General features: G+C 61.8%; 50 protein-coding genes and 5 pseudogenes (1 of these 55 running past the window's edge). 23 read left to right on the plus strand and 32 right to left on the minus strand.

Translation table 11 applies throughout. The annotated features are described in order from the left end of the window. Positions 1 to 939, plus strand: a pseudogene (locus ABCW43_RS19840) (IS3 family transposase); the annotation flags it as partial. 67 nt (positions 940 to 1,006) lie between these two features. Beyond that, positions 1,007 to 1,723: a TniQ family protein gene (locus ABCW43_RS19845; RefSeq protein ID WP_345927610.1), complete on the plus strand. Its 717-nt coding sequence runs from the start codon at positions 1,007 to 1,009 to the stop codon at positions 1,721 to 1,723. Positions 1,724 to 2,068: 345 nt separating this feature from the next. On the opposite strand, the gene ABCW43_RS19850 is transcribed toward ABCW43_RS19845, so the two are convergent. The 8 genes from ABCW43_RS19850 to ABCW43_RS19885 form a co-directional block, all read right to left on the minus strand. Beyond that, positions 2,069 to 2,392, minus strand: a complete 324-nt coding sequence (locus ABCW43_RS19850) for a hypothetical protein (RefSeq protein WP_345927612.1) — start codon at positions 2,390 to 2,392, stop codon at positions 2,069 to 2,071. A gap of 191 nt (positions 2,393 to 2,583) precedes the next feature. Next, the gene (locus ABCW43_RS19855; RefSeq protein ID WP_345928171.1) at positions 2,584 to 2,832 is read right to left on the minus strand and encodes an aminopeptidase P family N-terminal domain-containing protein; all 249 of its coding nucleotides are present in this window, start codon (positions 2,830 to 2,832) and stop codon (positions 2,584 to 2,586) included. A 183-nt stretch (positions 2,833 to 3,015) separates the two neighbouring features. Then, entirely contained in the window at positions 3,016 to 4,236 is a 1,221-nt protein-coding gene (locus tag ABCW43_RS19860) for a M20 family metallopeptidase (protein WP_345927614.1), read from the minus strand. Positions 4,237 to 4,258: 22 nt separating this feature from the next. Beyond that, positions 4,259 to 5,890 carry a dipeptide ABC transporter ATP-binding protein gene (locus tag ABCW43_RS19865; protein ID WP_345927616.1) on the minus strand — a complete coding sequence of 544 codons (1,632 nt, stop codon included), beginning with the start codon at positions 5,888 to 5,890 and terminating at the stop codon, positions 4,259 to 4,261. A gap of 10 nt (positions 5,891 to 5,900) precedes the next feature. Then, complete coding sequence (locus tag ABCW43_RS19870; protein ID WP_345927617.1) at positions 5,901 to 6,725, minus strand: ABC transporter permease; 825 nt, start codon at positions 6,723 to 6,725, stop codon at positions 5,901 to 5,903. Next, on the minus strand, positions 6,718 to 7,665 hold the full coding sequence (locus ABCW43_RS19875; protein ID WP_345927619.1) for an ABC transporter permease: 948 nt from the start codon (positions 7,663 to 7,665) through the stop codon (positions 6,718 to 6,720). Before ABCW43_RS19875 ends, ABCW43_RS19870 begins: the two co-directional genes overlap by 8 nt. 58 nt (positions 7,666 to 7,723) lie before the next feature. Then, on the minus strand, positions 7,724 to 9,274 hold the full coding sequence (locus ABCW43_RS19880) for an ABC transporter substrate-binding protein (RefSeq protein ID WP_345927621.1): 1,551 nt from the start codon (positions 9,272 to 9,274) through the stop codon (positions 7,724 to 7,726). 19 nt (positions 9,275 to 9,293) lie between these two features. Continuing rightward, the gene (locus ABCW43_RS19885; RefSeq protein ID WP_345927623.1) at positions 9,294 to 10,607 is read right to left on the minus strand and encodes a M20 family metallopeptidase; all 1,314 of its coding nucleotides are present in this window, start codon (positions 10,605 to 10,607) and stop codon (positions 9,294 to 9,296) included. A gap of 116 nt (positions 10,608 to 10,723) precedes the next feature. Between ABCW43_RS19885 and ABCW43_RS19890 the strand changes: the two genes are divergently transcribed. Continuing rightward, positions 10,724 to 11,488: a GntR family transcriptional regulator gene (locus ABCW43_RS19890; RefSeq protein WP_345927625.1), complete on the plus strand. Its 765-nt coding sequence runs from the start codon at positions 10,724 to 10,726 to the stop codon at positions 11,486 to 11,488. 193 nt (positions 11,489 to 11,681) lie between these two features. Here ABCW43_RS19890 and ABCW43_RS19895 read toward each other — a convergent pair whose 3' ends face one another. Next, complete coding sequence (locus tag ABCW43_RS19895) at positions 11,682 to 12,656, minus strand: aldo/keto reductase (protein WP_345927627.1); 975 nt, start codon at positions 12,654 to 12,656, stop codon at positions 11,682 to 11,684. 181 nt (positions 12,657 to 12,837) lie between these two features. On the opposite strand from ABCW43_RS19895, the gene ABCW43_RS19900 reads away from it, so the two are divergent. The 11 genes from ABCW43_RS19900 (at position 12,838) to ABCW43_RS19950 (ending at position 24,629) form a co-directional block, all read left to right on the plus strand. Further along, entirely contained in the window at positions 12,838 to 13,875 is a 1,038-nt protein-coding gene (locus ABCW43_RS19900; RefSeq protein ID WP_251090600.1) for a GntR family transcriptional regulator, read from the plus strand. Between the two features lie 45 nt (positions 13,876 to 13,920). Further along, positions 13,921 to 15,456, plus strand: coding sequence for an ABC transporter substrate-binding protein (locus tag ABCW43_RS19905; protein WP_345927630.1), 1,536 nt, complete (start codon positions 13,921 to 13,923; stop codon positions 15,454 to 15,456). Between the two features lie 80 nt (positions 15,457 to 15,536). Beyond that, entirely contained in the window at positions 15,537 to 16,712 is a 1,176-nt protein-coding gene (locus ABCW43_RS19910) for a M24 family metallopeptidase (RefSeq protein WP_345927632.1), read from the plus strand. A gap of 156 nt (positions 16,713 to 16,868) precedes the next feature. Further along, the gene (locus ABCW43_RS19915) at positions 16,869 to 17,849 is read left to right on the plus strand and encodes an ABC transporter permease (protein WP_345927634.1); all 981 of its coding nucleotides are present in this window, start codon (positions 16,869 to 16,871) and stop codon (positions 17,847 to 17,849) included. A 5-nt stretch (positions 17,850 to 17,854) separates the two neighbouring features. Beyond that, positions 17,855 to 18,700: an ABC transporter permease gene (locus ABCW43_RS19920; RefSeq protein ID WP_345927636.1), complete on the plus strand. Its 846-nt coding sequence runs from the start codon at positions 17,855 to 17,857 to the stop codon at positions 18,698 to 18,700. Between the two features lie 47 nt (positions 18,701 to 18,747). Next, on the plus strand, positions 18,748 to 19,692 hold the full coding sequence (locus ABCW43_RS19925) for a succinylglutamate desuccinylase/aspartoacylase family protein (RefSeq protein WP_046627517.1): 945 nt from the start codon (positions 18,748 to 18,750) through the stop codon (positions 19,690 to 19,692). A gap of 45 nt (positions 19,693 to 19,737) precedes the next feature. After that, complete coding sequence (locus tag ABCW43_RS19930) at positions 19,738 to 20,727, plus strand: ABC transporter ATP-binding protein (RefSeq protein WP_445738981.1); 990 nt, start codon at positions 19,738 to 19,740, stop codon at positions 20,725 to 20,727. Continuing rightward, complete coding sequence (locus ABCW43_RS19935) at positions 20,720 to 21,694, plus strand: ABC transporter ATP-binding protein (protein WP_345927639.1); 975 nt, start codon at positions 20,720 to 20,722, stop codon at positions 21,692 to 21,694. Before ABCW43_RS19930 ends, ABCW43_RS19935 begins: the two co-directional genes overlap by 8 nt. A gap of 12 nt (positions 21,695 to 21,706) precedes the next feature. Continuing rightward, positions 21,707 to 22,210 carry a GAF domain-containing protein gene (locus ABCW43_RS19940; protein ID WP_345927641.1) on the plus strand — a complete coding sequence of 168 codons (504 nt, stop codon included), beginning with the start codon at positions 21,707 to 21,709 and terminating at the stop codon, positions 22,208 to 22,210. Beyond that, on the plus strand, positions 22,207 to 23,436 hold the full coding sequence (locus ABCW43_RS19945) for a metal-dependent hydrolase family protein (protein ID WP_345927643.1): 1,230 nt from the start codon (positions 22,207 to 22,209) through the stop codon (positions 23,434 to 23,436). The genes ABCW43_RS19940 and ABCW43_RS19945 overlap by 4 nt, the downstream gene beginning before the upstream one ends. Positions 23,437 to 23,459: 23 nt before the next feature. Next, a complete protein-coding gene (locus ABCW43_RS19950) occupies positions 23,460 to 24,629 on the plus strand; it encodes a hypothetical protein (protein WP_345927645.1) in 1,170 nt (389 codons plus the stop codon). A gap of 197 nt (positions 24,630 to 24,826) precedes the next feature. Here the strand turns inward: ABCW43_RS19950 and ABCW43_RS19955 are convergent, their stop codons facing one another. The 6 genes from ABCW43_RS19955 to ABCW43_RS19980 all read right to left on the minus strand — a co-directional run bounded on the left by ABCW43_RS19955 (position 24,827) and on the right by ABCW43_RS19980 (position 31,388). Further along, a complete protein-coding gene (locus ABCW43_RS19955) occupies positions 24,827 to 26,083 on the minus strand; it encodes an MGH1-like glycoside hydrolase domain-containing protein (RefSeq protein WP_345927646.1) in 1,257 nt (418 codons plus the stop codon). 19 nt (positions 26,084 to 26,102) lie between these two features. Then, positions 26,103 to 27,161 carry an ABC transporter ATP-binding protein gene (locus tag ABCW43_RS19960; RefSeq protein ID WP_345927648.1) on the minus strand — a complete coding sequence of 353 codons (1,059 nt, stop codon included), beginning with the start codon at positions 27,159 to 27,161 and terminating at the stop codon, positions 26,103 to 26,105. Between the two features lie 13 nt (positions 27,162 to 27,174). Further along, on the minus strand, positions 27,175 to 28,032 hold the full coding sequence (locus tag ABCW43_RS19965) for a carbohydrate ABC transporter permease (RefSeq protein WP_345927650.1): 858 nt from the start codon (positions 28,030 to 28,032) through the stop codon (positions 27,175 to 27,177). Further along, the gene (locus ABCW43_RS19970; protein WP_345927652.1) at positions 28,029 to 28,880 is read right to left on the minus strand and encodes a carbohydrate ABC transporter permease; all 852 of its coding nucleotides are present in this window, start codon (positions 28,878 to 28,880) and stop codon (positions 28,029 to 28,031) included. The genes ABCW43_RS19965 and ABCW43_RS19970 overlap by 4 nt, the downstream gene beginning before the upstream one ends. 181 nt (positions 28,881 to 29,061) lie before the next feature. Further along, positions 29,062 to 30,336, minus strand: a complete 1,275-nt coding sequence (locus ABCW43_RS19975; RefSeq protein ID WP_345927654.1) for an ABC transporter substrate-binding protein — start codon at positions 30,334 to 30,336, stop codon at positions 29,062 to 29,064. 41 nt (positions 30,337 to 30,377) lie between these two features. Further along, complete coding sequence (locus ABCW43_RS19980; RefSeq protein ID WP_345927656.1) at positions 30,378 to 31,388, minus strand: substrate-binding domain-containing protein; 1,011 nt, start codon at positions 31,386 to 31,388, stop codon at positions 30,378 to 30,380. Here ABCW43_RS19980 and ABCW43_RS19985 point away from each other — a divergent pair. After that, positions 31,362 to 32,054: a hypothetical protein gene (locus ABCW43_RS19985; RefSeq protein ID WP_345927658.1), complete on the plus strand. Its 693-nt coding sequence runs from the start codon at positions 31,362 to 31,364 to the stop codon at positions 32,052 to 32,054. The genes ABCW43_RS19980 and ABCW43_RS19985 overlap by 27 nt on opposite strands. A gap of 413 nt (positions 32,055 to 32,467) precedes the next feature. Here the strand turns inward: ABCW43_RS19985 and ABCW43_RS19990 are convergent. Then, positions 32,468 to 32,888: pseudogene (locus ABCW43_RS19990) on the minus strand (type II toxin-antitoxin system VapC family toxin). Beyond that, a pseudogene (locus tag ABCW43_RS19995) lies at positions 32,885 to 33,143 on the minus strand (FitA-like ribbon-helix-helix domain-containing protein). The pseudogenes ABCW43_RS19990 and ABCW43_RS19995 overlap by 4 nt, the downstream one beginning before the upstream one ends. A gap of 41 nt (positions 33,144 to 33,184) precedes the next feature. Here ABCW43_RS19995 and tnpB point away from each other — a divergent pair. The 3 genes and pseudogenes from tnpB to ABCW43_RS20010 all read left to right on the plus strand — a co-directional run. Then, positions 33,185 to 33,544, plus strand: a complete 360-nt coding sequence (tnpB, locus tag ABCW43_RS20000) for an IS66 family insertion sequence element accessory protein TnpB (RefSeq protein ID WP_345928175.1) — start codon at positions 33,185 to 33,187, stop codon at positions 33,542 to 33,544. 74 nt (positions 33,545 to 33,618) lie between these two features. After that, positions 33,619 to 35,028 (plus strand): annotated as a pseudogene (gene tnpC, locus ABCW43_RS20005) (IS66 family transposase). A gap of 6 nt (positions 35,029 to 35,034) precedes the next feature. Further along, positions 35,035 to 35,299, plus strand: a pseudogene (locus tag ABCW43_RS20010) (DDE-type integrase/transposase/recombinase); the annotation flags it as partial. 128 nt (positions 35,300 to 35,427) lie between these two features. On the opposite strand, the gene ABCW43_RS20015 reads toward ABCW43_RS20010, so the two are convergent. The 12 genes from ABCW43_RS20015 to ABCW43_RS20070 all read right to left on the minus strand — a co-directional run bounded on the left by ABCW43_RS20015 (position 35,428) and on the right by ABCW43_RS20070 (position 48,891). Next, the gene (locus ABCW43_RS20015) at positions 35,428 to 36,276 is read right to left on the minus strand and encodes an alpha/beta fold hydrolase (RefSeq protein WP_345927660.1); all 849 of its coding nucleotides are present in this window, start codon (positions 36,274 to 36,276) and stop codon (positions 35,428 to 35,430) included. Between the two features lie 163 nt (positions 36,277 to 36,439). After that, on the minus strand, positions 36,440 to 37,945 hold the full coding sequence (locus ABCW43_RS20020) for an ABC transporter substrate-binding protein (RefSeq protein ID WP_345927661.1): 1,506 nt from the start codon (positions 37,943 to 37,945) through the stop codon (positions 36,440 to 36,442). Positions 37,946 to 38,146: 201 nt separating this feature from the next. Then, complete coding sequence (locus ABCW43_RS20025; protein ID WP_345927663.1) at positions 38,147 to 38,725, minus strand: peroxidase-related enzyme; 579 nt, start codon at positions 38,723 to 38,725, stop codon at positions 38,147 to 38,149. Further along, entirely contained in the window at positions 38,722 to 39,222 is a 501-nt protein-coding gene (locus ABCW43_RS20030; RefSeq protein WP_345927665.1) for a CMD domain-containing protein, read from the minus strand. The genes ABCW43_RS20025 and ABCW43_RS20030 overlap by 4 nt, the downstream gene beginning before the upstream one ends. Next, positions 39,215 to 41,491 carry a molybdopterin-dependent oxidoreductase gene (locus tag ABCW43_RS20035; RefSeq protein ID WP_345927667.1) on the minus strand — a complete coding sequence of 759 codons (2,277 nt, stop codon included), beginning with the start codon at positions 41,489 to 41,491 and terminating at the stop codon, positions 39,215 to 39,217. Before ABCW43_RS20035 ends, ABCW43_RS20030 begins: the two co-directional genes overlap by 8 nt. A 4-nt stretch (positions 41,492 to 41,495) precedes the next feature. After that, complete coding sequence (locus tag ABCW43_RS20040) at positions 41,496 to 42,413, minus strand: ABC transporter ATP-binding protein (RefSeq protein WP_345927669.1); 918 nt, start codon at positions 42,411 to 42,413, stop codon at positions 41,496 to 41,498. Beyond that, complete coding sequence (locus tag ABCW43_RS20045; RefSeq protein WP_345927671.1) at positions 42,410 to 43,420, minus strand: ABC transporter ATP-binding protein; 1,011 nt, start codon at positions 43,418 to 43,420, stop codon at positions 42,410 to 42,412. The genes ABCW43_RS20040 and ABCW43_RS20045 overlap by 4 nt, the downstream gene beginning before the upstream one ends. 7 nt (positions 43,421 to 43,427) lie before the next feature. Beyond that, positions 43,428 to 44,618 carry a M24 family metallopeptidase gene (locus tag ABCW43_RS20050; RefSeq protein WP_345927673.1) on the minus strand — a complete coding sequence of 397 codons (1,191 nt, stop codon included), beginning with the start codon at positions 44,616 to 44,618 and terminating at the stop codon, positions 43,428 to 43,430. Continuing rightward, positions 44,615 to 45,472, minus strand: a complete 858-nt coding sequence (locus tag ABCW43_RS20055; RefSeq protein ID WP_345927675.1) for an ABC transporter permease — start codon at positions 45,470 to 45,472, stop codon at positions 44,615 to 44,617. Before ABCW43_RS20055 ends, ABCW43_RS20050 begins: the two co-directional genes overlap by 4 nt. 8 nt (positions 45,473 to 45,480) lie before the next feature. Then, complete coding sequence (locus ABCW43_RS20060; RefSeq protein WP_345927677.1) at positions 45,481 to 46,398, minus strand: ABC transporter permease; 918 nt, start codon at positions 46,396 to 46,398, stop codon at positions 45,481 to 45,483. A 34-nt stretch (positions 46,399 to 46,432) separates the two neighbouring features. After that, complete coding sequence (locus tag ABCW43_RS20065; protein ID WP_345927679.1) at positions 46,433 to 47,893, minus strand: NAD(P)-binding domain-containing protein; 1,461 nt, start codon at positions 47,891 to 47,893, stop codon at positions 46,433 to 46,435. A 26-nt stretch (positions 47,894 to 47,919) separates the two neighbouring features. Then, positions 47,920 to 48,891 (minus strand): LysR family transcriptional regulator, encoded by a 972-nt coding sequence (locus tag ABCW43_RS20070; RefSeq protein ID WP_345927681.1) that lies wholly within the window; start codon positions 48,889 to 48,891, stop codon positions 47,920 to 47,922. 208 nt (positions 48,892 to 49,099) lie between these two features. On the opposite strand from ABCW43_RS20070, the gene ABCW43_RS20075 reads away from it, so the two are divergent. Then, positions 49,100 to 50,536: a DUF6880 family protein gene (locus tag ABCW43_RS20075; RefSeq protein ID WP_345927683.1), complete on the plus strand. Its 1,437-nt coding sequence runs from the start codon at positions 49,100 to 49,102 to the stop codon at positions 50,534 to 50,536. Positions 50,537 to 50,619: 83 nt separating this feature from the next. Here ABCW43_RS20075 and ABCW43_RS20080 read toward each other — a convergent pair whose 3' ends face one another. From ABCW43_RS20080 to ABCW43_RS20090, 3 genes are read right to left on the minus strand one after another with little or no spacing between them, the layout of a single operon-like run. Beyond that, positions 50,620 to 51,759, minus strand: coding sequence for a mandelate racemase/muconate lactonizing enzyme family protein (locus ABCW43_RS20080; RefSeq protein ID WP_345927685.1), 1,140 nt, complete (start codon positions 51,757 to 51,759; stop codon positions 50,620 to 50,622). A gap of 13 nt (positions 51,760 to 51,772) precedes the next feature. Continuing rightward, a complete protein-coding gene (locus ABCW43_RS20085; protein WP_345927687.1) occupies positions 51,773 to 52,693 on the minus strand; it encodes a dihydrodipicolinate synthase family protein in 921 nt (306 codons plus the stop codon). 1 nt (position 52,694) lies between these two features. Then, on the minus strand, positions 52,695 to 53,405 hold the full coding sequence (locus tag ABCW43_RS20090; RefSeq protein ID WP_046633267.1) for a GntR family transcriptional regulator: 711 nt from the start codon (positions 53,403 to 53,405) through the stop codon (positions 52,695 to 52,697). Positions 53,406 to 53,527: 122 nt separating this feature from the next. Between ABCW43_RS20090 and ABCW43_RS20095 the strand changes: the two genes are divergently transcribed. The 4 genes in view from ABCW43_RS20095 to ABCW43_RS20110 are tightly spaced (at most 24 nt apart) and all read left to right on the plus strand, a layout consistent with a single transcriptional unit that may run on beyond the window. Then, on the plus strand, positions 53,528 to 55,123 hold the full coding sequence (locus ABCW43_RS20095) for an ABC transporter substrate-binding protein (protein WP_345927689.1): 1,596 nt from the start codon (positions 53,528 to 53,530) through the stop codon (positions 55,121 to 55,123). A gap of 24 nt (positions 55,124 to 55,147) precedes the next feature. Then, positions 55,148 to 56,209 carry an ABC transporter permease gene (locus ABCW43_RS20100; protein WP_445738982.1) on the plus strand — a complete coding sequence of 354 codons (1,062 nt, stop codon included), beginning with the start codon at positions 55,148 to 55,150 and terminating at the stop codon, positions 56,207 to 56,209. Beyond that, on the plus strand, positions 56,206 to 57,144 hold the full coding sequence (locus ABCW43_RS20105) for an ABC transporter permease (RefSeq protein ID WP_345927691.1): 939 nt from the start codon (positions 56,206 to 56,208) through the stop codon (positions 57,142 to 57,144). The genes ABCW43_RS20100 and ABCW43_RS20105 overlap by 4 nt, the downstream gene beginning before the upstream one ends. Then, positions 57,137 to 57,671, plus strand: partial view of an ABC transporter ATP-binding protein gene (locus ABCW43_RS20110; protein ID WP_345927693.1) — the 5' portion only. 314 nt of this gene lie beyond the right edge of the window; the window shows 535 of its 849 coding nt (coding positions 1–535); it begins with the start codon at positions 57,137 to 57,139; its stop codon lies off the right edge, out of view. Before ABCW43_RS20105 ends, ABCW43_RS20110 begins: the two co-directional genes overlap by 8 nt.

Consider the following 57,671-nt stretch of genomic DNA (forward strand, 5'->3'; position numbering starts at 1 on the left):
TCCAACCGTCGACGTCAAAACGCTGCATGCCAAAATCGGGGAGCTGACGCTGGAAAACGATTTTTTAGCCGGAGCGCTCGGCAAAGCGGGCTTGCTGGACGGAAAAAAATGATCGACCGCGAGCACGAACTGTCGGTCGCGCGCCAGGCGAAGCTTCTCGGCTTCAGCCGTGGCACGGTCTATTATCTTCCTCGTCCAGTGCCTGACGGCGATCCTGCCCTGATGCGCCGGATTGACGAGTTGCATCTCGACTACCCCTTTGCCGGAAGTCGGATGTTGCAAGGGCTCTTGAGAGGAGAAGGGCTGGAAGCTGGGCGGCTGCATGTCGCCACGCTGATGAAGAAGATGGGCATCGAGGCGATCTATCGCCGCCCAAACACCTCAAAACCAGCGCCTGGGCACAAAATCTATCCCTACCTCCTGCGCAAGCTGGCGGTCACCCGGCCTAACCAGGTCTGGGCGATGGACCTGACCTACATCCCCATGGCGCGGGGATTCGTCTATCTCTGCGCTGTCGTCGACTGGTTCAGCCGGAGGGTTCTGTCATGGCGGCTGTCGATCACGATGGAAGCAGCCTTCTGCATCGAAGCGGTGGAGGAAGCACTTGCCCGCTGTGGCAAGCCGGAAATCCTCAATACGGACCAGGGATCGCAGTTCACCTCCATCGACTTCACGGCGGTGCTGAAGAAAGTAGAGATTGCCATCTCGATGGACGGCAAGGGGGCGTGGCGGGACAATGTCTTCGTCGAGCGGCTCTGGCGGTCGATCAAATACGAGGAAGTCTACCTTCACGCCTACAAGACCGTGTCCGAGGCCCGCGCTGCCATCGGCAGATATCTGACCTTCTACAACAGCCGACGCCCACATTCATCCCTTGACCGGCAGACGCCGGATCAGGCCTACTTCAACGCGCTGGCACCAATGATGGTGGCAGCATAATCGAGGCGGAAATCCACTTAACGAAACGCCCGAAACTGTTCAAACAAACCGAGCCACCTCTCTGGTTATGCAAACCAAAGGACTGGTCAAACTTGCAGCAGGAGAGTTTTCGCGAGAATTCCTTGAGACAGATCGGTGTCGTTTTTGCCCAGCATGTGTCGCCAGTGACATCGGACCAAAGCAGCGTCTTCACCTCGCATTCGGTCGTGTTGAATGGATGGTGAAATTCATCCACACCTGTCCGGAACATGGAATTCGGTTGCAGACGGTTTCCGGTCATCGGTCAAAGGCGGCAGATTTCTCAGCGCAACTGCGCACGGCGATTGGCGATCTTGAAAGGCTCGCGGGAACGCAATCGCCAGACACTCCAACTAGGCTACAGGACTATGTCATCAACCGATTGCACAGAGGTCTGCCACAAGGAAATTGGCTGGACAAATTTCCTTTGCAGGCTGCGGCTCATTTCACGCAATTGCTCGGCGGGTTGTCCAGAGATGGGTGCGAACCGAACCTCGAAGAATTCGACGAACAAGACTGGATCGAGGTCGCATGCATCGGCTACGAAATAATATCTCGGGGTGCTCAAGCTATCGAGTTCGCCCTTGACCAGTTTTTCGATTTTGAACCACTCCGCCGCAGAATCGGTTTATCGACGCTCCTGGGCCGGTTGTCAGCAGAGCTGCTGGAACGAGTTGACCAACCGGGATACACGGGACTGATCAAGTTTTTAGAGGACGCTGCACGTTGGAAACATCCGACGCTGGTTTCTGAACTGCCTTACTGAAAATTAACTTACAATTTCCTTGAGCCGGGTCATCGACCCGGTTTTTTTGCGTCTAGAAAGTTGGGCCATGTTACGTTCCGTTTCAGGCCACGCACGTTCCGTTTTGGCCGGAAAATCAGGGGTTTTGGCCCCTCATTGGGCCATACTGCGTTCCGTTTTTACATTCATTGCCGAAACGGAACGTAGCGTAGCCCAATTGCAATAACGCGCAGAACGGGCCAACATATTCGTTCTTTTGGACAATGGCGACGTGTCTCAACGACGCGCGGCTTTCCAGATGATTAAGGGAATCTGATTGTTATCGGTAAGTTAGCCGCACCCCAACTAGTCGCGCTGGCGCTCGGACTAAAGGTCCTCCCATTCATTAGGCAATGGAGATTTCCCAACTTTCCGACCGACGAACGGCGAAAGCGACGCGATCAATTCTTTTGACCTGCCCACGATTTGCGAACTCTGGACTAAAACACTCTCGTTTATCAAACGAACATTCTTGTCGCTGATATCAACAATGATCTCGTGTTGTTCTGGAGGTCCAACCCCAACCATAATGTCGAGTGCTATGGCCAGCCACAGCTCGACCCTGGGATCACGCAAATCATTGCTTTCAGGCGGCGTTAGTTTCACCACCGGTCGGCTTCCGAGGACGAACGATTTCTTTGGATTTGGCATTCGGGCGTCCGCCTGCCCCCTGCCCGCAATCACGCTGACGACATTGTCGCTCCCGGTCTTCAAAGAGGAGACGCGAAGGTTTAGATATGCTCGCGCAAGCCTCGCAGGGTCAAGCAGATCACTCCGAGCATCGCCTTGTCGGCGATTGCAGATGCCTGACGGAGGACGGAAATCTCCTCTTCCGACTTGACTCAGCGCAGGCTGTCACTGAGCCCCGGCATGGGAATGAAGCTCGCATCCGGCAGCAGCGCCGAAAGCCGCATGAACGTCGCAGCGCTCATACTGTAGGAATTGGTATCGAGGCCGATGCGGGCGCCGGCAAATCGACGCTCGCGGATGCTTGTCGCGACGGCCGCTTGCACTTCGTCGGTATCGGCGAAACCAACCACGTCGGAAATCCAGCTCTTTTCCCGGCACGATGCCTCGTCCAGCGCCCGCAGCGTAAACCAGGCATCGCCCTCGCGCGGAAAAAGGCGGCGGGTACATGGTTTGGGATACGGTTTAGCCGGTTACCCAGGCCAGCAGCTCGCCGCTATCGACGAGCAGCAGATCGACGCCAGCGGATGCCATGGCGTCCCGGGCGCGTGCGATACGACTATCGAATTCCGCCCGGGAGAATATGATCAGGCAACCTCGCAGATATCGAGGATGGTCAGCATGTAGACGCGGATCATGTCGAGATAGTCGACGATATCGACGCGTTCGTCGGGCATGGTGTTGTAACGCCCGCCGGGACCGCAGACGATACCTTCCATGCCAAGTTCCTGGTAGAGGTGGCCGGCATCGGTACCGTAGAACCGCGTCGGCGTGATCGCACCGGTCGGCTGCTTTTCGCGGCGCACGGCTTCATAGGCCGCATTGATGGACTTAACGATGCGCGAATCCGGCGAGACCTCGAAGGGCGGCATCAGCGGGCGACCCTCGATCAATTCCGGAACCAGCTTTGCCTTCAGGCCGGGGAAGCGGCCTTCGAGCGCCTTCAGTTCCTTTTCGAGATCGGCCAGCACGCCCTCCTGCGTCTGCCCCGGCGCATAACGGCACGAGCCCTTGAGGCGGACGAAATCCGCCACCTGCGGCGGACGCCATTCTTCGAGACTGCGTCCGAGAGCACCATGGACGACGCCGACATGGCCGCGGTTGATCGACCGGTGCACGTCGCTCCTGGCGCCGCTGAAGGTCATCGCGTTGATGCGCGGGATGATGTCGCAAGCAGCGGCGATCGCATCGACGGACTCTTCGCGCTTGGAGAGATGACGGGTGTCGCCGGTCAGTTCGATGACATAGCTGAGGGCTGCCGCGTGCATGGTGACGGCGACGAGATCGCTCGGCTCGCTGTTGATGAAATAGTCCGCCTTGACGCCGTGTCTGATCGCCGCAAGCGTGCCGACGCCGCCTTGCAGTTCGCCGACCACGAAGGTCAGGATAACGTCGCCCTTGAGCCTGACGCCGGCATCGAGCAGCGTCTTGACCGCGCAGAAATAGGCGGCATCGCCGGCCTTCATGTTCGACACGCCGATACCGTAGATGAACTTGTCATCGACAAGGCCGGCATAAGGATCGACCGTCCAGCCTTCGGTCACCGGGTTGGTGTCGAGATGGCCGTTGAACAGCAGGCTCTTGCCGCCGCCGGCACCCTTGAGGCGTCCGATCGTGTTGAAGCGGCGACCTTCGTCGAACGGCTGCAATTCGGCTTCGACCCCGATCTTTTCCAGTTCGCCGGCCATGTAGCGCGCAAGATCACGCTCGCCGTCGGTTTCCGAATGGCTCTTGTGCTGGACCATCTTCGACAGGAAATCGAGGCAGGCCTTTTCGTCGATCCGATCCACCAGGGACTTCGGGTCCATTGTCATGCTCCTTGATGCATTGTCATAGGTATTGGCCGGCCGCGCGCGGCACCGCCTCGATCAGGCGGCGCGTGTATTCGGCACGATCCGGGCTATCGATATCCGCTGCCGGTGCGATCTCGACGAGATTGCCGCGATACATCACGGCGATCCGGTGGGCGATCTGGCGGATGAGGTTGAGGTCGTGAGTGATAAACAGATAGGCGGTGCCACTGGTCTTCTGCAGCTCCAGCAGCAGCTGGACGACAGATGCCTGAACCGATACGTCGAGCGCTGAGGTGATTTCGTCGCAGATAACCAGTTTCGGCTTCGAGGCAAAGGCGCGGGCGATCGCCACGCGCTGTTTCTCGCCGCCCGACAACTGATGCGGATAACGCTGGGCATGGGTACGCGGGAGGCGCACCTGCTCCAGCATGTCGCCGACCTTCTGGTCGAGATGAGATGCGTCCCCGAACAGCTTTAGCGGCCGCGACAGAATCTCGCTGATCTTCTGGCGGGGATTGAGCGAGGCGTCGGGGTGCTGGAAGATGATCTGCACGTTCTTGCGATAGGCATTGTCCATGTCGCCAAGGTTCCTGATCTCGCGACCGTCAAACCAGATCCTGCCCTCAAAGCGGTTGAGACCGGTCATCGCCTTCGCCAGGGTCGACTTTCCGGAGCCGGATTCACCGACGATGCCGAGAATCTCCCCCGGATTGATGCTGAGGCTGACGGCATTGTTGCCGGCAACGCGTTCGGTGGTACGGCCGGTCAGCGCCGCCAGGAACGGCTTGCGGCCGTAATGGACGCTGACGTTTTCGACGCGCACCAGCGGCTTGTCCGTTTCAACGACAATGTCGCCGACAAGCCTATGGGCCGGGTCGGGAACCGCCGCGATCAGTTCGCGGGTATAATCCTGCTGCGGATTGGCAAAGATATCGCGCACCGCGCCCTGCTCGACGATGTCACCGCGACGGATGACGGCGACGCGGCTGGCCGTGCGCGACACCAGCGCCAGGTCGTGGGAAATGTAGAGCGAGGCGACACCGGTCTCGGCCTGCAGTTCTACGAACAGGTCGAGGATCTGGCACGAGGTGATGACGTCGAGCGCCGTCGTCGGTTCGTCGAAGATGATGCATTCCGGATTGCACGCAAAAGCGGATGCGATGACGACGCGCTGCTTCTCGCCGCCCGATGCCTCGTGCGGCATGCGGTTCATCATCGCCGCCGGCGTCTTCAGGCCGACGCGATTAAGCATCGCCTCGCCTTCCTTCCAGGCCTGCTGTCGTGTCAGCCCGCGGTGACGGACGAGCACTTCGGCGAGCTGGGTGCCGAGCGACAGGGTCGGGTTGAGCGACGTGCTCGGATCCTGGAACACCATACTGATGCGCCGGCCGCGAAAGGCCTCGATCTGGGCATCGGTCTTTTCAAGCAGGTTCTCGCCGCTCAGCAGAATGCGGCCGTTCGGTTCGCGGGCGTTCTTGGGCAGATAGCGCATGATCGACCAGGCAAGCGAGGTCTTGCCGGAACCGGATTCGCCCACCAGACCGAGGATCTCGCCCCGGTGGACGGCGAGATCGATGTTCTTGAGCGCATGGAAGACACTGGAGGCCGTGTGATAATCCAGCGAGTAGTTCTCGATCGCGAGGACCGGAGTTTCTGGTGTCGTCGTCATGGTCGTGGCCTCAGGTTCGCGGATTGAGGGCATCGCGAAGACCGTCGCCCAGAAGGTTGAAGCCGACGGCGACGACGGCAATCGCCACGCTCGGCCAGATCAGGATACCGGCACTCAGGTGCATGTAGCGGCGTGCTTCCGAGACCATCAGGCCCCATTCGGCGGCCGGCGGCTGCGCGCCGAGGCCGAGAAAACTGAGCGTCGCAAACAACATGACCGCGAAAGAGACGCGGATGGTCATCTCGACAATGATCGGCGCAATCACGTTCGGCAGCATTTCCCGCAGGATGATGTAGGCTGAGCTTTCACCACGGGCGACCGCCGCATTGACATAATCCTGCTTGCGCACCGACAGCGCGACGCTGCGGGTGATGCGGGCCATGCCCGGCGCGAACGCGATGGCAACGGCGATCAGCGCGTTGACCGTGCTGGATCCCAGGAGGTTGACGACCAGAAGCGCAAACAGCAGGCTCGGGATCGACATGACGGCATCGATGGTGCGCATGATCAATTCGTCCGCCCGACCGCCGAGGAAGGCGGAGGTGGTGCCGATGAAGGCGCCGATCAGCGTGCCGGCGATGGTTGCGAGCACGGCCATGACGACGGTGGCGCGGGCGCCGATCATCAGGCGGCTGAAGATGTCGCGGCCGTATTGATCAGTTCCCAGCCAATAGGCGGCGCTCGGCCCCTTGTAGCGCGCCAGGGGAGAGAGGGTTTCAGGGTCGTACGGCGCGAGCATTGGCCCCAAAAGCACGATCACCAGCACCAGCAGGACAAGAAACACGCCGATCGCGCCCTGCGGCGTGCGCAGGAGGCGTTTGATGAAATCAGTCATACTGGATCCTCTTGTCGAGCCAGGCATAGAGGATGTCGGCGATGAAATTGACGATCGAATAGGTGGCCGCCATAATCAGCACGCCGGCCTGGATGGCCGGCAGGTCACGCGCCTGGATCGCCACGATCAACTGGCGGCCGATGCCGGGAATGGCAAAGATCTCTTCGACGACGATGACGCCACCGAGCAGGTAGCCCACATCGAGCGCAACGATGGTGATCGTCGGCAGCAGCGCATTGCGCAGCGCGTGGCGGCGCAGGACCTGTCCGCGGGAAATCCCCTTCAGCCGGGCGGCGCGGATATAGTCGGTGTGCAGCACGTCGACGAGTTCCGAGCGGACCATGCGCGAGACGTGGGCAATCAGGATCACCGAGATAACACAGACCGGAAGGACCAGATGGGCGATGCCGCTGGTAAAATTTTCCGTGAGCGGCACATAGCCGGTCGGCGGCAACCATTTCATCAGGTCCGCAAAGACGAGGACGGCGACGGTGGCGGTGACGAATTCGGGAAGCGCGACGCCGGCATAGGAGATCAGGCTGACGATCATGTCGGCGATCTTGCCGCGGCGGACGGCGGCGATGATGCCGAGCGGAATGGCGAGAACCAGCATGAGGCCGATCGACAGGAAGGCCAGAAGCAGCGAGCGGCCGAGAGCTTCGAGCATGACCGGGCCGACGGGCTGGCCGGTCCGCAGCGAGGTCCCGAGATCGCCCCGCAGCACGTGGCCGAGCCAGGATGCGTATTGCTGCCACACGGGGGCATTGAGCCCCATGTTTTCACGTAGCGCAGCGAGGGCTTCCTGGGTCGCATTCTCACCCAACATCATGACGGCGGCATCGGCCGGCAGGACCTGCGTGATGGCAAAGACGATGAGCGATACGATGAAGAGCGTATAGACGATCATCACCAGCCGCTTGGCAACATAATTCGGGGACACGATCGTGTTCCTTGTTCGAGTAGCCGGACGCTCCTCGAGCGTCCGGCATTGTTCGGGGTCAGCCGCGTTTCGGCGCCTTGTCGGTCAGGGACACATGGTCGAGGCGGAAGACCGAGGCGCGCGGATGCGCCTGGTAACCGCTGACCCAGCTGCGCTTGGCCGACAGCACGTCGAAGAAGGACGGGATGATCGAGGGGACTTCCTCGTTCATCAGCTGCTGGGCCTTGGTATAGAGCTCGGTGCGCTTGGCGGCGTCGATCGTGCCGCGGGCTTCGGCGACCAGGGCATCGAAGGCCTTGTTGTTCCAGCGCGTCTCGTTCCAGGAGGCATCCGAGGTGTAGAGAAGCTTGAAGATTCCGTCCGGTGTCGGCTGCATGTTGTAGAAGCCCACGTAGAAGCTGCCCTTCTTCCACACCTGCTCCAGATAGGTGGCATGCGGCATCGTCTGGACATTGATGGTGATGCCGGCTTCCTTGGCCATTTCCTTAAGGGCGACGGCAAGCTGGGTGCGCACGGCCGGGCGGTCTGAAGCGATGAGTGTGGCTTGCAGGCCATTCGGGAAACCGGCTTCCGCGAGCAGCTTCTTGGCTTCCGCGATATTCTTCTGACGCTGTTTGGTCGCCTTGAAGAACTGGTAGGACGGGTTCAAAGGCGTGTCGTTCCCCGGCGTGCCAAAACCTTCGGTCACAAAATTGACCATGGCTTCGCGATCGACGGTCAGCGCAATCGCGCGGCGGACGCGCGGGTCGTTGAACGGCGCGGTGTCGCAACCGAAGTTGATGTTGCAGAACTGGCCGGACGGGGTGCGAAGGACCTCGACGCCGTCGTTGCCGTCAAGTCGCAGGTATTCGGTCGGCTGCAGCGTCGAGATGATGTCGACATTGCCGGCGATCATCGCCGAACCTTCGGCGGAGATATCCGGGAACACCTGGACCTCGATACGATCGAGATAGGGGCGTGCGGGGTCATAGTAGTTCGGGTTGCGTTCGACGACGATCAGGCGATCCGGCTCATAGGATACCAGCTTGAACGGGCCGGTGCCCACAGCCTTGGTGGACAGGCTCTTGAGGTCGCCACTGGCGATCGAGGCCGGAATGATGCGAGCGTTGGTGTAGGCCATTGCGACGGGCAGGTCGGCATAGGCGCCGGAGAGCTTGAACAACACTGTCGTATCGTCGACGGCGACGATGTCGGAGATCGGACCGACATTGTTGCGGCCGGGCGACGCGGTTGCCGGATCGAGGATTGCCTTGAAGGTCGCCACGACGTCCTTTGCCGAAAACGGCGAGCCGTCATGGAATGTCACGCCCTTGCGGAGCTTGAACGTCCATTCGGTCAGGGCGTCATTGGGCGTCCAGCTTTCGGCCAGATCCGGCTCCACCGACATATCGACCTGCAGGCGTGTCAGGTTGCTATAGAGCAGCTCGGTCACCAGGTATTCCGGGTTGACGCGGGTCAAAAGCGGATGGATGACGCTTGCAGCTTGGTCGACGGAGATGCGCAGCGTGCCGCCCCTGGCGGGCTTTGCAGTCTGGGCCAGGCCGAGTGCTGGTGCAGCAAGGACGGCGGCTGTGCCGGCGAGGAAGAGGCGACGTTTGATTTCCAGCATTTTTCAGTTCCCTTATGGTTCAGGCGCGGTTTTCAGGAATGGCGTCGGCGGCAAAATCCGCCGCGAGATAGGCGAGTATGCTTTTCGCCAGGGCGATGACGTCCTGACGGGTGGTATGCTCGTCAGGACTGTGGATGCAGCTTTCCGGTCGGCCGAGCCCGCCAAGCAGCACCTCCTGTGCAAAACCGGACTTTTGCACGTAGCCGAAATCGGAGCAGCTTGCGGCGCCCCATTTTTGAAAGTCTTCCGGCTTGTAGCCGAAGCCCAGCGACAGCGCCTTTTGCCAGCGCGGCCAATGCGGACCTTCCGGATCGTCGGTCGGGATGAGGTGGCCGACAAGATCGATTTCAAGCCCAAGCCCCGTGCCGGCGACGGCGTCACGGATCAGGCTTTCGATCTCGGCGCGCGCATCCTCGTAGCTTTCTTCCGGAGCGTAACGTCGGCTCACGAGAATCTTGATCTCCGCCGGCACCTGGCCGCCGGCGGTGCCGCCGTTCACGGCCGAAATGGAAAGCTGGGGTCGCAGCGGCCCTGACGCGTGCGGCGGCGGCGCCAGCGCGGATGCCCGGCTGGCTACGTCCGGCTTCAATGCCATCAAGGCATTGAGCAAGGGCAACGCGCCTTCGATAGCATTGATGCCGGCGCCGGTGCGGTTTCCCTCTCCCGCATGAACGGCGTGTCCCCTGATCGTCACCTGCAGGTGGAAGACGCCGAAGCAGCCAGCCCAGATGCGCGGCGCCGCCGAGCCGTTGAAATTGAGGATATGCCCTTTCAGCATGCCCTGCTCCGCCAGATAGCGAATGCCGGGATAAAGGCCCCCTTCCTCATCGGTGCAGAGGAGCAGCATCGGATCGTAGGAGAGCGGCAGATCGCATTTTTGGGCGGCCCGCAGTGCCAGCAGGGTTGCTGCGATCGTGCCCTTCATGTCGGCGGCGCCGAGCCCGAACAGGTCATCACCCTCGACCGTCAGCTTCAGCGGATCACGGACCCAGCCGGGAGCGACCGGAACCGTATCGACGTGATAATAAAGACCGCAGACGGGCTTTCCCGTGTCGCGGGTGGCCACGAGATTGGTCCGCTCGCCAGACGCCGGACCACCGGCTACGTACCAGAGATCACGCGGCACGACGACCCGCTCGAACTCAAACCCCAGCGGCGCCAAAAGCTCGATCATCAGGTCGGCGAAAGCGTCATAGCCCAGACCCGGCGGGAATGATGTGTCAACTTCGATCATCCGGGCCAGATCATCGACAGCAAGCTCGACATCCCGCTCAATCGCTGCCATGGCAGGTCCGAGGACCTGTTGCGAAGAAGCTGGTTGCGGCGTGCTCATGGCAGTGTCCTCGATACCCGTCGCGCCAGCCTTCCCAGCTTGCGCTTTAATATAAACTATATAGTAATACTGCGTAGATCGAGACCCTGAGTCAACTCCAAAGAAGAGGCAAATCATTGCCGGAACTGCCCAATAATTCATCAGGAGTGATCAAGCTGACGGAATTGTCGTTGCCGCTCTATGAAGTGGTCAAACGACAGATCACCGAAGCGATCATGCTCGGCAAACTGGAACCGGGCTCGGTTCTGCCGAGCGAAGTGGCGCTCTCGCAAACCTACGGCGTGGCCGTCGGCACAATCCGTCGAGCGCTGATGGATCTCACCAATGACGGCCTTCTCAGCCGTCGCCGCAAGACCGGCACAGTCGTGACAGGCCGCAAGCCGCAACACAGCCTGCGACTGTTTTTTCAGTATTTTCGACTGCATGGGCTGGATGGTTCACTCAGCAAATCGGTCACGAAGGTGACTTCGCTCGACAGGAGCTTTGCTTCCGCGGCCGATGCGGGAAAACTTCAGATCGACAAAGGGGCGCCGGTCGTTACCTTCCACCGGGTGCGTTACGTCGACGAGCGGCCGATCATGCACGAGACCCTGACGCTTTCCCGCGAACGGGTCCCCGACTTCCCGGAAAGGCCGGAGGAAATCCCTCAGCTCTTCTACCTGCATCTGCTTGAAAATTATGGTATCCGCATCTCGGCCATACGCGAGCAGATCGGTGCCGATCTTGCGAACGATTCCGATGCCCGGTGGCTGGATCTCGCCCTACCCGCGGCCGTTCTGACGATCGACGAGGTCGCCTATGACCAACTGGCGGTCCCCGTTCTCATCTCCGCTCATCGCGCGACGACCGCACACCATAGGTATGTCAATGAGGTTCAATGAGACATTGCTATTGACGAGCGCCCAGACGGCAGCTTCGACAGAAATCGAACCGTCAGCTCGATTTTCAACCTATTCAAGCCACTGAGTAATGGTGCCGCTTGGAGTGCAAGGTCAAATTGAAAATACTGACTACCACCACGGCTAAGGCAGCGTCCGCGCCTTTCGCGGCCGAGTTCCGCTTGGATGGCAACTCCTAGACATGACCCGCAATCGGTTTCGGCAGGTAATTCTGCTCGAGTTCGGTCACGTCCTCGTCACTCAGGCTGATCTCCAGCGCTCCGACGGCATCCTCGAACTGCCCCGGCTTCGAGATGCCGACGATCGGTGCCGTCACCGCTGGACGGCTCGCGACCCAGGCATAGGCGACCTGCGCCATCGGCCTATCGTGTCGCTCGGCGACTGCCTTGAGGGCGCCAATCACCGCGTCGTCGGCGGCCTTGGTCCGGTCGTAGAGCGACCGAGCCGTGTTGTCAGTCTGCCCGCGGGCCGTCTCGCCGTCAGCCCGACCTGCCAGCCGGCCACGGGCAAGCGGACTCCAGGGTACGACGCCCACGCCTTCGCTCATGCAGAGCGGCAGCATTTCGCGCTCTTCTTCACGATAGATGAGGTTGTAGTGCGGCTGCATCGAAACGAACGGCGCCCAACCATTCTGCCTCTGCATCCCGATCGCCTTCATGAACTGCCACGCATGCATGGAGGAGGCGCCGAGGTAACGCACCTTGCCGGCCCGCACCACATCGTTCAAGGCCTCCAGCGTCTCCTCCAATGGCGTGCCGTAGTCGAACCGGTGCAACTGGTAGAGGTCGATATAGTCGGTACCGAGGCGCTTCAGGCTGCCGTCGATCGCGTCGAGGATATGTTTGCGTGACAGGCTGCGGTCGTTGATGTCGCTGCTCATCGGATGGAAAAGCTTGGTGGCGATCACAAGCTTGTGGCGGGGAACGAGGTCCAGCAACACTTTGCCGGTGATCTCCTCGCTCTTGCCGAGCGAATACATGTCCGCCGTGTCGAAGAAGTTGATGCCGAGATCGACTGCCTGCCTCAGGATCTTGGCACTGTCTTCGAAATCTAGCACCCAAGGCGCCCATTCGCTCGATCCGAAGGTCATGCAGCCGAGCGCGAGACGCGAAACCTTCAGGCCAGTCCGACCAAGATTGACATAATCCATTGATACACCTCGCCTTCAAGAAGAGCCGCTTACGGCGATGCCCTCTTTCGAAGGAGCTATATAATTGGAATTTTTCGAGGCATTCAATCGCCTTGCTGCTAAAATATGCAAATTTTTATCAGGGGGATTGTCATCCTCGCATCTCGTGTTACGGTTCGTGTATCAAATGAGTAATACACACATGTTCACGATTGACGCCTCCAGCATTGACCGTTCTCTCCCGGTCCCAGTCGGAAAGCAGCTCTACGGACTGCTGGCCTACATGCTGTCTTTTGGCGACATGCCGAAGGGCGTGAAGTTACAATCGGTGCGCCAGCTGGCCGCCGAACTCGACATCGCACCAATGACGGTGGCCGAAGTCTATAAGCAGCTTAGGGCCGAAGGGCTGGTGGAAATCCGGGCTGGCCTCGGGGCTTTTACCGTCTATGAACCGAACCGGCAGATCGGCCGCGTGGCGCCGGCGAACGTGCTGAGCGCGGATATCGACAGCCTGCTCGAAAAGGCGGAACGACTTGGAATTTCGCCTGTCACACTCGCCTCAATGGTACAGGCCCAGGCGCGGCTCAGGAAACCGCGGGTTCATCTGAACATCGTCTTCGTCGGTATCTTCGAGGCGCCGGCGCGCGACTATGTCGAGCAGATCCGCCCGACGCTTGCGGCGAACGACGTGATCAGCCTGGTCACCGCCGATCAGGTGCGCGACAGCGCCGAAGTCCGCGAGCAGTGCCGCAATGCCGACCTCGTGCTCACCTTCGTGCATCGCGAGGTGGAGATCCGCGGTTTTGTGCCGGAGGCCAATATCCTGGCGATCCGCTTCATCCCCTCGGAGCGGACGCGGCAATCACTCGCGCTTCTCGATCCGCGCACGCGCGTCGCCGCCGTCACGCAGCTCAAGGACTATATCGCCATCATGCGCCCGAGCGTGCGCGAGTTTGCGCCGCATATTTCCGACATTACGGTCGCATGGTCTTATGCCGACGATCTCGCCGACATCATCGCCCGTTGTGATGTCGTCATCTTCGCCTCCGGCGCCGACCACGTCGCCGATCTCGCCGGACCGAACAAGCGCTGCTTCGAATACCGCCATTCGCCCGATCCCGGCGTGCTCGAGAACCTTCTTGCACCGGCACTTGCCGAACTGCGCCACAACAAGATCACGGACGGCGAAGCACCGGCCAGGGTTTCCGAACTCGCGTCGCGGAGGACCAAGACCCGCTGATACGAGCAACGCTTTGAATGAACCAAACCAATAAGGGGAACATACATGAGCAAAGCACTATCGATCACAGCCGCGTTCCTGCTTGCAGGACTTTCCTTCACCGCCCTTTCGTCCGCGCAGGCCGCGACCGTCACCATCGGGACAGACGTCGATGCCGGCACGCTGGACCCGCGCCTTTCGCGCGACACGACCGCGTACCGCGTGATCGACCTCATCTATTCCGGCCTGGTTCACACGACACCGAGCCTGGAAGCGAAACCGGATCTCGCCGAAAGCTGGGAAACCCCCAATCCGACGACCTGGATCTTCAAGCTCCGCCCGAACCTCAAATTCTCGGACGGCAGCCCGCTGACGGCCGCAGACGTCGTGTTCACCTTCAGCTCGATCCTGAACAAGGATTTCAACGCGCCGATGCGGGCGCTTTATACGCCGATTTCGGCCGTGGAGGCGGTCGATCCCCAGACGGTGAAATTCACGCTTTCCGCACCTTATGCACCGCTGCTCAGCTATCTCGACATCGGCATCGTTTCAAAGGCGCTGGTCGAAGGTGGCACGGACATTGCGCTGAAGCCGGTCGGCGCAGGCCCGATGAAATTCGCCTCCTGGACACGCGGCAGCGCCATCCAGCTCGAGCCCAATCCGAATTACTGGGGCGAGAAGCCGAAGGTGGACAAGGTCACCATCAAGATCATCGGTGACGGCTCGGCCCGCGCCCAGGCCTTCGAAGCCGGCGACCTCGACATTATCCAGTCGCCGCTGGCACCGCAGGACATAAAGCGGCTGCAGGCGGACAAGCGCTTCGGCGCCGTCGTTCAGCCGGGCCTCGGCGTGACTTACATCAACTTCAACACCAAGGATCCGCTGCTCTCGAGCCCGAAGATGCGGCAGGCCTTCTCGATGCTGATCGACCAGAAGACAATCGTTAACGACATCTACCAGGGTGTCGATGCAGTGGCTTCCTCGATCGTCCTTCCCTCATCCTGGGCCTATTCGAAGGACATCAAGCAGCCGGGCTTCGACGTCGAGGGTGCCAAGAAGCTCTTCAAGGAAGAAGGCTGGGCGGACACCAACGGCGACGGCTTCCTCGACAAGGGGGGCAAGCCGCTAAGCATCGTTCTGTCCACCCATAGCGAAGACAGCAACCGCGTCCAGACGGTCGAATTCATGCAGGCGAATTTCCAGGCCGCGGGCGTCGATGCCAAGACGCAGGTCAGCGACTGGCCGTCCTTCTCCACCAATTACGTGCAGAAGAGCCAGCACCAGATCGCGCTGCTTGGCTGGCTGAACATCGTCGATCCGGACCGTCTCCTGTTCGCCCAGCTGACCACGGGCGGCTCGACCAACTGGGGCGGATATTCCAATCCGGCAGTCGATGATCTCCTGAAGCAGGGCCGTTCGGCAACCACCCAGGCGGACCGCACCGCAGCCTACCAGAAGGTCGCAACGCTGCTGGCGAGCGACCTGCCCTACTACATCGTCTCCTACCAGGGCTACCAGCTCTTCTACTCGAAGAAACTGCCCTTCGAGGTGCAGGCGACCTCGCGCGGCAACATGCGCGGCATGATCGGCCTCAAGGACTGATGCTCAGATCGCGGGCCGGCCAATCCAGTATTGGAGGCCGGCCCGCGCCATAGCCGAAATTGTAGTTCCAGGGTGACCCGATGGCTTTTTCACAGCGTCTCGGCGCGGACTTCTACGCGAAAATTCAGGCCGAAATCCGCAAGCGGATGGAGGTGGCCGGCATCGATCTGCTGCTTCTCGATTCCAACGACGACGTTATCTACACGACCGGATTTTCGCACTATACGACAGAGCGGCCGGTGGTCGTGGCGATCACGGCGACGGATGCTTTCCTGTTGCTTCCGGAACTGGAGCGTACCCACGCGGCACACCAGCATATAGCCGCAGAGGCGATCGTCTATTTCGAGTTTCCAGGGATCGACCCGTGGCATGCGGTGCTCGGCCGGAAGTTTGCCGGGTTCAGGGGAACGGTCGCCTATGGCCACGCGATCTCGCTTGCCCGGGTAAAACCCATCGAAAGCGCCTTTCCGAATGCGGAACGGGTGATCCCGAGCAATATCGTCCAACAGATGCGGCTCCGGAAACATCCGGAAGAGATCGCCCTGCACCGCGAGGCCGCGCGCCTGTCCGACCGGATGGTCGAGGTCGGCGTCGATATGATCCGCGAGGCGATGCGGAAGGGCGGCCCGTTGCCGAGCGAGGTCGAGATCGAATCCTACGTTTCCCGCCACGCCATGCGCACCATGCACGAGGAGCATGAAGACGTCCTGCTGGTGCAGGGACTGGCAAGCGGGCTCGTCTATTCCGGCCCGCGGTCGGCTTTCCCGCATGGCATGCCGACCGGCAATCCGGTGAAGATCGGCGAAAGCATCATCCTGTCGCTCGGCTGCCGGGTTGGCGCTCGCGCTTCGGAAAGCGAACGCACCTTCTTCATCGGTGAACCGTCGAAGCTGCAACGGGAGCATTATGCCGTCGCCTACGAGGCGCAGCGCATGGCGACTGCGGCGCTGATCGCCGGGCATACCTGTGCTTCGGCGGACAACCTCGCACTCGCCTATATCCGCGACAGCGGCATGAGCGAATACCTGCTCCATCGCGTCGGCCATGGGATGGGCATCATGTTCCATGAGGCGCCCTGGGTGGAAGGCGGCGACCAGACGATCCTGGAGCCCGGCATGATTACCTCCAGCGAGCCGGCGATCTTCGTGCCGGGCTTTGCCGGCTACCGCATCGCCGACACCGTGCTGATTACGGCCGAAGGGCCGGACAGCATGACGCTCTATCCCCGCAAGCTCGAAGACGTTGTCATCGCCTGAGGTTCGAAAAATGGGTTTCAGCCAACGTCTAGCACCGGAATTCTACCAGCGGCTCCATCGCGACATCCGCGCCCGCATGGAGGAAAAGGGCATGGGCCTTCGAGGAGATCGTGCTGTCATGACCTTCGCGCCGGCACAGCCAAGGGGAGCTTACCCATGCTAGCCTATATCGTCCGCCGTCTGCTGCTGCTCATCCCGATGGCAGCCGGCATGGTCGTCGTCACCTTCGGCTTGCTGCTGCTGATCCCCGGCGATCCGGCCTCCGTCCTGCTTGGCCAGGAGGCGTCGGTCGAAGCGATCAACAACCTGCGCAACGCGCTCGGCCTCAACGATCCCTGGTATGTCCGCCTCGGCGCCTATTTCGCCCGCCTGCTGCAGGGCGACATGGGCCGCTCGATCTTCCAGAACCAGGCGGTGTCGGAAATCATCGCCGGTCGGTTGGGCGCGACCATCGAGCTTGCGGTTGTCGCGCTGATCCTTGCCTGTCTCGTCGGCATCTCGCTCGGGGTGCTGGCTGCCACGCGACAGGGTTCGATCGTCGATACCGTCTCGATGATCTTCGCCCAGCTTGGCGTTTCGATGCCGGTCTATTGGCTCGGCCTGCTGCTGATGCTGCTCTTTGCCGTAACGCTCGGCTGGCTTCCGGCCATCGGCCGCGGTGCGCCCTTCCCCGAAGCGCTCTGGGCCGCTCTGACCGGCCGGCCGCAGGTCCTCGTCGACAGTTTCGCGCATATCCTTTTGCCGGCAGTGGCGCTTGCCGCGAACTCCGCTGCGATCATCTCGCGGCTGGTGCGCACCGCCATGCTCGAAGTCCTGCGTGAGGACTTCGTCCGCACCGCCTATGCCAAGGGCCTGCGTCGCCAGCGTGTCATCCTTCGCCATGCGTTTCGCAACGCGCTCCTCCCGGTGCTGAGCGTCGTCGGCCTGCGCTTCGGCGCCCTGCTCGGTGGCGCGGTGCTGACCGAAACCATCTTCGCCTGGCCGGGCCTCGGCCAGCTGACCATCACTGCGATCTCGCAGCGCGACCTGCCGCTCATCCAGGGCATCGTGCTCACCTTCGCGATCATCTTCGCCCTGGTGAACCTCGTCGTCGATCTTCTCTATGCGGTCGTCGATCCGCGCATCCGTTTGGGTTGAGGCTCATGAAATTATCCAGGCGTTTCCGCAATATCTCCCTGATCCTCGGCATGTCGATCGTGCTGGCGATCGTCATCTGTGCGGTCTTCGCGCCCTATCTGTCGGCGCATGGCATCGAGCAGATGGACATGCGCAACCGCTTCTCCGGCCCGACGCTCACCCACTGGCTCGGCACCGACAATTTCGGGCGGGACCTCTGGGCAAGGCTGATCTACGGCGCACGCGTTTCGCTGACGATCGCCTGCATCTCGGTCACGGCGTCGGCTCTCATCGGCACGACGGTCGGGCTCGCCGCCGGCTATTTCGGCGGCTGGACGGACCTGATCCTGATGCGGATCACCGACATCTTCCTGGGCTTTCCGGCGATCGTGCTCGCACTCGCCATCGTCGCGGTGCTCGGCCCCGGCATCGTCAACGTGGCAATTGCCATCATCGTGGTCGCCTGGACGGAATATGCGCGAGTGGTTCGCGCGACGACGCTGGTCCTGCGCGAGCAGAACTATGTGCAGGCCGCAAGGGCGCTCGGCGCCCATCCGGTCCGCATCCTCGTCAAGGAAATCCTGCCCAATGCGATAGGGCCGATCATCGTGCTCGCCTCGCTCGGCTTCGGTACCGCGATCATTTCGGAATCGGCGCTCAGCTTCCTCGGTTTCGGCCTGCCGCCGCCGGCGCCGACCTGGGGTTGGACGCTCGCCTACGGGACACGCTTCATGCGGGACGAGCCATGGCTGGCAATCATAGCGGGCGCCACGATCATGGTGACGGTGCTCGGCTTCAACCTGCTCGGCGACGGCCTGCGCGACGTGCTCGACCCGCGGCATCTCTCGCGCTCCGCGGGCAAGAAGAAATAGCCAAAACCTCAGGATCAAGACGACAACGACACTGAAAGGAAACATCCATGGTCAAGTCGATCAACAAGCTTCGTCCCAAATTCACCACCCATGCGGACGGCAGCGATGCCGTGATCTTCATGCATGAACTGGTGGGCGAGCAGGACGGCCCCACCGTCGGAATTTCCGCCTCCATCCACGGCAACGAGAACACCGGCTCGCAGGCGATCCTGGAACTCTACCGCATCATCAAGGACATGCCGCTCAAGGGCCGCATCATTCTCCTGCCGGTCGCCAACCCGCGTTCCTTCGCCGTCAACCATCGTCACAATCCGCTCGACCAGCTGAACCTCAACCGCGAATTCCCCGGCGATCCGCGCGGTACCTACAGCCAGCAGCTCGCCGATGCGCTGGCACACGAGTTCTACGCCAAGATCGACTACAATCTCGACCTGCATTCCGGCACCGACCGGCCGACCGTCGACTATGTCTACATCTGGAATGACGAGCCGCTGTCGCGTGCCTTCGGTTCGAAGATCCTCTATCGCCCGACGACCGGAAAGGCCGGCACGGTCTATTCCGGCACCAGCAAATCCGTTTCGATGGACCGCCATGGCACCAAGGTCGTGACCATCGAGCTCGGCGGCGGCATCGTCGACCAAACCCCCTATGTCGAGCTCACCGTCGCTGGCCTGATGAACCAGCTTCGCCTGATCGGCTCGATCGAAGGCGAAGTGAAGCCCAATCCGAAACAGGTCGTGGTCACCGAACTCGTCGGCATCCGCCCGAAGCATGGCGGCTGGCTGGAGCCGCTTTCTCCGGCGAATGGCGAGATCATCAAGGGCGGTTCGCTGCTTGGCCGCGTCGTCAGCCCCTACGACTTCGAGACGATCGAGGAAATCCCGACGCCCTTCGAAACCGGCATCATGGTCATGCAGCACCTGACCCGCAACCTCGTCGAGGCGGGCGACTACGGCTTCATGGTCGGCAATATCGAAGGGTCGACCGACTGATCGGATCCCTCCGGCAGATGGAATGAACGGATGCAGGATCGAGCAATGGAAAAGACGATGGAACCGGCGCTTGCCGTCAGCGACCTGAATGTCGAGATCCTCGGGGAGAACGGGGCCTTTCCCGTCGTCTCGGAGATGAGCCTTTCGGTGCGCCCCGGCGAGACGGTCTGCATCGTCGGCGAAAGCGGCTGCGGCAAATCGATGACCGCGCTGTCGCTGCTGCGCCTCCTGCCCGACAGCGCCCGCGTCGCATCCGGTTCGATCAGGATCCATGGCGAGGACTTTCTCGCCATGGATCGGCGCCAGGTCGAGGATTTCCGCGGCGACAAGATCGCCATGATTTTCCAGGAACCGCTATCGGCGCTGAACCCGGTGCTGACGATCGGCGAACAGATCGCCGAATCCGTCCGCCAGCATCGAAGGCTTGGGCGGCGCGAGGCCTTTGCGCGCGCCGTCAAATGCCTGGAACTGGTCCAGATGCCGGACCCCGAACGCCGCGCCCGGCAATATCCCCATGAACTTTCCGGCGGCATGCGGCAGCGCGCGATGATTGCTCTGGCGCTTGCCTGCGAGCCGAAAATCATCATCGCCGACGAGCCGACGACAGCCCTCGACGTCACCGTGCAGGCGCAGATTCTCGGACTGATTTCCGACCTGCAGAAGCGGCTCGGCACCGCGCAGATCCTGATCACCCACGATCTCGGCGTGGTTGCCGAAATCGCCGACCGCGTCATCGTCATGTATGCCGGCCGGCGGGTTGAGGAATGCAGCGTCTACGAACTCTTCGAAAACCCGATCCACCCCTATACGATCGGCCTGATGGGCGCCGTCCCCCATCGGGACAGAACCAAAGCCACCCCGGAGCGGCTGACGGATATTCCCGGCACCGTGCCGCCGCTCTGGCACCTGCCGAAGGGCTGCGCGTTTGCGCCCCGCTGTCCCGGCGCCTCGGCCCGCTGCCTGGAGGAACGCCCACCCTTCCTCGAAAAGAAACCCGGTCATTTTGCCGCCTGCTGGGAGCATGACAATGCCTGATGCCGCGGCCCCTCTCCTCTCCGTTGAGAACCTCAAGGTGCATTTTGCCATCCGCTCCGGCGTCTTCCAGCGGCAGGTCGGCGAGGTGAAGGCCGTCGACGGCGTTTCCTTCTCGATCGGTTCAAGCGAGACGCTCGGCCTTGTCGGCGAAAGCGGCTGCGGCAAATCGACCACCGGGCTCGCCCTCATGGGCCTCGTGAAGGCCACGGACGGCCACATCGCCATGCAGGGAGCCGAGGACGTCACGCAAATGCGGAGCATCCCGCAATCCTACCGCCGCCGCATGCAGATTATCTTCCAGGATCCTTTCTCCTCGCTCAACCCGCGCCAGCGGGTGCGCGACATCATCCGCGCGCCGCTCGATATCCATGGCATCGGCACGGTCGAGGAACGGCGGGCCGAGGTCGCGAGGCTCATGTCGCTGGTGGGTTTGAGGCCCGACCAGGCCGAGAACTTCCCGCACCAGTTCTCCGGCGGCCAGCGCCAGAGGATCGGCATTGCCCGGGCGCTGGCCCTCAAGCCCGATATCATCGTCTGCGACGAGCCGGTTTCTGCACTGGACGTGTCCGTACAGGCACAGATCCTCAACCTGCTCGCCGACCTGCAGAAGGAACTCGGCCTTTCCTACCTGTTCATCTCGCATGATCTCGGCGTGGTCGAACACGTCTCGCACCGGGTCGCCGTCATGTATCTCGGCAAGATCGTCGAGACCGGGTCGAAAGAGGTGATCTTCACGAAACCCCTTCACCCCTATTCGGAGCTACTGCTGCGCTCGGCGCCGGCACATGATCCGCGTAAGCGTCACAAGTTCAGCGCCGTCAGCGACGACATTCCGAGCGCCACGCGAAAACCTGCGGGCTGCGCCTTCCACACCCGTTGCCCCCTCGCGACCGATATCTGCCGCCAAATCGAACCGCGGCTGGAACGGAAGGGCGACGGCCAGTCCGTTGCCTGCCATCACCGATAGAGGAGTTTCACGATGATCGAGGACCTGATCGGGCTTCTGGCAGAACCTGGCCAGCCAAACTTCTTCTACGACGCGCTGGACGCCGCTCTCGCCAGGCACGTTGGCCACCGCCTGTTGACGCTGCTCTACACGGACGGCGACGAGGTGGCGCGCGTCTATTCAAACATGCCGGACGTCTATCCCGTCTTCGGCCGCAAGCCGATGGGCCTCACGCCCTGGGGCGACCTGGTGCTGCGCCGGCAGCAACCCTTTCTCGGCCGCGACCGAGACGCCATCAAATGGGCCTTCTTCGATCACGAACTGATTGCCAGCATCGGCCTCAATGCGGCGATCAACATCCCGGTCGTCTATGACGGCGAAACAATCGGCACGATCAACCTGCTGCACGAAGAATTCTTCTACGAGGAGAAGCATGTCGAGATCGCCCGGAAATTCGCTCCGCTGCTGATCCCCGCCTTCCTCGAAGCCCGCCGCAACGGCCATGCGCCGGGAAATGGAAAAGGAACAAGACCGTGATCTCCTATCTCTTCGAAAACGCCCGCATTGTCGACGGAACGAGCCCTCAGGCGAGCGAGCCGGTTTCGGTTCTTGTCGAGGGCGACATGATCCGCGAGGTTTCGCCCTCCATCAACAGTGCCGGCGCGCAGCGGATCAATCTTGCCGGCAAGGTGCTGATGCCGGGGCTGATCGACGCCCATGTGCACGTCATCGCCGGCATGGCGAACCTCGGCCAGAACGCGAAACTTCCCGATCCGATCGTCACCGTGCGCGCCTTCAAGATCATGGGCGACATGCTGATGCGCGGTTTCACCACGGTCCGTGATTTGGGCGGCGCGACCTCCGGCCTGCTGGCCGCCACGCAGGAAGCGCCCTGGCCGACACCCCGGCTCAATATCTGCGGCAAGGCACTCTCGCAATCCGGCGGCCATACGGATTATCGCGGCCCCTATGACGACACGCCGGCGCCGAAGACCGGCCATGCGCTCGGCAATCTCGGGCGCATCTGCGACGGGGTGCCGGAAGTTCGCAAGGCCGCCCGCGAAGAACTGAAATCGGGCGCCCATTTCATCAAGGTCATGGCGAACGGCGGCATCGCTTCGCCGACCGACCCGATCCACTTTCTCGGCTTCTCGCGGGAAGAGCTGATCGCCGCCGTTGAGGAAGCGGAGAATGCCGGCACCTATGTCGCGGCACATCTCTATACCGACAAGGCGATCCACCGGGCGATCGAATGCGGGATCCACTCACTGGAACACTGCAACCTGATCACGCCGGAAACTGCGACATTTGCCGTAGAAAACGGATGCATCTCCGTGCCGACGCTCGTCACCTACGAGAAGCTCGGCGTCGAGGGGCCGGCGCTCGGCCTGCCGCCCGCCTCCGTCGCCAAAGTCGATTCCGTGCGGCTGGCCGGCATGGAATCGCTCTCGATCATGCGCGACGCCGGCCTGCCGATGGCTTACGGCACCGACCTGCTCGGCGAAATGCACCGGCATCAGTCAGAGGAATTCGTGATCCGCACACGCGTCCTGCCTGCCCATGAGGTCATCGCCTCCGCGACGCATGTCGCAGCCAAGTTGCTCAGGATGGAGGGCAAGATCGGATGCATCGCACCGGGTGCCTTCGCTGACCTGGTCGTGGTCGATGGCAATCCGCTCAGCGACATGTCGCTGCTGACACATCAGGGCGCCCATATGCCGATCATCGTCCGGGGTGGGATTTTCGTGAAAAATCAGGGGTAAGGTGGATGGAATTGGGAAGAGAGATGGCGGTGATAACGGCAGGCCTCGACCTGCTCTATCGCAGGCGCAATGGCAATGCGGGTATTCTGGATGCCGAAGGCCTGATACCGGTCGCCGTCGCCGACGTTTCACCGCGTCCATTCGGCACCTACGAGGAGGCGGAGAGCGCACTGCTGTCCTTGCGCGACCGCCTCGGAGAAGCGGAAAACGCACTGCGCCGGGATTGGCTCGACGAGATGTCGGATTCACTGCTCGCCCTGATCGCCACCTTCCGCAGCGATACCATCAGCTTTGCCGAAAGGCTGGAGCGACAGATCCGCGTCGACGTGCGCGATATCCCCGAAGAGATCATCGCGAGCTATCACAAGGGGATCCGCGAGGCGTTGGACGAACTCGGCTTCCGCGGCGGAAATCTGTCGGTTGATCTTGCGCGCTGGGAAGAGAGCGCACGAATACCGCCCGACAAGGTGCTGGACGTGCTGGCGGACTTTCAACGTCAGGCGCGGGCGCGATGCGGGGCTCTCGCAACCGCGCTGAATGCTGACTGGCTCGGTGGCGAATGGCTCAAGCCGATCGGCCAGCGGAATGTCCCGTATTCGGCCTATTGCGATTTCCCCGAAAGGCGGTTGTTGCTCAATGTCGATTTTCCATACACTGCGTTCAGCCTCAAGCACCTGGCGGTGCACGAGGCTTTTCCGGGCCATCTCGTTCACCTGAAACTGCGCGAGAGGCGCGTGGCGGAAGGCCTTATGCCGCTCGATGCGGCTCAGGTCGTCACGAGTTCGGCGAGTTCGGCCATTTTCGAAGGCATTGCCGACAACGGCCTGCAGTTTCTCGATTGGATCGAAACGCCGGAGGATCGTCTCGGCCACACTTTGCAGCGGCTTCGCTCTGCACTGAGGTGCCGCGCCGCATGGCAAGTGCTCGGCGAGGGCAGATCCCTCGACAAGGTTGTGCCGGATATCGCGGCGGCTTCCCTCCAGTCTTCCGACCTAACTCGATCCCGCCTCGCCTTCCTTCGTCACAATCTGCGTGCGCCTTTTGTCTACGCATACTGGTGCGGAGAGATGGCGGTCGACTCGGTATGGTCTCAGCTAGGCGCCACGGAAAGAGGTGAGTTTTGGGGCTACCTCTACGATAATATGCACACGCCGAGTACTTTAGCGAAACATTGGCCCAATCGTGGCTCTTGAGATCCCATCAGGGGTGAGTAGCGACCTGCACAGTGGCAGTCTCCAAAAGACAATCATGGATCTGATTTTGTGCAGCCCTGGAAACCCAAGAGCCCCCTTCCTAAGCGCAATCGTACGCCGCAGCCGGCTATCAAGATTAGGTGTCGGCAACTCGGACCAACTCCGCCTGATGGTGCAGCAGGCCCCGACTGTGAACCTTATGTCCACGTAAGCCACATATAAGCGGCGGCCGTCCAGGAAAAGCCGAGGCCACCGCAGCCTTCGCCCGTTACCGGGTCGAAATATTCGGCAAAACCTTCCGCCTCGATCGCCGCGACCGTCGATCTGCGCAGCTCTTCCGCCGCTTCCCGATGACCGTTGCGCCTGAAGCCGTCGATCAGCAGCCAGTTGATGATCGCCCAGGCCGGGCCGCGCCAGTAGCGTTTCGGTTCCCAGCCTGCGATGCCGGGCTTTGTGGTCGGAAAGGCGACCTTGAGACCCTTCGACCAGACCTTCATCTCGTTGACCAGCGCGTCGGCGATGCCTTTCTCCAGGTCGAGCGACAGGAGGGGGATGAAGCCTGCCTGCGTGGCTGCCTCGACATCCTCGCCGGAGATCAGGTCGCGGGACACGAAGCGTGACAAGGCTGGGCGCCACTGCGCAAGTATCGCCTTGCGGCTGAGCTCGTTGAAGGTGGCGATCTCAGCCGCGTCCTCCATCCGGCCGAATTCGCGGGCGAGATGTTCCAGGTCCTCGCCGGCCTTCAGCAGGATAGCGGTGGTCTGGATCTCGGCCACCTTGAACGGTGCCTTTTCCCATTGTTTTGCGGGATCCCAGCCGCAGGCGGCATAGGTGTCGACCAGGTGTATGAAGCGGTTATAGTCCTCGTCGCGCGGGCGCATCGAGGCGTTCACATGGCCGGTATCCTTGCGCACGACCGGCGTGTCGGTCGTAGTCGGCACGCGCGCGAGCGCGATGTCCCAGGCCGGCGAGTTGTCGCTGCCGCTTTCCCAAGGGTGCAGCAGAGCGACCAGGCCAGTGCCTTCCGGATCCCGCGCGGAATACCACCAGCGATGCCATTTCAGCGCGGCCTCGTAGAGCGGCAGGGTGCGTGCCTCGGCGCCGCTGCCGGCCGCCTCGAAGACCTTGCGCAGTGCGATCGCAAAGACCGGCGGTTGGGTGATGCCGGAGGTCGGAATCGTGTGGCGGGTGCGCCAGACGTTCGGACCGGGGAAATAGGTGTCGCTCGGCTGGTGGAAAACGATATGCGGCACCATGCCGTCCGCCCACTGGCCCTCGATCAGCCGCTCCAGTTCGCGATAGGCACGGTCGGTATCATAAAGCGCGAAACCCATGGCGACGAAGGCGGAATCCCAGTTCCACTGGAATGGGTAGAGCCGGTCGGTTGGCACCGTATAGCCGCCGCGGTCGTTGGCGACGAGGATGCGCTTCGCCTCGGTGATATGCACATTCATTTCGGGTACTCCGGTATGCTCAGGCCGAAACGGCCGGAAAGGACTTGCCGCTTTCGGGCGAAAGCCAGGTAATGCGCCTGCGGTCGAGCTTCAGGCCGATCGTGTCGCCGCTCTTCACCGTTTCGGACGCCGGCAGGATAACCCGCACCGGCTGGTCGTGGATCGAGCCGGTTAGCAAGAGGTGCGAACCCATCGGCTCGGCAACCCGTACCTTCATCTCGATCCCCTGCGGGAGCGGCGCCAGTTCGACCGCCTCGCCACGCAGGCCAAGCACGATTTCATCGCCGACATCCTTTGGCACCGCGAGCTGTTCCGCGCCGGCCGCCACCTGGCCGTTCGAGACCGGCACCTTGATGAAGTTCATCGGAGGATTGCCGATAAAACCGCCGACGAACCGTGTGGCCGGATGATTGTAGATCTCGACCGGGTGACCGACCTGCTCGACAACGCCGTTGTGCATGACCGCGATACGATCCGACAGGCCCATCGCCTCGGTCTGGTCGTGGGTGACATAGATCGTCGTCGTGCCCGCCGATTGCAGCACGGTTTTCAGTTCGGTGCGCATTTCAAGCCGCAGCAGGGCGTCGAGATTGGAAAGCGGCTCGTCCATCAGCAGCACCTTCGGCTCGACGGCCAGCGCGCGGGCAACCGCCACGCGCTGGCGCTGGCCGCCCGAAAGCTTGTTCGGATAACGGTCGAGATACGGCTCGATATGCAGCAGGCCGGCTGCCTTCTCCACCTGCGCCTTCACCCGCGCATCGTCCGCCTTCTGCATGCGCAGGCCGAAGGCGACGTTTTCGTAGACCGTCATATGCGGGAAGACCGCATAGTTCTGAAAGACCATCGCCAGCCCGCGATCCTTGGGCGCCAGTCCGATGATCGACCTGTCACCAATGCGGACATCGCCCGAGGTCGAGGTTTCAAGACCGGCGATGATGCGCAGGAGCGTGGTCTTGCCGCAACCCGACGGCCCGAGCAGCGAAACGAACTCGCCGTCGTTGATCGTCAGCGAGACCTCCTTCAGCGCCTGGAAAGCGCCGAAACTCTTGCGGATGCGGTCAATGACAATATTGGCCATGTCGATGGTCCCGTTATTTGGAGGAAATGCCCCAGATCGCGAAGAGGTAACGCCTGACCGCGAAGATGAAGACAACGGAAGGGAGAATGAGCATGAGGCCGCCGGCAAAGCGATAATGCATCGGGCTTTCCGACAGCACCGTCAGCAGATAGGCCGTGAGCGTGCGGTTGCGCACCGTCAGTACCGAGGCGGCGAACACCTCGTTCCAGGAGATGACGAAAGCGAATACGGCGGTCGCGACGATGCCGGGCAAAGCCAGCGGCGCGACCACTTTAAAAAAGGCCTGGACGCGGGTGCAGCCGAACACCCAAGCGGCCTCTTCGAGTTCCTTCGGGACGCCGAGGAATATGCCCTGGGTGACGAGCGCCGCAAAGGGCAGCGCCAGAACCGTGTGGATCAGGCCGACGCCGATGATCGTGTCATAGAGCCCGAGCCGGATGAAGGAGACGGTGAGCGGCAGCGCCAGGATCGCCAAGGGAAAGGCGCGGGTCAGCAGGACCAGAAGCCGGTAGCTGTCCTTGCCCCGGAAATCATAGCGGGCCAGCGCATAGCCGGCCGGCGCGCCCAGCAGGATGGAGAGCGCCACCGTTATGCCCGCGGCCCCCAGCGAGTTGAGAAAAGACTGGACGACGCCTTCGGTTTTCAGGAACAGAATGAAGGGTTCGAGCGAAATCCCGGTCGGCAAGCCCGTCTTCGGCCAGATATAGACGCCCTGGCGACCGCCGAGTGCCCCCAACGCCACCAGATAGATCGGTACCAGAACCCAGGCGCAGAGCGCCGCAATGCCGCTCCAGAGGAGCCAGCGGCGGGAGGAGGCGAAGCTTGCGGGACGGGAAGCCGTTTCCGTCACGCTCATGGTTTCCGTACTCATGGCAGGCGCTCCGGATCGACTTTCAGGGCCTTCAGATAGATCAGCGTCGCGGCAAGCGAGATGATCATGATCAGCACCGCGTAGACCGCAGCGACGCTGTAATTCTGGTTCTGGTTCTGCCAGTTATAGGCCTCGCCGACGAGGACCGGGAAATTGCGCCCGCCGAGCGCGTAGACCACTGCGAACACCTCGAAGGCAAGCACTGTGCGCAGGATCAGCGCCGATTGCAGCGCCGGCCGGATCAGCGGCAGGGTGATGCGCCGGAAGCGCGTCCATGGGCCAGCACCGAAGATCTCGGCGGCTTCCTTGAACTCCTTCGGCACCTGGTTGAGGCCGGCGACGATGATGACCATGACGATCGCCGTGCCGCGCCAGATTTCCGCGACTGCGATGGCGATGAAAAGCGCCACCGGCGTCTGGTAGGACAGCCAGCTCGCCTGCCGGCCGATCACACCGAGGCCGAAGAGGAGCGAGTTGAAATAGCCGGTATTCTGCAGGATCGATAACCAGACGAGGCCGGCGGCGAGGTCGGAAATGCCAAGCGGGATGGTCCAGATCCAGAGAATGGTCTCGCGGCCGCGGCCGACCTTGGCGACCATCGTGCCCATGGCGAGCGCGATGGCGATCTGCACCGGCACGACGACGATCGTCAGAAGAAAGGTGTTCCTGACCGAGCGGGTGAAGTTGATGTCGGTCACCATGCGCTGGGCATTCGACAGCGAAGGCGTGCCGTTGTCCGAGAGAGCCAGCCAGATCGTCTGCACCAGCGGCACGACGAAGAGCAGCGCCAGAAAGGCGACTGACGGCAGGATCAGCAGATAGGGGATCCAGGGTCGGTTCTGGGTCATCGATCGCCCTCACATGGGGGCTTTGAGAATTGATCATACATCAACTTGTTCCTCTCTCCGCCATCCATATCGCGACGGAATGCAGGCACCTTGCGGTCCGCTGCTCCCGCTCCTTCGGATTTGGCATCCGGGCATTCGCGCCCGGATGCCAATAGCCTTGGGAGGCTTGTCGGATGGCGCCTTATTGAACCGGGCAGGCGCCGTCGCTCTTGGCATCCGGAGCCCAGCAAGGCGCCTTGGCGTCGATCATCAGTTTGGCCATGGTGGCGCCCTGCTTGGCGAGCACGTCGGCGACGGGCTCGTTCTGCAGCACGATGCGCTGGAAGGCGTCCATGTAGACCTTGTTGAATTCGCCGCCCTTGTCGCCGAGGCCGACCGGGAGAAGCGAGATGACGGCATCCTTGGAACCCTGCGTCTTGGTGACGGCACCGGCGAGAAGCGCCACGCCCTTGTCGAGGTCCGGCGGCAGCTGGACGTTGAGGGTCGGGAAGAAGCCGACCTTCGAAGCCGTCAGCAGCTGGGTCTTCTGGGTCGTCAGCGTTTCAATGACCTTCGTGGCCCCTGCCGTGTCCGGTGCGCCTTTGGGGATCGCAAGCCCGGCCAGAACCGGCATGTAGCCGCGGCCCTTGGGGCCGGCCGGTGCCGGGAAGACGACATAATCATCCGGCGCGGCCGAGATGGCGCTCTTCAGGCGGGCGACATGGTCCCAGGCGACCATGACTTCGCCCGAGGCCAGCGGTTCCTGCATGAAATCGTAATTGGTGGAGTTCGGGGTGACATAGGCCCAGAGCGCCTTCAGCTTCTCCCAGCCGGCCGCGGCATCTGCATTCTTGAAGGTGCGCACCACGCCGCCGGTGAAGGACGGATAGAAATAGCCTTGGAAATAACGCGCCATCAGGCCCTTCGGACCGGCCGGGAAACCGATCTGCGGCTGGCCGGTGGCAGCTTGCATGTTCTTCCCCCACTCTATCAGCTGGTCGTAGGTCAGCGCGTTGATATCCGCACCCTTCGGCAGGTATTGCAGGGCTTCCTTCTTGGCGGCCATGACATAGGTCGCCTGCATCCACGGAATATACTGCTGCGTGGGCTTGCCGAGCTTGCCGAGATCAAGAACCGATTGCGGCATGCCGCTGGCGGCGAGCTTCTTGGCAAGCTCGTCGAGCGGTTCCAACTGGCCCTTGTCGGCGAGCGGCGAAAGCTCGCCATGCAGCGCACCGACGAGGCTGACGGTGTGCTTGCCGGCCTGTGCTTCGGCCTCCATGCGCACCGCGAACTGCGGCGGCTCCTCGACCACATAATCGACCTTGCCGGCATCCTTCAAAAGCTCCTGCCGAACCACGGTCGCCTCCTCTATCGGGCGAAGCTGGGTGGATACGAAAACCGTCTGGGCAAGCACCGGCGAGGCAAACGCCAGCACCGTCGAAGCCAGAATTGTAAGTGACACGATATGTTTCATCTTCTCCTCCTTCATTTTATTCGTCTTGAATGCACTGCTGTCTATGCGGCCACGGGCGGGCAGCGATGGCTGTCGCGATCGACGAATTCGATCGCATGAAGCTCCTGAAGGTCTTCAGCGGGCTCTCCGGCGATGGCGCGCAGGAGCAACGAGGCGAAGGTCGCGCCGAGGTTCTCGCCGGTCATGCGCATGGTCGAGAGCGGCGGGCTGGTGAAGGCGCCCATCGGCAGGTCGTCATGACCAATGATGCTGATCTGGCTGCCGCCGTCGACCTCGCGCAGCGCCCGCAACGCTCCGATCGCCATTTCGTCGGTGGCGCAAACAAGGGCCGTCGGACGCGACGGCTGGCGCAGCAGTTCGAGGGCTGCGAGATAACCGCCCTGCTCGAGCGGCGCTCCTTCGGCGCAGAGATCGGTCGCAAGCCCGCATTCCTCCATCGCCGCCTGCCAACCGCGGCGACGGACATGGGCGAAGTAATATTCCTGCGGCCCGGCGATATGGCCGATGCGCCGATGCCCCGCCGCATGGAAGCGCAGCGTTGCGGCGCGGAACCCGGCAAAACCATCGCCGTCGATGAACGGATGGGGGATCAGGCTCTCGGTACGGCCGTTGGTGACGAAGGGAATGCCCCGCGACTGAAGGTATTCGACGCGCTCGTCCTTGCGTTTGGTGCGGACCAGCAGCATGGCGTCGACGCGGCGCCCATCGACGAAGCGCTGGCATATCTCAAGTTCGCTGACACCCCGCGGCACGGGCGCGATGACGAGATTGAGACCGGCCGCGGCGAGATGTTCGGCGCAGCCTGACAACATGTCGAGGAAATGAGGGGGGCCGACGTGGCCAGGATCACTCGGCAGCGTCACGGCGACCAGTTCAGCGCGCTGCTTGCGCAGCCGACGAGCGGAGGCATTCGGCCGATAACCTGCCGCCTCCGCTGCCTCGCGAACCCGCGCGCGGGTGGCCGCGGACACGTCGGAATAACCATCAAGTGCCCGGGACACAGTGGTAATCGACAGTCCGAGCGAATGCGCCAGCTGCTTCAGATTGGCCAAAATATTCCTCCCCAAACTGAAATAAACATTCTCCAAAACGTTTTGAGAGTCAACCAAAACGTTTTGGAGTCCAACCTAGCGCCTGATCTCTTCCAATGTGTAGGACTTGAAGCATGGCTCGCAGAAGTTGATCAGGTCGAGTTCGCGTCGCGCACGGCGCTGGCACCATTCTCACGGGATCTTGCTGCCGGATGTAACTTGGCAGTATTCGCGGCGATGAAGCTGACTAGCTGCCCGGGCCGGACGTTCGCCGGCGGCATGGCGGCCGGGCGCGACGTTGATCGCGATCCGTCGTCCGCACTTCGCAATCGGGTTGACGACATCGAAGCCACTCAGCGTCCCAGACATATCGCCGTCGGTGATGATGTTCTATCGGCTGTTACGATCCGCGCATATCGCTGCGATCGTCACCAGATTAGGCGGCACCCGGGCAGAAATCCTGGCGCTGGCCTGCGCGACACCGGAGATCATCGCCAGATTTCCTCGCTTCGATCGACTTGTTTCGACGCCAGCTTTGGTCGTTGTCGCACTATCACGGTCTCAAAGGATGATTTCCGGGCACCTCAGGCCGCCAGCCTCGTCTACGCCCGATTTCGCTACGGTCCTGACGGCAATGATCCTCGGGCTTTCGACGATCGTCGCGCTTGTCATAACGAAACCGTTTGATCGGATCAGCGTGCCGCGTCAATGGCGCCGCTTGCCAAGCTCCTGATAAACATGGGGGCAAGTCGTCTTGCTGGTTCCGGGACAAAGAATGCAGTAGTGTGCCAGCAAGCGCGAGTTGCGGCTTTAGAGATTTCAAGTGGGAAGCTGATAATGGGATGGAAAACGCCAAAGGTCGAGTACGTCAACGGTTATAGGATCGTTGAGCTTGAGGGACCGACCTTCAAAGTTTATGACGGCGACCGCCAGCTCGGTGAGGACTTTCCCTACTCCGGCGAAGCGGCCGCTCACGCGAGGTCTCTTCCAACGCTGGATTCTCCGCGGCGCTGAGTAGGATTTCCGAGCGATTCTCGGGCATTTCTCTTCGGCGGTCTCGGTGGAAATCGGACATCAAGACATTTAGCTGAATATCACCTTTATTGGAACCATGGATTGATCACTTTCAATCCGGCGGCCTCGAAGGGGCTTGTGTCGCGCGTTGCGACCACGAGGCCATTCGCCGCTGCTGTGGCTGCAGTATACCCATCCTCCTTGTCGACCGCCTTCCCGGACACGCGAGCGCGCGCCATGAGTTCCGAGTAGAATTGGGAGCTAGCAAAATTAAAGGGTAGGACCGCGTTCTGCGAAGTGAGGAAGCACTTCGCCCTCCAGGCGATCGCGAAGGACAGTTTGCCGTTTGCTTGAAGGCATGGCAGCGATCCCGAAGCGAAGTTCGGCAATTGTTATCGCCGAAAGGAACAACGTCTCGATGGCTTGGGCATCCATCCATGCTACCACTGCCCCGTTGGGAGCCAATTTCCATGGCTCTGATATCACGCTGATATCCAACAAGATCATTCGAACGTCATCGGTTCGGCTGGTGCGTTATCGCGATTTTGCTGTAGGGCCTCAACATCGTCATTGGATAGCTCCGCGTCCCGACCGATGGCCGCGAGTAAGGAGCCAAGTTTCACACGTTCAGATGGACGAACGGCGGCCTCAATAATGTCACGGATTTCGGCCTCCGTACGTACTACGGCCGTGATGAGCCGCTCGCACACGCAGCGCGCGATGCGTTTCATCAGAAAGATTACGAATAGTAACCGCCAGCATTGATATCATCCTGTCAGAAACGATGACTTTGATATCAAAATATACCCGATGACGGCCATGATCGCTTCAGGTGTGGTGGTCTATCTGCGTGCCAGCCTGTCGACTTCCGCAAGGGAGCCGCTTCGTTGATGGTGCTGGTGCGGGACGGCGGTCTCGACCCGTTCATTGGTGCGCTTTACGTCTTCCGATCAAAACGCGCCGACCGGATTCGGATTGTCTGGTGGGATGGCAGTGGGGTCTGCCTCTATTCGAAAACCCTGGAAGATCAAGGCTTCTGCTGGCCGGGCATATCGGCGGCACGGATCCGTCTGGACCATTCTCAGCTGATGGCGTTGCTGGCTGGAATGGATTGGAAAAAGATCCGCCCGGTTAAGGTCAGGCGGCCCTTGCTGACCGGCTGACAGCGCCTGCGGCAAGATGAATCATGGCGCTGTAATGGTTGGGAAAACGGCTCTTTTGTGCTCTACTCATTCCCATGGACTTACCCCTTCACGACTTGCCGGACGACGTTGACGCGCTGAAAGCGATGGTTCTCGCAATGGCGCGCGAGCAGGCGGCGAAAGAAGGCCGCTGAAGCTGAGATCGCCCGACTGGAGGCGGTTGAGAAAAGCGCCAACGAGCGAATTGCCAACCTCACATCGATAATGAAGGTTCTGCAGCGGCCCCAACATGGCACCCGTTCCGAACGCCTGCGCCTTGGCGTCAACGACGAACAAGTGTCGCTTGCTTTCGAGGAAGTCGAGACCGCCTTTCGGCAATCCAGAGCGAGCTTGATCGCGCGGCCAAAGACAGGCCGAAACGTGCTCCACGTCCGCGTAAGGGTTTTGCCGCTCACCTCGAACGCATCGAGGAAGTGATCGAACCGGAGATCCCGGCCGGCTGCGAGGGGCTGGAAAAGGTCCTGATCGGTGAGGATCGTTCTGAACGACTAGATGTCGGCTGACGGCCTTCCGCTTTACCGGCAGGAGGCCATTTATCTGCGCGACGGGGCTTCGAGCTGCAGATATGCGCCGATTACATCCTTGAGCGCGTCAAGGAGGGCGAAAGGATCTTCGCCGACGAAGCCACCTTATCCACTCTTGCGCCCCGTTCGGGGAAAACGACGAAGGGCTGGCTTTGGGCGTACGCTCGCGATGATCGCCCCTATGGCGGAACCAGCCCGCCAATGGTGGTGTACCGGTTTGAAGACAGTAGGGGCGCCGATTGCGTGGCGCGTCACCTCGCCGGATTCAGCGGCGTCCTGCAGGTTGATGGGTACTCGGCCTACACCAGTCTAGCCAAAATGCGTACCAAAACCGGCAGCAATGAAACGATCCAACTCGCAGCGTGTTGGGCGCATCTTCGTCGCAAGTTTTACGATCTTCACATCAGCGGAGTCTCCCAGGCTGCAACGGATACGATCGTCGCGATGACCGAGCTGTGGTACATCGAGGATAAGGTCCGCGGTCGGGATGCCGACAGCCGCACCACGCTGCGTCAGACGAAGTCTGTGGCCATCGTCTCCGGACTTTTTGACCTTTGGGAAAAGGAGTTGGGAAAGGTCTCTGGCAAGTCTAAGACTGCCGAAGCAATCCGCTATGCGCTCAGCCGGCGCGAAGCACTGGAGCGCTTCCTGACGGACGGACGGATCGAAATTGACTCCAATATCGCCGAGCGCGTGATCAGGCCGCAAACGATTACGAGAAAAAATAGTCTATTCGCCGGCAGCGAAGGCGGTGGACGTACCTGGGCGACGCTGGCCACGCTTCTTCAGACGGCCAAGATGAACAACGTCGACCCGCTCCATTGGCTCTCCCAGACCTTAAACCGCATCGCTCACGGCTGGCCAGTATCTGAGCTCGAGGCGCTGATGCCTTGGAACTTCAGGCCCGACGCCATCAGCTAAGCGCTTACGGTCGATGGCGGCCTGCTGCATCCAGATCCGGTGCATTATGTCACCAAGCATCTCCATTAAGGCATTGAGAGCGACGATTTCCGGGTGAAGAAGAACATGCCAAAGATCGGTGGCTTCCAATCATTCAACACTGCCCGTCGAACCATTGCAGGTTTCGAGGCAACGCTGTGGTTGAGGAATGGCTTCGGTTTTTCCGGCGGCTGGCCTGTCAACGACCAACATGAGCTGCTCACGCGTCTTCGGACTGCAAAATGTTAACAAGCATAAAATCGGCCTCGCAATGGGACAATTCTGGCCTCCATCAAACTTTGCAACACGCCCACGGGACGCCATTCCGACGGCGACCGATTGCGGTCATCAATCTAAATCCCCATTTGACTGAGGAGTGACTCAACCTTTGCCAGAGGTTCGGGTCAGGAACTCCCGAATGGCCGCGATGACGGTGTCATGTGCCTCCACATGGACTGAGTGGTTGGCGCCGGGCACTTCGAGAAGCTCGCCCTTCGGAATCCGTTCGGCGATCAGGCGAGAATGGTTCGGCGGGCATATCCAGTCTTCGGCACCGCAGACGACCAGCGTGGGGACCGGAATATCCTTCAGCTTGTCGCGCAGGTCGTAGAGCCGTTCCTTGAACAGCGCGTTATGGGTCTCGGCATGCAGATGCATCGTGCGGGTGCGCTCCAGCGCCGCATCGGGATCGAATTGTTCATAATAGAGCGGCTGCAGTGCCAGCCAGATCAGGCGCAGTTCGCTATCGTCCTTGACCCTGTCGGAGAACATCTTGTCGAGCATGTCGAGCGAGGCGCTCGTCGCCTTGTGGATGCGCTGCTTGAACACCACCATGGCGTCGTCTTCGTGGTGATAGCTGGCGGCGGTGCCGCGCAGGATCAACCGCGACAGGTTCTGGCCATATTTCACGGCATAGGTAAGCGCGATCATGCCGCCGAACGAGCCGCCCTCGAGGATGATCTTGCGGCCGCCGCACAGGTTCACGCGAAAGGCTTCGACGTCATCCGCCAGCTGCTCGAACGTGTAGGGCGGTGTCAGGCTCGTCTGCCCGCACCCGCGCTGATCATAGGCGATGACACGGTATTGGTCCGACAGGACCTTGTAGGCGTTGAACTCTCCGTGGCGATCGCCGATGCCGCGCCCGCCATGTAGCGCAATGATCGGCTCCGCGTCGCGACTGCCGATGTCATCGTAGACGAAGGTGGCATTGTTGAGTGTCACTGTCGGCATGAGGATATCCTGTCCTGCTGATAGGGCGTCTGGAGACATGCTTCTGTCGGATCGCCGGTCCTGGATGGATGCGCGGGCTCCGGCAATGGTCATGGCGGATTGTCATGGTGAACGGAAACCATCCCGCCTCGCAGGCGGGATGGGATTTTCGCGATCCCGGAGGTCAGTTGGCGGCGGGTTTCATGTCGAAGGCTCGGACCCAGTCGTCGCCCCGGGCGGTCCAGGTGATCCGTTTGGACAGGCCGTAGGTGGCTGGCTGGGTGTAGAGGAAGAGCGCCGGCGCCTCGTCGCACATGACCTCGGTCGCCTTCTTGTAGGCGGCCTGGCGCTTTGCCACATCCATGGTGGAGCGGCCGTCCGCCAAGGCCTTGCCGAAATCGGCATTCTCCCAATAGGCATACATGTTGCCCGGCGCGAACAGGGTCAGAAGACCATCGGCATCGATCGTCGGCCAGGCCTGGCTGAGCAGGCTCATGCGGCCGAGATCCTTGGTCTTCAGATACTTGTCCATATAGGCGCTGAACTGCATCTCGACGATCTTGGTCTTGACGCCGATCTCTTCCAGCTGGCTGGCGACCGCCTGGACGACCTCCTCGCCGTTGAGGTAGATGCCGGTCGGCACTTCGATTTCGATCGGCTCGGCCGGCGCACCGCCTGCCTTCTTCAAAAGTTCGGCCGCCTTTTCCGGATCATAGGCGTAGGGCTTCAGATCGGCGTTGAAGCCGAAATAGCTCTTCGATGTCACCTGGCACTTGGCGATCTCGGCCTGGTCGTTGAAGATCGCCTTGACGATGCCTTCCTTGTCGACGGCGTAGTTCAGCGCCTGGCGAAGCAACTTGTTATCGAGCGGCGGCTTCAGCGTGTTGAACTTGATGAACGCGGTGCGGGTGCTCGGCACCGCGCCAGCCTGGGCGCTGCCGCTCGTCTTGATCCGGGTAATTTCCGTGGTCGGGATCGAGTTGATGAAATCGACCTCGCCCGCAAGCAGCGCGGCGACACGGCTGGCGGCATCCGGAATGATGCGGACGACGACCTTGCTGAAGTCCGGCTTCGCACCCCAATATTGCGGATTGGCGTCGAGCGTGATGCTCTCGCCCGGTTTGACGGAGGAGATGACATAGGCGCCGCCCGACGCGGTCTCGGTAGCCGGCTTATGGTTGGCGGCCCACTTCGGCGGCAGCAGGAAGAACATCGACAGCTGGCCGATCATCGCCGGATAGGGCGAGCTCGTCTTGATCTCGATTTCGGTCGGGCTGATGACCTTGACGTCGGAAATCAGCGTGAACCAGGCCTTGATGCGGGCGTTGACGGCCGGGTCGCGCACGCGGTCAAAGTTCCATTTGACCACTTCGGCATCGATCTTCTCGCCGTCGTTGAACGTGGCGTCCGACCGCAGCTTGAGGCGCCAGGTCAGGTCGTCGACACTCGTCCATTCGGTTGCGAGAGCCGGAGCGATCTTCATGTCGGGACTGCGCAGAACCAGCGACGGATAGATGTGGCTGAGCAGGCTGAGATCGGTGCCGACGGATGCAGTCATATGCGGATCGAACGTGTTGATCGTGTTCGTGATCGCGACGGTCAGCGTCTTGTCCTGTGCAAGCGCCGATGTCGACATCGTGGCGCCGAGCGAAAGTGCGGCGATTGCCGCGGAGATCGATTTTCTGGTCACGTCCATTCCCTTCTGATTAATTTACGTTTATTTTCATATGCTTACCCTAAGTTCTCAAGGGACGCTTTTCCTCTATTTTACGTCCTTGAGCATAAGCGGATCGAATTTGCCGGGATCTCAGAACGTTTCGATCGTTCGCCTGCCGGGAGCGAGGAACGGCTTGTCCGGGGAGCTGGCAGTCATGCTGTTCCTCCATTCCGTTTATTTGGCTTCGATAGGTACGGAATGACCAAGCGTGTGCATGAGCCGGTTCGCCCAGCCGAAAATAGCGGCGGAGTGGATGAGATCGACGATCTCGGCCTTCGACATGCCGTGATCGCGAAGGGCCTGTACCTGCTCCCTGGTGGCATGCGACGGCGTCTCGGACAGCGCCTTGCAGAAATCGACGATCGCCTGGGTCTTGGCGTCGAACGGACCTTCGAGGCCGCGCACATAGATCTCCTCGACGACATCCTCGCGGCCCGACAGTTCGACGTAACGGCGAGCATGGACCGAGGCGCAGTAGACGCAGCGATTGACGGCGGAAGCGACGAGCGCGCCGAGTTCCCGCTCGGCCCGGTCGAGGCCGCCCTTGGCATACATGATGGCGTTGAACAGCTTCGTGCGGGCCACGTAGGATTCCGGATCATGCGCGAGCGTGCGCACATAGGGGGAAACCTTGGTATTGGACGGGGTCACCTGCATCGCGGCCAGCTGCTCCTCGCTCGCCGTGGCAACGTCGACCGGCGCGATATAGGGCGACCAGGAGAGCGCCTTGACCTTGAAACGCGACGTGCTCATTCGACGTCCTCCAGAAGGCTCAGGCCGATAAGGACGCGGGCTTCGTAGTTGACGAAAGCAATCAGCTCGGACAGCGCGATGATCTGCGGATTGCTGAGCCCCGCCCCTTCGAGCCGCTCGATATCCCCCCTGCTGCTGTTGCGCGGCGTTTGGGTGACCAGATCGGCATGACGGATAATGGCACTGGTAAAGGCATCAGTGGCCGCCGCGATTTCCGCGCCGGAGGCAATGGAGGCCAGGTCCGGCTCGCTGCCGGCATCGTCCCGCATCAGATCGTAGACCGCAGCCAGGTCCTCGCGGCCGATGAAGCGGGCCATGCGGGAGGCGAGCGCGGCACGCAGAGCATGGCTGAGGCCAAAGCCTTGATTTGGGGTCAGCACCGTTTCGCGGCACAGCTCGGTGCCCTCCACGAATTCCGGTCGCTCGCGGCGGATCGCGTAAAGCTCGGAGCCCGGCTTCAAGCCGGATAGGATGTCGATCTGGTCCAAGTCACTCATTCCCATCATAGGTTCCACCTGCGGATCCGAGCCATGGACGGATCGAGATCAGGCATGAATTGGGGGCGGTCGCCTGCGACAGATGCGAGGCGGGTGTAATCGCTGTCAGCGTATTCGGGTTGCCGCCGTGGTCGACGCCATCCGCATCGGGGCGGAACCAGCCGCCGGTCGCAAGCACGGCGACGCCGGGCATCAGGCCGCAGTCGATCGTCAGCGCCGCGATCGTCCGGCCGCGGTCGTTGTAAAGCTCGCAAAGATCGTCCTGTTTCAGGGTAAGACGCCTGGCGTCGATCTCGCTCAGCGTGAACCGCTCATAACCGTCAAGCTTGGCCGCCTGGCTCGCCGGACCATATTCGAGCTGGCCGTGCAGGCGGTGGGCGGGCTGTGGAGACAGGAGATGGAACGGATGTTTCGCCGAAAGCGGTGCGCCAAGCCACTCCTCCGGCGCCAGCCAGACGGGATGGCCGGCGATGTCGGAATAACCGAAGCCGCGGACGGCACTCGACCCGATTTCGATCCTCCCGCTCGCAGTTTTCAGCGGGGCCGCATCCGGGTCTCTGACGAAATCTTGAAAATGGTTCGCCGGCGCCGGCGCAAGCTCGCCTTCGTCAAGCGCGGCATAACCCCGAAGGCGAAACGCCTGGAAATCCGGCAGTTCCGGATAACGCTCGCGATAACCTTCGTAGATCCGGGCAAGCCAGTCGTCGGTCGTCAGCCCTTCGTCGAACTGCTGGCGGCAACCGAGTTCCTCGGCGATCAGGCAATAGGCTTCGTGATCGGTGAAGACACCGGCCGGCGGATCCATCACACGGCGGCTGTAGACCAGCCAGTTCTCGCGCGACGCCGCCGCGACATCGTCGCGCTCGAAGGGAAACGCCGACGGAAGGACGATGTCCGCCATCTTGGCGGTGGCCGTCCACATGTTCTCGGTGACGATCACGGTCTCGGGGCGTCGGAAAGCCTCGGCCAGCCGGTTGAGATCCTGATGATGGTGGAAGGGATTGCCGCCTGCCCACCAGACGAGCCGGATATCGGGCAGTTGAAGAACCTGCCCGTCGTAGTCGATCCGCCCGCCCGGATTTTCGAGCAGGTCGGTGATCCGCGCCACCGGAATGAAGCTGCGGACCGGGTTGGGGCCTTGTTCGAATGCCGGCCCTTTCAGACGCCGCACCGGCTGGCCGACGGAATTGACGGCTGTCAGCCCGAAGGCGAAACCGCAGCCGCGCTTGCCGACATGACCCGCCATCGACGCAAGCGCGATCGCAGCCCAGAACGGCTGTTCGCCGCGCCGCGCCCGTTGCAGCGACCAGGCGACGTTAACCAGGCTCGGCACGTCATGCAGGTCTTCGGCGATCTCGACGATGGTTTGCGCCGGCACACCGGAAATCGCCGAAGCCCATTCGGCATCCTTGGCGATGCCGTCCGTCTCGCCGACCAGATAGCTCTCGAAATCGCAATAGCCGGTCGTGCAGCATTTCAGGAAGTCGCAGTCGATCAGGCCTTGGGCGAGCAGCGTATGGCACATGCCGAGCATCACCGCGGCATCCGTATTCGGGCGAAGCGGAACATGCCGGACGTTCGCACCGGAGGGCGCATCGCTCGAAGCGGGGCTGAAAACGATGATGCGCACACCTTTGTCCTGGCAGCGCCGCAGCCATTCGACGGCGCGGTGGCTGCCGGTCCCTCCCGACTCCACCTGCGCATTGCTCAGCCGGAAGCCGCCGAACCCGACCACGAGCTGACAGCCTTCGGCAATGTCGTTCCAGGACGGCGAGGTATCGCAGGCATCCTTGTACTCCGGACCGAGGATATGCGGCAGAAGGACGGCCGCAGCGCCATAGGAATAGCTGTTGACGGAAGAGGTGAAGCCGCCGGCGAGATTGAGCAGGCGCTTGAGCTGGCTTTGCGCATGATGGAAACGGCCGGCACTGGCCCAGCCGTAGGAGCCGCCGAAGATCGCCTGGTTGCCGTGGCTCTCCCGCACGCGCCGCAACTCGCCGGCGATCAGGCCTGCAGCCTTGTCCCAGCTTATCGCGACGAAATCCTCGCGGCCGCGCGAAACGCCGGTTCCGGCAAGAGGCCCCTTCTCCAGCCAGGACTTGCGGACCATCGGGGCGCGGATCCGCTCCGGATGGTCGGCCAGATCCAGATAGCCGAGACCCGTTTCCGAAGGGTCAGGATCATGACGGAACGGCAGGAGCTTGCGCTTCCCGTTCGCATCCGTGCCGACTTCGTAAGTGCCGAAATGGGTTGCGAACAGATGCGTCATTTTCTCAAGCCTCCAGCACGAAATGACGATCGCCGACGGGCCGCAGAACGGCTTCCTCGCGCGGCAGGTTGGCGCCGACGTCGAAGACGAGCGGACGGCGGTTGCGCTCAATATCCGGATCGGGAACCGGGATCGCCGAAAGCAGCGCTTTCGTATAGGCATGCTGCGGATTTTCGAAAATCGCGTCGCAGGGACCGATTTCGACGATGCGCCCGCGCAGCATGACCGCCACCCGGTGGCAGAGATAACGGATCATCGACAGGTCGTGGGCGATGAACAGGTAGGTCAATCCCAATTCGTCCTGCAGATCCTGGAACAGGTTGACGATCTGCGCCTGGATCGACACGTCAAGTGCAGTGATCGGCTCGTCGGCGACGATGAAGGCGGGATTGAGGGCGATGGCCCGCGCGATATTGACGCGCTGGCGCTGGCCGCCGGAAAATTCGTGCGGATAACGCTTCATGAAGGACGGATCGAGGCCGACTTTGGTAAACAGCGAGGCGACGCGATCCTCACGCTCGCGGCGGGAACCGCCCAGTTTATGAACCTCCAGCGGCTCACCGACAAATTCGCCCACCGTCATGCGCGGATTGAGCGAGGCATAGGGATCCTGGAAGATGACCTGCATGTCGCGACGGTAAGGCTTCAACATCGGCTTGCTCAGGCCGGTGATATTCTCGCCCTTGTAGAGGATGTCGCCGCTGGTCGGCGCCTCGAGCTGCAGCAGTACACGGCCGGTCGTGCTCTTGCCCGAGCCGGATTCTCCGACAAGGCCGAGGGTTTCGCCGGGGGCGATGTCGAAGCTGACATTGTTGACGGCCTTCAGGGCCGGCGTCGAACCGCCGAACAAACGCTTTTCGCCGCCATAGGTCTTGCAGAGGTTCTGGACCGAAACCAGCGGCTTCATAGTGCTCTCGCTCATGGCTGCACCTGCGTTGCGGCAAGCTCGGCACGAAGATCGTACCAGGCGGCCGCCTTGTGGCCGGCAACGCTGCCCTCGACTTCGGCTAGCGGCGGCGTCTCAATGCGGCAACGCTCGGTCGCGAACGGATTGCGCGGCGCGAAAGGATCGCCGATCGGCTCCTTGGTCAGGTCCGGCGGATTGCCGGGGATCTGGTAAAGCCGGGTCACGCCTCGACGGCCGCCATGCGGCAGCGACTTCAGAAGGCCCCAGGTATAGGCGTTGCGGGGATCGTGGAACACGGCGCGGACCGGGCCGCGCTCCATGATCCGGCCGCCATACATGACCTGAACCGTATCGGCGAGGCCGGCGACGACCCCCATGTCATGGGTGATCCAGATGACGGTGGTGCCGATCTTCTTCTTGAGATCACGGACCAGATCGAGGATCTGCGCCTGGACGGTGACGTCGAGCGCGGTGGTCGCCTCGTCGGCAATCAGAAGCTTGGGATTGCACGAAATGCCGATCGCGATCATCACGCGCTGGCGCATGCCGCCGGAAAACTCGTGCGGATATTGTCTGGCGCGGCGGGCGGCATCGGGGATGCCGACAAGTTCGAGAAGTTCGACGACGCGCGTCCGTGCCTGGCTTGCCGACATGCCGAAATGCCGCCGCAGCGGCTCGGCAATCTGCCGCTCGATGGTCAGGACCGGATTGAGCGAGGTCATCGGATCCTGGAAGACAAAGCCGATCTCCTTGCCGCGCACTTCGAACAGTTCGCGTTGCGACAGCGCCAGCAGGTCGCGGCCGTTGAACAGGACTTTGCCTCGGACGATGCGGCCGGGCGGTGTCGCGATCAGCCCGACCATCGACAGGGCATGGACACTCTTGCCCGACCCGGATTCGCCGACGATGCCGAGCGTCTCGCCCTCTTCCAGGCTGTAGGACACGTCGTTGACGGCATGCACGGTGCCATCAGGCGTGTCGAACGCGACGGTAAGATTGCGGACCTCGAGCAAGGGTGCCATCGGACGCTCAGACCTCCAGATAGCCGCCGGCCGAGCGGGTCAGATACTCGCGGCCGGTCTCGGTGACGAGAACGGTATCGGAGATCTGCGTCGCGCAGACGCCCGGAACGCGGATATTGGGCTCGAAGGTGAAGATCATGCCCGGTTCGAGCACCAGCGAAGACGACGCGTCGAGCGAGGAATGCTCGTGCGCGCCAAGCCCGATCCCGTGGCCGATGCGGCCCGGAATATTGGCACCATAACCACGCGCCTTCAGTCCCTCGCGGGTCTTTTCGAACAGATCCTTGTAGGGCGTGCCGGGCCTGATCAGGGCATCGACCTCTTCGCGGATTTCGAGAATGGCATCGAGCGCCCGCTTGTTGACTTCCGGCAGCGGGCCCATCGCGATGGTGCGCTCGTTTTCGGCGTGGATGCCGTTGGCGATCGTCCAGATCAGCACCGAGACGGCCTCGCCGCGCTGAGGCTTGCGCTGGGTGGGGTTGTCGCAATTGTAGAACATGCGCGGCCCCGAAAGCACCCAGGTCGCCATGCCGTTCTGGACCCCGCCTTCCAGCGAGCCGAAGTCGCAGACCTCGACATCGGGATATTCGGCGGTCCACAGCCTGTTCATCGCATGCATGGAGGCGATGGCGACTTCCCGCTCGTTGCCGCCGGCGGCAAGGGCTGCGACCGCCGTATCCATGCCAAGATCGGCCGCCCGCGCGGCGATGCGGGCATTGGCGATCTCGTCCGGGTCCTTGATCAGGCGGCAATGGTCGATCAGATGGCTGACATCGGCGAATGCCGCGTCCGGCAGCGCCTTGCGCAACTGGCCGGCCCGCTGGATCGAGATGAATTCCTCCTCGAGGCCGACGGTCTTGCCGGCCACGCCAAGATCGCCGAGGATCGAGGCCAGAGCATCCTGCCAGTTCGGACCCATGGTGACCTTGGTCGACCAGGAACCGTAAAGGCGGATGTCCGGCACCCAGGCGCTGGCGCGGCCGTGATCGTCGCGTAGCGCATGCACGAGCATGATCGGGTCATGATCCGGGGTCAGGATGGCGATCACCGGGTGGGAATAGATGATCGGGTTGAAGCCGGTGAAATAGAAGCTGTTTTCCGGTTTGAAGGAGATGATGACATCGACGCCCTGCCTGGCCATGCCGGCCTTCAGGCGTCCGACGCGGGGCGGTAACGTGGAACGGGAAGGCTCAATCATCGCATGGTCCTCAATTTCGGATCGAAGTGATCGCGCAGCCAGTCGCCCAGAAGGTTGACGCTGAGCACAGTCAGGAGAATGGCAATGCCGGGGAAGGTGACGATCCACCAGGCGGTCGAGATGTAGACGCGGCCGTCGGCCAGCATGCGGCCCCAGCTCGGATTGGGCGGCTGCACGCCGAGCCCGAGGAACGAGAGCGCCGCATCCATGATGATGATGCGGGCAAGTTCCAGCGTCGCGATCACCAGCGCCGGGGTCATGACGTTCGGCAGCAGGTGCTTGAGCATGATGCGCCAGGTCCCCGCACCGATCGCATGGGCCGACAGGATGAACTCGCGTTCGCGAAGGGCAAGCACCTGGCCACGGATGATGCGGGCGTAGCGGAGCCAGCTCGTCAGGGCGAGCACGATGACGAGGTTGCGGGTCGAGGGTCCGAGTGCCGCAACCACCAGAAGGGCCAGAAGCATCAGCGGCAAGGCAAGCTGGATATCGACGATGCGCATCAGGACGCGATCGACCATGCCGCGGTAATAACCGGCGACAATGCCGAGCAGCGTGCCGACGATGCCCCCCAGAACGACGGCCGCGGCCGCAATCGCCAGGGTGATCCGGCTGCCATGGACGATGCGGGACAGGATATCCCGGCCGAGCTCGTCGGTGCCGAGCGGATGGGCGCCGGGCGAAAACAATCCCGTCCAGGTGGGCGCCACCATGCGGGCAAGCAGGTTGGACCGCGTCGGCACCGGCAGGCTGAGATAGGGCGCGAGAATTGCGGCCAGCACGAAGACCGACACCAGCAGGAAACCGAACAGTCCGGCGCGGCTTTTCAGAAGAGCGAGGAAGAAAGCTTTCATGATCGCACCTATCGCCGACGGATGCGCGGATCGAGCACGCCGTAAAGCAGATCGACCGCGAGGTTGACGACGATGAAGATGGCGGCGACCAGTGCGACCCCGGCCTGGATGACCGGGAAATCCTGGGCCTGGATCGCCTGCATGATGATGCGCCCGACACCCGGCCAGGCGAACACGGTTTCGATGACCACCGAACCGCCAAGAAGCTCGCCGGCGATGATGCCGATCATCGTAATCACCGGGATCAGCGCGTTTCGCGCGATATGCCAGAAGAACACGGTGCGCGGCAGCAGGCCCTTGGCGCGCGCGGTCCGCACGTAGTCCTCGCGCATAATGTCGAGCAGCGACGAACGGAGGAGGCGGGCGATCGACGCGGACACGAAGACCGACAGCGTCAGTCCCGGCAGCACCAGATGCGCGATCGTTCCGGAGCCCCCGGTCGGGAACCAGCCGAGATCGACCGAAAATACCAGGATGAGCATGATGCCCAGCCAGAAAACCGGTGTCGCCTGCCCCAGGAGAGCCGCCACCATGACGATGAATTCCGAGATGGTGCCGCGTTTCAGCGCCGCGATGGCCCCGGCCACCGCTCCGATCAGCGTTCCGAACAAAAGCGCGGTGCCGGCGAGCGTGGCGGTCACCGGCATACGCTCAAGAACGACGTCCATGGCAGGGCGCTGGTGCTGGAAGGAAATGCCGAAATCACCTCGGACCATGGCCAGAACCGAGATCACGTATTGTTCGAGGATCGGGCGATCGAGGCCAAGCGAAGCCCGAAGCGCGTCGAGGTCCTGCTGGCCTGCGCCGACCGGCAGCAGAAGCACGGCCGGGTCGCCGAGAACGCGGCTCACGAAAAAAACGATCGTGACCACGCCCCATAGGGCGAGCAGCGATTCTGCCAGCTTGCCGACAAGATAGCGGGTCACGGCCAGCACCTCGCGCGATGGAGGAAGACGCTCGTCATTCGGCCGCTCCCTTGAGGATGGCCGGGATCATCGCGGCGGAATCTGTCCACTCGTCGCCGAGCAACTCGGGGGTTTCAAAGGCGACGAGGTTGGCGAAATGGGTTTCGCGGTCGGCGACGAAGAGATTGCGGGCAATGCCGCGTGCAAGCCGACGCCCGCCGTCGCTGACCGCCGGTATATCGCCCGACAACTTGCCGTGGCTGAGCGAGGCAGGATAGTTGAAGCAATGGACGAGACGCAGTGACGGGCAGCTGCCGGGGACCTTTTCGAGAAACTCGAAATCGGGGCCGAGATAGGGAGACGTGGAGAGCTCACCATTTTCGGCGCCCTTCTCTGGCGAAAAGACGTCGCTCCAGAACTGGATATGAGGCGCGAAATACTTGAGTTCGGGGCGGCGATCGAGATCGACCCGGAAGCCGGTGGCGAAGATCGCGAAATCATAGTCGAATTCGCCGCGGTTGGTTTCGACGACGATATGGTCGCCGCTTTCCAGCAGGCCGGTCACCGCCGTGCCGAGGAAAAACCGGCTGTTTTGATGTTGCGACACCCGCAGGGTGGAATCGCGCGGCGGTGGCGTCTGGGCGTCGAGCACATAGTCGAGAAATTTCCATTTCCACGCATCGCTGAGGCCGGCAAAACCCTGGACGACGCCCTGGCTTGCGATGCCGGTGAACTTGTTGATGCGCGGCAACTCCTTGCGCCGGATGATCATATCGACCTGGCCGGCACCGGCTTCGAGCGCGGTGGCGGCATTGTCCATGGCGGAGGCCCCTGCCCCGACGACCGCGACGCGCTTGCCCTTCAGGACCGAGAAATCGATCTCGTCGGCGGAATGGGCCCAGAATTTCGGCCGCACCCGCTCGACGAATTCCGGCACATAACCGCCGCCGAGGCCGTCGCGGCCGGTCGCCAGAACCACGTGCCGGGCATAAAGCCGTTCCTGCCTGCCGCTTTGCGCATCCGAAACGTCGAGAGCAATCAGGTCCTGCGTGACCGGGATCATCTCGGTGACGGTGACGAGGTTGCGGACCGGCAGTTGAAGCACGCGGCGGTACCAGATCAGGTAGTCCATCCACTGCGATTTGGGGATCTTGCCGAGCGCGTCCCACGCCTGCGCGCCGAACTGCGAAACATACCATGCCCTGAATGTCAGCGCCGGCAGGCCCAGCGCCGGCCCCGGCAGCTGTTTGGGAGAGCGCAGCGTTTCCATGCGCGCAAACGTCACCCAAGGCCCCTCCTGCCCTGCGGGGGAGCGGTCGAGGCAGACAACGTTATGGATACCGAGCATTTTCAGCGAGGCGGTCGCGACCAGGCCGCACATGCCGGCGCCGATTACGACGGTATCGAAAACTTCGACACCATCATATTCGGTCGCCGGCACCCACTCCTTGGGAGGGAGTTCGAGAAACGACAGGTCCTCGGCAAGCCGCTGTTCAAGCGCTTCCAGGCCTTTCATCCGCTGTGCGTCCTGCGCCTTCAAAATCACTGCTCCTGTGCGTTCGCGCCGGCGCCGAAAGTCGCATCCGCCACGCGTTCGATATGGCCGGGATCATGCGCCACGAAGCCCGGTATGCGGGCAGCCGACATCCTGATGATCAACTGGATGAGCTCCAGAACACCTTCCGAAAGAGGCTTGGAAGCGGCCGAGAAAATGCCCCACAGAAACGGGATGTCGACATCGAGCGGGCGGATCTCGATATTCCTGAGCTGCAGGCCATAGGCAGTCGCGGGCTCCACGATGGCCACGCCGAAACCGGTTGAGGCGAGCTGCAGCGCATTGAGCGCTGCATTGGTATCGACGACGCGCGAAGGCCGGATATCGGCTGCCTCAAGCGCCTGATTGACGCGGCGTCGCAGCCGGAAGGGATTGGCCATGGTAATGAGGCAACGATCGGCCAGGTCGCGCACCGCGATGACGTCCTTGCCCACCAGAGGATCATCCGCCGCCACCGCGGCAACGCAAGGCGCCTGAAACAGACCGTGCACGTCCAGGCCCGGATGTTCGACCGGCAGCGACGCGACGCAGAAATCCGCGGTCCGGGCAAGCACCGACTGGACGGCCGCCTCGGCGGAAATGCTGCGCAGGTGCACGTTGCGCGGAGTAAGGTGAAAGGGCATTTCCGCAAGCGCCAGCGGCACCAGACCGCTGGCAAATGCGGGGATCGCGGCAATCTCGATCGGCGCCGGCTCTTCCGAAAGAATATTCCTAGCGCGTTCCTTGAGCTGGCCGATGCCGGTCAGGAAACGTTCGGCATCCGAATGAAAGGCGATCGCCCGAGATGTCGGCGTGATCCGGGGACCATTGCGGTCAAAAAGCGCAAAGCCGACGGAGGATTCGAGTTCCTGAATGAGCCGCGTCACCTGCGACTGCGAGCGGTCGAGCAAGCGGGCCGCGGCGGTAATGCTGCCTGCCGACATGACTGCGAGGAACACTTCGAGCTGCTTGATTTCCATTGCCGACCCATAATGTGTAAAATGCAGCATTGATCTGTATCAATTCAAATATTGCATGGTTGTCTTTTTAAGCAAACAAAATTTTTGCCTAATTCGTAATCTTTTGGAAAGTTTGATCCGCTGGAGGTGGCACGCCGCGAATAATCTCCCGGGCCTTGCACCATCCGGCCGCAAGGCTAATGTCCGATGTGAACGACAGTGGAAGTCCATGGCAGCCAAGACGACACTCAACGCGAAAAATCTGGAAGCGCTCGGCGCGCCGCGTCTCGCCGAACTGCTCATCGAGATCAGCACCGGCAGCGCCGCAAACAAGCGACGGCTTCGCATGGAGCTTGCCGGCAATCACAGCAGCGCCGAGATCGCGCGCGAAGTGCGCAAGCGGCTGGCGAGCATTGCCCGTTCGCGAACCGTCATAAACTGGCGCAAGGTGAAGGCGGTTACGGCGGACCTCGAAACGCAGAGGAAGACGATCGTCGATGTCGTTGCCCCCGACGATCCCAAGGAGGCCCTGGAGCTTGTCTGGCAATTCCTGGCGCTGGCCGATCCCATCTTTCAAAGGTCCGACGACGGCAGCGGCTCCATCATCGAAAGCTTCCACCATGCATGCGTGGATGCAGGCGGGATCGCCACGTCGCCAGGTGTCGAGAGGCACGCGCTTGCCGACAAGATCTTCGCAGCGGTGCAGAACAACGATTATGGCCAGTATGATCCGCTGATTGCGGCTATGGCGCCGGCGCTCGGCAAGGACGGTCTTGAACAACTCAAGGCCCTGTTCGTGCAATGGTCGAAGGAGCCCGAGGACAAGGTCGCCCAAGGCGACCGTCGGGTCATCGGCTGGGGTAGCCAGGGACCGATCTACGAAGACCAGGTCTATGGAAGCCATCGGGAACTGACGGTGCGCATCGCCCTGCAGGAGATCGCCGATGCCCAGGGCGACGTGGATGCGTATATCGCCCAGCAGCCAGAAAAGAGCCGCAAGATGCCCCTGGTGGCGACGGACATTGCGCGCCGGTTCCTGTCCTCAGGGCGCTCCGCCGAGGCACTCGAAACGCTGGACGCGGTCGATACCCAAGGCCGCCCCGGCGTGCCGATCGAGTGGCAACTCGCCCGCGTCGAAGTGCTTGAGGCCCTGGGGCGCGCGGACGAAGCCCAGGCGGATCGATGGAAATGGTTCGAGCAGTCGCTGAACGACGTGCACCTGCACGCCTTTATCCGCCTGCTACCGGACTTCGATGACATGGAGGCCGAGGACAAGGCATTCGCTTATGCCCAGGCGTTTCCAGAGGTCCATCGAGCGCTTGCTTTTTTCCTCCGCTGGCCAGCGATGGCCGAGGCGGCCAAACTCGTGCTGAAACGAACGAGAGAACTCGATGGAAATCTCTACGAACTGATGACGCCGGCGGCGGAAGCGCTGGCCGAGAAACACCCGCTCGCGGCAACGATCATTCTGTGCTCGATGATCGATTTCACGCTCGAGAACACACGATCCAGCCGCTATAAGCACGCGGTGCGGCATCTTGTCAGATGTGCATCGCTTGCCCCTCACGTCGAAGACTTCGCAAGCGTCGGTTCCCATGATGCCTATGTGGCGGGACTGACGTCCCGGCACGGTAAAAAGCATGGTTTCTGGAGCCTGGTGCCTTAACTCACGCCGCAGGCGCCCGGCCGGTCAGGAAGTTTCCTGCTCACCGGCCGGGAATGCGATGTACCATACCGGCAGGCCTGGCTTTACGGATAGGCGGTCGAGCCGTCCGGCTTGCGGGTGACCTTCCGCTCCCAGTGAATGTAATCGTCGGTGGCCAGCGCCTTTTCGTCGATCTCGAGACCCCAGCCCGGGCGATCCGGACGCAGGTTCATATATCCGTCCACCGGCATATAGGGGTCGAGCGCCCAGGGCGCATGCACATGCGGTTTGAACTCCAGGATCTTGAAGTTCGGCTGGGCGGCGCAAAAATGGATGTTCACGGCGGTCGCCAGCGGGCCCATCGGATTATGCGGCGCAATCGTCACGTAATGCGCCTCGGCGATGGCCGCGATGCGGCGCATTTCGGTGACCCCGCCGACGACGCAGATATCCGGCTGGATGATATCGGCGCCGCGGGCGGTCATCAGCGACAGGAACTCGAAGCGGTTGTAGAGAGATTCGCCGGTTGCCAGCGGCACCGTTACTTTCGACTTCAGCTCCGCCCATGCGGGAATATGTTCCGGCCGTATCGGTTCTTCGTAAAAAAGCGGATCATAAGGTGCGATCGCGGCCGCCAATTGGACGGCCTGGTAGGGTTCGTAGATCTTCGCGTGGGAATCGAAGGCGAATTCGAAATGCGAAGGGGTGATCTCGCGGATCTTGCCGAAATAGTCGCCCGTTTCCTTCACCAGTTCGCCCCAGCGGCTGTTGTGAAGATCGCGGCGATAGGGGCTCAGCTTGAACGCGGTATAGCCGTAGTCTGCATTGAGCTTGAGCGTCTGATCGAGCGCGTATTGCGGATCGGGTGCGGTATAGACGCCGCAATAGACGCGGACGCGGTCACGCACATTGCCGCCGAGCAGCATGTAGACCGGCAGGCCCGCAGCCTTGCCAGCGATATCCCACAATGCGTGATCGATTGCAGAAATCGCGGCAAGGCCGAGCGCTCCGGGAGGGAACCGGCACTGTTGGTTGAGCTTCAGAACGAGGAATTCCACGCGGCGCGGGTCTTCGCCCTCGATCTGATGGAAAAGGTAATCGAGAAGCGGAGGAAGCGCCAAGTCGGGGCCGTGGTTGTAGCATTCGCCCCAGCCGGAAATGCCTTCGCTGGTCTCGATCTTGAGCAGCAGGCGAGGACGCTCGTCGACGCGCTGCATGTATGTTTTTATTCCGGTAATATACACTCTGATTTCCTCCTCAGGCGGCAAACATTTCGGTTTTGACGCGATCGACGATGCCGTGCAGAATCCGCCGCTCATCGTCGTTGAGGGCGACGACGCCCGGAACGCGCACCGGGCCGACATCGGTGCCGAGCATGCCGAGCGCTTCCTTCACAACCGTCACGTTGGCGCCGTTATTGTATTTCGTGCGCAGCATTTCGAAACCGGCAATGCCGTCGATCAGTTGGCGCGCCGCCGCATAGTTGGCGGCCTCCAGCGCACGATGGATCGCGTGCGAGCGTTCGGGGAATACGTTGACCAGACCCGAGGTGAAGCCCTTGGCGCCCATGGCGTAGAATGCCGGCGCCCAGCCTTCGGCGAGACCACAGACCCAGATCGCCGGAGCGTCATGGGTGGCTCGAATGACTTCGGCGAGCAGCATCAGGTTCGACGAGGCGAACTTGATGCCGGCAATGTTCGGATGCAGGGCGAGTTTTCTGAAATCCTCGACCGAGAAGCCGTCGCTGCGCACATAGGCGATGACCGGTACGGTGCAGAAATCCGCCAGTTCCAGGAAATAGCCGGCCTGGTAGGACGGCCCGGCGAACGGGTCCATCGGATGGTGGCCCATGATCGCATCCGCACCTTCGGCAATCGCGTCCTTCGCAAGCGCCTTTGCTTCGGAAAGCGAGCGACCGACGGCAGCGCTCACCAGCGATTTGCCGTCGGCGGCCTTGATCGTGGCGGCATGCACGACGCGGACTTCGTCCATGGTGAGCGTGAAGAACTCGCCCGTATTGCCGGCCGCCATCAGGTTGTGCACCTTGGCGACCGCCAGGCGCTTGATCAGCGCGCCGAGCTTTTCGACGTCGACAGTCCCGTCTTGCCGGTAAGGCGTCACCGGGACACCCGAAATGCCGGTCAGCGCCTTTCTTACAGTCTGCAGCCTGTCATTCACGTCAGATATCCTTTTTGTTGCCGAAAACGATGTTCAGATAGGTTTCACCGGAGCGGACGACGTGGTTGCGCATCTGCCGCTCGGCGAGATCCGCATCGCCCGTGACGATGGCCTTGGCGATGGCGGTGTGCTCCTCGAGCGCTTTCTGACGTTCGGCGGGATCCATGTGGATGACGCGGCGAATGCTGGCGTCGTAGAATTGCTGCCGTTCAATCAATTTCGCCAGGTAACCGCAGCGGGAGCTGCGGTGAATGTGTTCGTGGAATTGCTCGTTGAGGGAAATCAGGCTGTCCGCATCTGCGGACGACGTCGCCTTGGCCATCAGATCGGCGATTGCCGTCAACTCGACGCCGGCCGGCTTGCCGATGCGCTTTGCGGCCAGGTGCGCGATCATCGATTCGAGCGCCGCGCGGGCGAGAATCATCTCCTCCGCCCAGCCCATATCGAACCGAATGATCACCCCGCGCCGGGGCAGAGCCTCGACCAGACCTTCCGTCTCAAGCTGGCGCAGGGCCTCCTTGATCGGCGTCGTGCTGACCCCGAATTGCTCGGCGAGGCTGCGCTCGTTGACCTTCTCCCCTGTCGCGAACCGTCCTGCGAGGATGGCTGCCCGCAGGGTGCGGTGGACGTGATCGCGCACCGTCATCTGAAATTTCGGATCGATCTTCGCAAACGCTTCGGACCGTGGGCTTCCAGTTGGCTCAGGAATCATTTTTCGCGAAATCCGTTGACGAGGGAGTGAGAGTGTGGGATCTGATATACCAGACTTCAGATCTATGTCGATACGAAAATCTGTCGTCGATGCGATTTGAGGAGCCCGGAGGAGGATTTTTTATGCTTAGACGTCACGTCATTCTGCTTTCCAGCATTGCTGCCCTGTCATTGGCCGCGCCAGATCTCGCTCTGGCGGCAACGCCGAAGGATCAGCTGGTCATCGCCATGGACACCTCGTCCCTGCGCGGGCTTGACCCCAACGAGATCAATCAGCTGGAAGCCGCCGAGATTGTCGCCAATCTCTACGAGCGGCTGGTCGTCCTGCCGGCCGACAACATTTCCAAGCCGCAGCCGGGCCTCGCCGAGAGCTGGACCATCTCGCCGGATGGCAAGACCTTCACGTTCAAGGTCCGCTCGGGCGTCAAATTCCACTCCGGCAACCCGTTGACCGCAAAGGATGTCGAATGGTCGCTGCGCCGGCTCGTGAAGCTCGGGCTCGCGCCCTCGACGGACCTGCGCCAGTGGGGCTTTACGGCTGACAACGTCGAGAAGCTCATTCGTGCGACGGACGGTTCGACCGTCGTTGTCGAAACCCCGGAGGTCTGGAATTCAAACCTCATCCTCTATTCGCTCGCGAGTTTCTCCACCTCGATCCTCGACAGCAAGTTCCTCGCCGACAAGGACAAGGGCGGCGATATGGGGAGGGAATTCCTGCAGACCGCCGACGCGGGCTCCGGGCCCTATACGCTGCGGACGTGGCGCGTCAACGAACTGATCATCGCCGATGCGTTCAAGGACTACTGGCAGGGCGAACCCAAGATGCGCCGCGTTTTGCTGCGCCACATCCCTGAATCGTCCGCCCAGCGCCTGCAGATCGATGCCGGCGACGCCGATGTGGCGACGCGGCTTTCGTCCACGGACCTCGGCGCGCTCGAAACGGGCGGCAAGGTGACGATCCAGAAGACCCCCGGCTTCGGCTTCTACTATCTGGCCCTGAACCAGAAGGATGAAATTCTGTCGAAACCGAAGGTTCGCGAGGCGTTCCGCTACCTGATCGATTATGACGGCCTCGCGGGCACCGTCATGAAATATTACGGCATCAAGCAGCAGACGATCGTGCCGGCCGGCCTGCCGGGCGCGATCGACAAGAACCCGTACAAGCTCGATATCGAAAAGGCCAAGCAGCTTCTCACTGAGGCCGGTTATCCGAACGGCTTCTCCAAGGTCTATTACGCAACGCCGGTGACACCCGAATACGAAGTCGCCCAGTCGCTTCAGGCCAATGCCGCCAAGGCCGGCATCAAGCTCGACCTGCAGGGCGGCGATCATATCGGCAAGTTCCGCAACCGTCAGTTCGAGATCTTTTCGGCCCGCTCGGGCGACCGTTTGCCCGACCCGCATGCGGTTCTGCAATCCTATGCGACGAACGCCAACAATACCGACGAGGCCAAGCTCGTCGGCCTGAATGCCTGGCGGACGGCCTGGGATGTTCCCAAGGACATCCAGCAGATGGTCACCGCCGCCGCGCACGAGACCGACCAGTCGAAGCGCGTCGGGCTCTATACCAAGATCAACGAGGCCTATCTTGCTTCGTCGCCGGCCCTGGTCACCTCGTTCCTGCGCACCGACGCCAAGGCGGTTCGCAACGAAGTGAAGGGCTATATCGGCCATTCGACCTGGCTGACCCGCTGGGACACGGTCAACAAGGGCAATTGATCGCCTCTTCTAGGAACTGCGCAATTGAGCATCTCACAGACCATCGAAACGCGACGCGCGGGCAGCAGGAAGCTGCTGTCCGCCGGGCGTAAACTTGCCACGTCCCTCGCGGTGATCGCGACGACGTTGCTTGGCCTTCTGATCATCACCTTCGTCGTGGGCCGGATGATCCCGGCGGACCCGGTTATCGCCGTGGTCGGCGATCAGGCGGATCAGTCGACCTATGATCGCGTCTACAAGGAGATGGGTTTGGACAGGCCCATCTATGTGCAGTTCGGGTCCTATCTTGCCGATATCGCGCGCCTGGACTTCGGCCAGTCGCACGTCACCAAGAACCAGGTGGCGAGCGATCTCGCGCGGGTATTCCCCGCGACACTGGAGCTCGCCACGCTCGCGACGATCATCGGCGCAGGGTTTGGCGTTCCCCTCGGCATCCTGTCGGCCGTGCGGAAAGGGACCTGGGTCGATCATCTCGCCCGTATCGTCGGGCTGCTCGGACATTCCACGCCGATCTTCTGGATCGGCACGACTGTAATCCTGATCTTCTACGCCAATCTCGGCGCCATTCCCGCCGGTGGCCGCATCGACATCTACAACGAGGGGCTTGTCGAAGGACCGACGAACTCGCTGATCATCGACTCGCTTCTTGCCGGAGAATGGGACGTCTTCTGGAGCGCGCTCCACCACGTCATCGCGCCCGCGCTCATCCTCGGTTATGCGGCCATGGCCTATCTCAGTCGCATGAGCCGCAGCTTCATGCTCGAGCAGCTCAGGCAGGAATATATCCTGACAGCCCGCGCGAAAGGCCTCGGCACGCGGCCGATCATCTGGCGCCACGCCTTCCGCAACATAAGGGTTCAGCTGCTCACGGTCGTGGCACTCGCCTATTGCGGCCTCCTTGACGGCACCGTGCTCATCGAAACGGTATTCTCCTGGCCGGGCCTCGGCCAGTATCTCACCTCCGCCTTGTTCTTCGCAGACATGAACGCGGTTCTCGGCAGCGTCCTGCTGATCGGCATCATCTCGATCGCGATCAACCTCCTGTCGGATATTGTCTACCGCTTCATCGATCCCCGAACCCGATGACCCAGGATCCCGGTACCGCCATGACTAAATCCGGTTACTTCACCGACCTTCACAACTGGCTCATCAACGAGGACTTCACCTCCACGAGACAGGCGAGGCTGCATAAGGCCTATGTGGCCTGGCTCAGCCTGCTCGCAAACCCGCTGGCGTTTGCAGGCTTCGCCGTGGTCGTAACCCTCGTCATCATTGCCGCCCTGGCGCCCGTGCTGACGGTTTACGACCCCTACGGCCAGGACTTGACGATGGCACTCAAGGCGCCCTCGGCGAGCCACTGGTTCGGGACCGACGAGTTCGGCCGCGACGTTTACACCCGCATCGTCTACGGAGCGCGCACAACGCTCTACATCAGCATCCTGGTGACCGTCATCGTCGCTCCGATCGGCTTCGTGATCGGTGCCAGCGCCGGTTATCTCGGCGGCTGGGTCGATGTCGTGCTGATGCGCATCACCGATATCTTCCTCTCCTTCCCCAGCCTCGTCCTGGCGCTGGCGTTCTCGGCAGCGCTCGGGCCCGGCATCGAAAATGCGGTGATCGCCATCGCGCTGACCATATGGCCGCCGATCGCCCGGCTGGCGCGGGCGGAAACGCTGACCTTCCGCAATGCCGACTTCGTCGTTGCCGCAGAACTGCAGGGAGCGCGCATGGGCCGCATTCTGCTTCGCCATATCGTGCCGCTGTGTGCGCCGTCCATCATCGTCCGCCTGACCCTCAACATGTCGAGCATCATCCTCACCGCCGCCGGCCTCGGCTTCCTCGGTCTCGGCGCCCAGCCGCCGATGGCCGAATGGGGTGCGATGGCGGCCGCCGGACGCAAGTATCTTCTCGATGCGTGGTGGCTGACGACGATCCCGGGCCTTGCAATCCTGGTCGTCAGCCTGGCGTTCAATCTCTTCGGCGACGGCCTGCGCGACATACTGGATCCCCGCAATGCTTAAACCACCCGAAAACATCCTGACCGTTCAGAACATGTCGGTGGAATTCCCGACGCTGTCGGGCGTCGTCACCGCCGTGCGCAACGTCTCCTTCAGTGTCGGCCGCGAGAAAGTCGGCATCATCGGCGAGTCCGGCTCGGGCAAGAGCACGGTCGGGCGAGCGATCATGCGGCTGCAGCCGCCACAGGCGGTCGTCAAGGCCGACAGGCTGCAGTTCGAAGACATCAACCTGCTGACCGTGCCCGAAGAGCAGATGCTTTCGGTGCGCGGACGGAGGATCTCGATGATCCTGCAGGACCCGAAATATTCGCTCAATCCGGTCATGACCGTCGGAGAGCAGATTGCGGAGACAGTCATCCTGCATGAGCGTGTCTCGCGAAAAGAAGCGCGGCAGCGGACGCTCGCCATGCTGGAGCGCGTCAACATCCGCGATCCGCAGCGCGTTTTCGGCCTTTATCCGCATGAGGTTTCCGGCGGAATGGGGCAGCGCATCATGATTTCCATGATGCTGATCGCCTCGCCGTCACTGA

Origin of the sequence: Neorhizobium tunisiense, from assembly GCF_039631515.1 — a bacterium.
Lineage (GTDB): Bacteria > Pseudomonadota > Alphaproteobacteria > Rhizobiales > Rhizobiaceae > Neorhizobium.

Coding starts and splice junctions, on each gene's coding strand:
- ABCW43_RS19885 (WP_345927623.1), bottom strand. CDS start 10,607: ATGAGCACGCCGCAACCAGCTTCTTCGCAACAGGTCCTCGGACCTGCC.
- ABCW43_RS19975 (WP_345927654.1), bottom strand. CDS start 30,336: ATGAAACATATCGTGTCACTTACAATTCTGGCTTCGACGGTGCTGGCG.
- ABCW43_RS19895 (WP_345927627.1), bottom strand. CDS start 12,656: ATGGATTATGTCAATCTTGGTCGGACTGGCCTGAAGGTTTCGCGTCTC.
- ABCW43_RS19850 (WP_345927612.1), bottom strand. CDS start 2,392: ATGCCAAATCCAAAGAAATCGTTCGTCCTCGGAAGCCGACCGGTGGTG.
- ABCW43_RS19865 (WP_345927616.1), bottom strand. CDS start 5,890: ATGACGACGACACCAGAAACTCCGGTCCTCGCGATCGAGAACTACTCG.
- ABCW43_RS20095 (WP_345927689.1), top strand. CDS start 53,528: ATGCTTAGACGTCACGTCATTCTGCTTTCCAGCATTGCTGCCCTGTCA.
- ABCW43_RS20065 (WP_345927679.1), bottom strand. CDS start 47,893: ATGAAAGGCCTGGAAGCGCTTGAACAGCGGCTTGCCGAGGACCTGTCG.
- ABCW43_RS19970 (WP_345927652.1), bottom strand. CDS start 28,880: ATGACCCAGAACCGACCCTGGATCCCCTATCTGCTGATCCTGCCGTCA.
- ABCW43_RS20050 (WP_345927673.1), bottom strand. CDS start 44,618: ATGATTGAGCCTTCCCGTTCCACGTTACCGCCCCGCGTCGGACGCCTG.
- ABCW43_RS20090 (WP_046633267.1), bottom strand. CDS start 53,405: ATGATTCCTGAGCCAACTGGAAGCCCACGGTCCGAAGCGTTTGCGAAG.
- ABCW43_RS19965 (WP_345927650.1), bottom strand. CDS start 28,032: ATGAGTACGGAAACCATGAGCGTGACGGAAACGGCTTCCCGTCCCGCA.
- ABCW43_RS20015 (WP_345927660.1), bottom strand. CDS start 36,276: ATGCCGACAGTGACACTCAACAATGCCACCTTCGTCTACGATGACATC.
- ABCW43_RS19955 (WP_345927646.1), bottom strand. CDS start 26,083: ATGAATGTGCATATCACCGAGGCGAAGCGCATCCTCGTCGCCAACGAC.
- ABCW43_RS20055 (WP_345927675.1), bottom strand. CDS start 45,472: ATGAAAGCTTTCTTCCTCGCTCTTCTGAAAAGCCGCGCCGGACTGTTC.
- ABCW43_RS20045 (WP_345927671.1), bottom strand. CDS start 43,420: ATGGCACCCTTGCTCGAGGTCCGCAATCTTACCGTCGCGTTCGACACG.
- ABCW43_RS20070 (WP_345927681.1), bottom strand. CDS start 48,891: ATGGAAATCAAGCAGCTCGAAGTGTTCCTCGCAGTCATGTCGGCAGGC.
- ABCW43_RS19905 (WP_345927630.1), top strand. CDS start 13,921: ATGAGCAAAGCACTATCGATCACAGCCGCGTTCCTGCTTGCAGGACTT.
- ABCW43_RS19925 (WP_046627517.1), top strand. CDS start 18,748: ATGGTCAAGTCGATCAACAAGCTTCGTCCCAAATTCACCACCCATGCG.
- ABCW43_RS19960 (WP_345927648.1), bottom strand. CDS start 27,161: ATGGCCAATATTGTCATTGACCGCATCCGCAAGAGTTTCGGCGCTTTC.
- ABCW43_RS19915 (WP_345927634.1), top strand. CDS start 16,869: ATGCTAGCCTATATCGTCCGCCGTCTGCTGCTGCTCATCCCGATGGCA.
- ABCW43_RS20040 (WP_345927669.1), bottom strand. CDS start 42,413: ATGAGCGAGAGCACTATGAAGCCGCTGGTTTCGGTCCAGAACCTCTGC.
- ABCW43_RS19910 (WP_345927632.1), top strand. CDS start 15,537: ATGGCTTTTTCACAGCGTCTCGGCGCGGACTTCTACGCGAAAATTCAG.
- ABCW43_RS19900 (WP_251090600.1), top strand. CDS start 12,838: ATGTTCACGATTGACGCCTCCAGCATTGACCGTTCTCTCCCGGTCCCA.
- ABCW43_RS19920 (WP_345927636.1), top strand. CDS start 17,855: ATGAAATTATCCAGGCGTTTCCGCAATATCTCCCTGATCCTCGGCATG.
- ABCW43_RS19940 (WP_345927641.1), top strand. CDS start 21,707: ATGATCGAGGACCTGATCGGGCTTCTGGCAGAACCTGGCCAGCCAAAC.
- ABCW43_RS19930 (WP_445738981.1), top strand. CDS start 19,738: ATGGAAAAGACGATGGAACCGGCGCTTGCCGTCAGCGACCTGAATGTC.
- ABCW43_RS20035 (WP_345927667.1), bottom strand. CDS start 41,491: ATGACGCATCTGTTCGCAACCCATTTCGGCACTTACGAAGTCGGCACG.
- ABCW43_RS19870 (WP_345927617.1), bottom strand. CDS start 6,725: ATGACTGATTTCATCAAACGCCTCCTGCGCACGCCGCAGGGCGCGATC.
- ABCW43_RS20075 (WP_345927683.1), top strand. CDS start 49,100: ATGGCAGCCAAGACGACACTCAACGCGAAAAATCTGGAAGCGCTCGGC.
- ABCW43_RS20030 (WP_345927665.1), bottom strand. CDS start 39,222: ATGAGTGACTTGGACCAGATCGACATCCTATCCGGCTTGAAGCCGGGC.
- ABCW43_RS19845 (WP_345927610.1), top strand. CDS start 1,007: ATGCAAACCAAAGGACTGGTCAAACTTGCAGCAGGAGAGTTTTCGCGA.
- ABCW43_RS19935 (WP_345927639.1), top strand. CDS start 20,720: ATGCCTGATGCCGCGGCCCCTCTCCTCTCCGTTGAGAACCTCAAGGTG.
- ABCW43_RS19860 (WP_345927614.1), bottom strand. CDS start 4,236: ATGGACCCGAAGTCCCTGGTGGATCGGATCGACGAAAAGGCCTGCCTC.
- ABCW43_RS19950 (WP_345927645.1), top strand. CDS start 23,460: ATGGCGGTGATAACGGCAGGCCTCGACCTGCTCTATCGCAGGCGCAAT.
- ABCW43_RS20105 (WP_345927691.1), top strand. CDS start 56,206: ATGACCCAGGATCCCGGTACCGCCATGACTAAATCCGGTTACTTCACC.
- ABCW43_RS20025 (WP_345927663.1), bottom strand. CDS start 38,725: ATGAGCACGTCGCGTTTCAAGGTCAAGGCGCTCTCCTGGTCGCCCTAT.
- ABCW43_RS19880 (WP_345927621.1), bottom strand. CDS start 9,274: ATGCTGGAAATCAAACGTCGCCTCTTCCTCGCCGGCACAGCCGCCGTC.
- ABCW43_RS19985 (WP_345927658.1), top strand. CDS start 31,362: ATGCGCCAGCTGCTTCAGATTGGCCAAAATATTCCTCCCCAAACTGAA.